The sequence below is a fragment of the Vibrio sp. CJQ_6 genome, assembly GCF_043106745.1.
GTDB lineage: Bacteria > Pseudomonadota > Gammaproteobacteria > Enterobacterales > Vibrionaceae > Vibrio > Vibrio furnissii.
In genome coordinates, this window is sequence record NZ_JBICMV010000007.1 from 111,728 (window position 1) to 169,398 (window position 57,671).

55 protein-coding genes and 1 tRNA gene (2 of these 56 running past the window's edge) are annotated in these 57,671 nt (G+C 49.5%); 35 read left to right on the forward strand and 21 right to left on the reverse strand.

The window, feature by feature from the left end; translation table 11 throughout:
* The 10 genes from ACF8PK_RS01195 to ACF8PK_RS01240 form a co-directional block, all read left to right on the forward strand.
* On the forward strand, positions 1-48 hold the 3' portion of the coding sequence (locus ACF8PK_RS01195) for a DUF3332 domain-containing protein (protein WP_238820196.1). It extends 495 nt beyond the left edge of the window; 48 of the gene's 543 nt are visible here — the last part of the coding sequence; its start codon lies beyond the left edge, outside the window; it ends in the stop codon at positions 46-48.
* Between the two features lie 273 nt (positions 49-321).
* Positions 322-396 (forward strand) — tRNA-Gly (locus ACF8PK_RS01200).
* A 951-nt stretch (positions 397-1,347) separates the two neighbouring features.
* A complete protein-coding gene (locus tag ACF8PK_RS01205; protein ID WP_392439676.1) occupies positions 1,348-1,839 on the forward strand; it encodes a hypothetical protein in 492 nt (163 codons plus the stop codon).
* Positions 1,836-2,192 (forward strand): hypothetical protein, encoded by a 357-nt coding sequence (locus ACF8PK_RS01210; protein ID WP_148228008.1) that lies wholly within the window; start codon positions 1,836-1,838, stop codon positions 2,190-2,192. The genes ACF8PK_RS01205 and ACF8PK_RS01210 overlap by 4 nt, the downstream gene beginning before the upstream one ends.
* On the forward strand, positions 2,183-2,875 hold the full coding sequence (locus tag ACF8PK_RS01215) for a hypothetical protein (RefSeq protein ID WP_392439679.1): 693 nt from the start codon (positions 2,183-2,185) through the stop codon (positions 2,873-2,875). Before ACF8PK_RS01210 ends, ACF8PK_RS01215 begins: the two co-directional genes overlap by 10 nt.
* A gap of 65 nt (positions 2,876-2,940) precedes the next feature.
* Entirely contained in the window at positions 2,941-3,810 is an 870-nt protein-coding gene (locus ACF8PK_RS01220) for a viperin family antiviral radical SAM protein (RefSeq protein WP_014257272.1), read from the forward strand.
* Positions 3,811-4,496: 686 nt separating this feature from the next.
* Positions 4,497-5,219, forward strand: a complete 723-nt coding sequence (locus ACF8PK_RS01225) for a carboxymuconolactone decarboxylase family protein (protein WP_392439682.1) — start codon at positions 4,497-4,499, stop codon at positions 5,217-5,219.
* 81 nt (positions 5,220-5,300) lie between these two features.
* Positions 5,301-5,771, forward strand: coding sequence for a cupin domain-containing protein (locus ACF8PK_RS01230; RefSeq protein WP_392439910.1), 471 nt, complete (start codon positions 5,301-5,303; stop codon positions 5,769-5,771).
* Between the two features lie 124 nt (positions 5,772-5,895).
* Positions 5,896-7,005 (forward strand): alpha/beta hydrolase, encoded by a 1,110-nt coding sequence (locus tag ACF8PK_RS01235; RefSeq protein ID WP_392439685.1) that lies wholly within the window; start codon positions 5,896-5,898, stop codon positions 7,003-7,005.
* Positions 7,006-7,225: 220 nt separating this feature from the next.
* A complete protein-coding gene (locus tag ACF8PK_RS01240) occupies positions 7,226-7,837 on the forward strand; it encodes a winged helix-turn-helix domain-containing protein (RefSeq protein ID WP_004728081.1) in 612 nt (203 codons plus the stop codon).
* A gap of 75 nt (positions 7,838-7,912) precedes the next feature.
* Here the strand turns inward: ACF8PK_RS01240 and ACF8PK_RS01245 are convergent, their stop codons facing one another.
* On the reverse strand, positions 7,913-8,431 hold the full coding sequence (locus ACF8PK_RS01245) for an RNA methyltransferase (protein ID WP_392439688.1): 519 nt from the start codon (positions 8,429-8,431) through the stop codon (positions 7,913-7,915).
* Positions 8,432-8,657: 226 nt separating this feature from the next.
* Between ACF8PK_RS01245 and ACF8PK_RS01250 the strand changes: the two genes are divergently transcribed.
* The 5 genes from ACF8PK_RS01250 (at position 8,658) to ACF8PK_RS01270 (ending at position 14,655) form a co-directional block, all read left to right on the forward strand.
* A complete protein-coding gene (locus tag ACF8PK_RS01250; RefSeq protein WP_392439690.1) occupies positions 8,658-9,764 on the forward strand; it encodes a Fic family protein in 1,107 nt (368 codons plus the stop codon).
* Positions 9,765-9,906: 142 nt separating this feature from the next.
* Positions 9,907-11,382 carry an MvaI/BcnI family restriction endonuclease gene (locus tag ACF8PK_RS01255; protein WP_392439693.1) on the forward strand — a complete coding sequence of 492 codons (1,476 nt, stop codon included), beginning with the start codon at positions 9,907-9,909 and terminating at the stop codon, positions 11,380-11,382.
* A gap of 76 nt (positions 11,383-11,458) precedes the next feature.
* Positions 11,459-13,168 carry a DNA (cytosine-5-)-methyltransferase gene (dcm, locus tag ACF8PK_RS01260; protein WP_392439696.1) on the forward strand — a complete coding sequence of 570 codons (1,710 nt, stop codon included), beginning with the start codon at positions 11,459-11,461 and terminating at the stop codon, positions 13,166-13,168.
* 201 nt (positions 13,169-13,369) lie between these two features.
* Positions 13,370-13,813, forward strand: coding sequence for a DUF2000 domain-containing protein (locus ACF8PK_RS01265; protein WP_014257280.1), 444 nt, complete (start codon positions 13,370-13,372; stop codon positions 13,811-13,813).
* A 428-nt stretch (positions 13,814-14,241) separates the two neighbouring features.
* Entirely contained in the window at positions 14,242-14,655 is a 414-nt protein-coding gene (locus tag ACF8PK_RS01270; protein ID WP_004728088.1) for a GNAT family N-acetyltransferase, read from the forward strand.
* A 76-nt stretch (positions 14,656-14,731) separates the two neighbouring features.
* Here ACF8PK_RS01270 and ACF8PK_RS01275 read toward each other — a convergent pair whose 3' ends face one another.
* Entirely contained in the window at positions 14,732-15,880 is a 1,149-nt protein-coding gene (locus ACF8PK_RS01275) for a PLP-dependent aminotransferase family protein (RefSeq protein ID WP_004728089.1), read from the reverse strand.
* 110 nt (positions 15,881-15,990) lie between these two features.
* On the opposite strand from ACF8PK_RS01275, the gene ACF8PK_RS01280 reads away from it, so the two are divergent.
* The gene (locus tag ACF8PK_RS01280; RefSeq protein WP_038152372.1) at positions 15,991-16,860 is read left to right on the forward strand and encodes a GyrI-like domain-containing protein; all 870 of its coding nucleotides are present in this window, start codon (positions 15,991-15,993) and stop codon (positions 16,858-16,860) included.
* A 218-nt stretch (positions 16,861-17,078) separates the two neighbouring features.
* On the opposite strand, the gene ACF8PK_RS01285 is transcribed toward ACF8PK_RS01280, so the two are convergent.
* The 5 genes from ACF8PK_RS01285 to ACF8PK_RS01305 form a co-directional block, all read right to left on the reverse strand.
* Positions 17,079-17,561: a peptide-methionine (S)-S-oxide reductase gene (locus ACF8PK_RS01285; protein WP_392439701.1), complete on the reverse strand. Its 483-nt coding sequence runs from the start codon at positions 17,559-17,561 to the stop codon at positions 17,079-17,081.
* A 127-nt stretch (positions 17,562-17,688) separates the two neighbouring features.
* Complete coding sequence (locus tag ACF8PK_RS01290; RefSeq protein WP_392439704.1) at positions 17,689-19,074, reverse strand: nucleobase:cation symporter-2 family protein; 1,386 nt, start codon at positions 19,072-19,074, stop codon at positions 17,689-17,691.
* A 234-nt stretch (positions 19,075-19,308) separates the two neighbouring features.
* Positions 19,309-20,235: an allantoinase PuuE gene (gene puuE, locus ACF8PK_RS01295; RefSeq protein ID WP_392439707.1), complete on the reverse strand. Its 927-nt coding sequence runs from the start codon at positions 20,233-20,235 to the stop codon at positions 19,309-19,311.
* A gap of 22 nt (positions 20,236-20,257) precedes the next feature.
* Positions 20,258-20,989, reverse strand: coding sequence for an aspartate/glutamate racemase family protein (locus tag ACF8PK_RS01300; protein WP_392439710.1), 732 nt, complete (start codon positions 20,987-20,989; stop codon positions 20,258-20,260).
* A gap of 3 nt (positions 20,990-20,992) precedes the next feature.
* The gene (locus ACF8PK_RS01305) at positions 20,993-21,664 is read right to left on the reverse strand and encodes a GntR family transcriptional regulator (RefSeq protein WP_044364829.1); all 672 of its coding nucleotides are present in this window, start codon (positions 21,662-21,664) and stop codon (positions 20,993-20,995) included.
* A 279-nt stretch (positions 21,665-21,943) separates the two neighbouring features.
* Between ACF8PK_RS01305 and ACF8PK_RS01310 the strand changes: the two genes are divergently transcribed.
* From ACF8PK_RS01310 to ACF8PK_RS01360, 11 genes are all read left to right on the forward strand, one after another.
* Complete coding sequence (locus ACF8PK_RS01310; protein WP_392439713.1) at positions 21,944-23,386, forward strand: NCS1 family nucleobase:cation symporter-1; 1,443 nt, start codon at positions 21,944-21,946, stop codon at positions 23,384-23,386.
* Between the two features lie 275 nt (positions 23,387-23,661).
* Positions 23,662-24,453 (forward strand): transporter substrate-binding domain-containing protein, encoded by a 792-nt coding sequence (locus ACF8PK_RS01315; RefSeq protein WP_392439716.1) that lies wholly within the window; start codon positions 23,662-23,664, stop codon positions 24,451-24,453.
* 15 nt (positions 24,454-24,468) lie between these two features.
* Positions 24,469-25,137: an amino acid ABC transporter permease gene (locus ACF8PK_RS01320; protein ID WP_158108622.1), complete on the forward strand. Its 669-nt coding sequence runs from the start codon at positions 24,469-24,471 to the stop codon at positions 25,135-25,137.
* A 12-nt stretch (positions 25,138-25,149) separates the two neighbouring features.
* Positions 25,150-25,800, forward strand: coding sequence for an amino acid ABC transporter permease (locus tag ACF8PK_RS01325; protein ID WP_392439720.1), 651 nt, complete (start codon positions 25,150-25,152; stop codon positions 25,798-25,800).
* Positions 25,787-26,515, forward strand: coding sequence for an amino acid ABC transporter ATP-binding protein (locus ACF8PK_RS01330; RefSeq protein ID WP_004728099.1), 729 nt, complete (start codon positions 25,787-25,789; stop codon positions 26,513-26,515). Before ACF8PK_RS01325 ends, ACF8PK_RS01330 begins: the two co-directional genes overlap by 14 nt.
* A 19-nt stretch (positions 26,516-26,534) precedes the next feature.
* Positions 26,535-27,353: a MurR/RpiR family transcriptional regulator gene (locus ACF8PK_RS01335; protein WP_392439724.1), complete on the forward strand. Its 819-nt coding sequence runs from the start codon at positions 26,535-26,537 to the stop codon at positions 27,351-27,353.
* A 46-nt stretch (positions 27,354-27,399) separates the two neighbouring features.
* Positions 27,400-28,398, forward strand: a complete 999-nt coding sequence (locus ACF8PK_RS01340; RefSeq protein WP_014257290.1) for a bile acid:sodium symporter family protein — start codon at positions 27,400-27,402, stop codon at positions 28,396-28,398.
* Positions 28,399-28,498: 100 nt separating this feature from the next.
* Positions 28,499-29,680 carry an amidase gene (locus tag ACF8PK_RS01345; protein ID WP_392439727.1) on the forward strand — a complete coding sequence of 394 codons (1,182 nt, stop codon included), beginning with the start codon at positions 28,499-28,501 and terminating at the stop codon, positions 29,678-29,680.
* 11 nt (positions 29,681-29,691) lie between these two features.
* On the forward strand, positions 29,692-31,257 hold the full coding sequence (locus ACF8PK_RS01350; RefSeq protein ID WP_392439730.1) for a gamma-glutamyltransferase family protein: 1,566 nt from the start codon (positions 29,692-29,694) through the stop codon (positions 31,255-31,257).
* A 1-nt stretch (position 31,258) separates the two neighbouring features.
* On the forward strand, positions 31,259-32,491 hold the full coding sequence (locus ACF8PK_RS01355) for an alanine--glyoxylate aminotransferase family protein (protein WP_004728105.1): 1,233 nt from the start codon (positions 31,259-31,261) through the stop codon (positions 32,489-32,491).
* 63 nt (positions 32,492-32,554) lie between these two features.
* Positions 32,555-33,793, forward strand: coding sequence for an allantoate amidohydrolase (locus ACF8PK_RS01360; protein ID WP_392439733.1), 1,239 nt, complete (start codon positions 32,555-32,557; stop codon positions 33,791-33,793).
* A 77-nt stretch (positions 33,794-33,870) separates the two neighbouring features.
* Here ACF8PK_RS01360 and ACF8PK_RS01365 read toward each other — a convergent pair whose 3' ends face one another.
* Positions 33,871-34,155: an EF-hand domain-containing protein gene (locus tag ACF8PK_RS01365; protein ID WP_004728108.1), complete on the reverse strand. Its 285-nt coding sequence runs from the start codon at positions 34,153-34,155 to the stop codon at positions 33,871-33,873.
* A 478-nt stretch (positions 34,156-34,633) separates the two neighbouring features.
* Between ACF8PK_RS01365 and ACF8PK_RS01370 the strand changes: the two genes are divergently transcribed.
* Positions 34,634-34,804, forward strand: coding sequence for a hypothetical protein (locus tag ACF8PK_RS01370; RefSeq protein ID WP_167498033.1), 171 nt, complete (start codon positions 34,634-34,636; stop codon positions 34,802-34,804).
* Positions 34,805-34,917: 113 nt separating this feature from the next.
* Here ACF8PK_RS01370 and ACF8PK_RS01375 read toward each other — a convergent pair whose 3' ends face one another.
* The 11 genes from ACF8PK_RS01375 to ACF8PK_RS01425 form a co-directional block, all read right to left on the reverse strand.
* Positions 34,918-36,153 carry a urate hydroxylase PuuD gene (locus ACF8PK_RS01375; protein ID WP_392439737.1) on the reverse strand — a complete coding sequence of 412 codons (1,236 nt, stop codon included), beginning with the start codon at positions 36,151-36,153 and terminating at the stop codon, positions 34,918-34,920.
* Entirely contained in the window at positions 36,099-37,481 is a 1,383-nt protein-coding gene (guaD, locus tag ACF8PK_RS01380) for a guanine deaminase (RefSeq protein WP_392439740.1), read from the reverse strand. Before guaD ends, ACF8PK_RS01375 begins: the two co-directional genes overlap by 55 nt.
* A 1-nt stretch (position 37,482) precedes the next feature.
* On the reverse strand, positions 37,483-37,806 hold the full coding sequence (gene uraH, locus ACF8PK_RS01385; protein ID WP_044364051.1) for a hydroxyisourate hydrolase: 324 nt from the start codon (positions 37,804-37,806) through the stop codon (positions 37,483-37,485).
* Positions 37,803-38,294 (reverse strand): 2-oxo-4-hydroxy-4-carboxy-5-ureidoimidazoline decarboxylase, encoded by a 492-nt coding sequence (locus ACF8PK_RS01390; RefSeq protein ID WP_392439743.1) that lies wholly within the window; start codon positions 38,292-38,294, stop codon positions 37,803-37,805. The genes uraH and ACF8PK_RS01390 overlap by 4 nt, the downstream gene beginning before the upstream one ends.
* Positions 38,291-39,172, reverse strand: coding sequence for a xanthine dehydrogenase accessory protein XdhC (gene xdhC, locus ACF8PK_RS01395; RefSeq protein ID WP_392439746.1), 882 nt, complete (start codon positions 39,170-39,172; stop codon positions 38,291-38,293). Before xdhC ends, ACF8PK_RS01390 begins: the two co-directional genes overlap by 4 nt.
* Positions 39,156-41,534 carry a xanthine dehydrogenase molybdopterin binding subunit gene (xdhB, locus tag ACF8PK_RS01400; protein WP_392439749.1) on the reverse strand — a complete coding sequence of 793 codons (2,379 nt, stop codon included), beginning with the start codon at positions 41,532-41,534 and terminating at the stop codon, positions 39,156-39,158. The genes xdhC and xdhB overlap by 17 nt, the downstream gene beginning before the upstream one ends.
* Entirely contained in the window at positions 41,527-42,939 is a 1,413-nt protein-coding gene (gene xdhA, locus ACF8PK_RS01405) for a xanthine dehydrogenase small subunit (protein ID WP_392439752.1), read from the reverse strand. Before xdhA ends, xdhB begins: the two co-directional genes overlap by 8 nt.
* Positions 42,940-43,035: 96 nt before the next feature.
* On the reverse strand, positions 43,036-44,112 hold the full coding sequence (locus tag ACF8PK_RS01410) for a BMP family ABC transporter substrate-binding protein (protein WP_154179892.1): 1,077 nt from the start codon (positions 44,110-44,112) through the stop codon (positions 43,036-43,038).
* Between the two features lie 396 nt (positions 44,113-44,508).
* Positions 44,509-45,438, reverse strand: a complete 930-nt coding sequence (locus tag ACF8PK_RS01415; RefSeq protein ID WP_392439756.1) for an ABC transporter permease — start codon at positions 45,436-45,438, stop codon at positions 44,509-44,511.
* Entirely contained in the window at positions 45,438-46,544 is a 1,107-nt protein-coding gene (locus ACF8PK_RS01420; RefSeq protein WP_154179891.1) for an ABC transporter permease, read from the reverse strand. Before ACF8PK_RS01420 ends, ACF8PK_RS01415 begins: the two co-directional genes overlap by 1 nt.
* The gene (locus ACF8PK_RS01425; protein ID WP_392439758.1) at positions 46,537-48,066 is read right to left on the reverse strand and encodes an ABC transporter ATP-binding protein; all 1,530 of its coding nucleotides are present in this window, start codon (positions 48,064-48,066) and stop codon (positions 46,537-46,539) included. The genes ACF8PK_RS01420 and ACF8PK_RS01425 overlap by 8 nt, the downstream gene beginning before the upstream one ends.
* A gap of 218 nt (positions 48,067-48,284) precedes the next feature.
* On the opposite strand from ACF8PK_RS01425, the gene ACF8PK_RS01430 reads away from it, so the two are divergent.
* Both ACF8PK_RS01430 and ACF8PK_RS01435 read left to right on the forward strand, forming a co-directional pair.
* Complete coding sequence (locus tag ACF8PK_RS01430) at positions 48,285-48,926, forward strand: TetR family transcriptional regulator C-terminal domain-containing protein (protein WP_392439761.1); 642 nt, start codon at positions 48,285-48,287, stop codon at positions 48,924-48,926.
* A 25-nt stretch (positions 48,927-48,951) separates the two neighbouring features.
* Entirely contained in the window at positions 48,952-49,812 is an 861-nt protein-coding gene (locus ACF8PK_RS01435) for a DUF5718 family protein (RefSeq protein WP_392439764.1), read from the forward strand.
* Between the two features lie 143 nt (positions 49,813-49,955).
* On the opposite strand, the gene ACF8PK_RS01440 is transcribed toward ACF8PK_RS01435, so the two are convergent.
* Complete coding sequence (locus ACF8PK_RS01440; RefSeq protein ID WP_238770910.1) at positions 49,956-51,404, reverse strand: diguanylate cyclase; 1,449 nt, start codon at positions 51,402-51,404, stop codon at positions 49,956-49,958.
* Between the two features lie 268 nt (positions 51,405-51,672).
* On the opposite strand from ACF8PK_RS01440, the gene ACF8PK_RS01445 reads away from it, so the two are divergent.
* Positions 51,673-52,653 (forward strand): Solitary outer membrane autotransporter beta-barrel domain, encoded by a 981-nt coding sequence (locus ACF8PK_RS01445; RefSeq protein ID WP_277987975.1) that lies wholly within the window; start codon positions 51,673-51,675, stop codon positions 52,651-52,653.
* On the opposite strand, the gene ACF8PK_RS01450 is transcribed toward ACF8PK_RS01445, so the two are convergent.
* Complete coding sequence (locus ACF8PK_RS01450; RefSeq protein WP_392439767.1) at positions 52,650-53,885, reverse strand: GGDEF domain-containing protein; 1,236 nt, start codon at positions 53,883-53,885, stop codon at positions 52,650-52,652. The genes ACF8PK_RS01445 and ACF8PK_RS01450 overlap by 4 nt on opposite strands.
* Positions 53,886-54,192: 307 nt before the next feature.
* On the opposite strand from ACF8PK_RS01450, the gene ACF8PK_RS01455 reads away from it, so the two are divergent.
* From ACF8PK_RS01455 to pntB, 4 genes are all read left to right on the forward strand, one after another.
* Positions 54,193-54,567 carry a late competence development ComFB family protein gene (locus ACF8PK_RS01455; protein WP_004728133.1) on the forward strand — a complete coding sequence of 125 codons (375 nt, stop codon included), beginning with the start codon at positions 54,193-54,195 and terminating at the stop codon, positions 54,565-54,567.
* A 24-nt stretch (positions 54,568-54,591) separates the two neighbouring features.
* A complete protein-coding gene (locus tag ACF8PK_RS01460) occupies positions 54,592-54,870 on the forward strand; it encodes an HlyU family transcriptional regulator (RefSeq protein ID WP_004728134.1) in 279 nt (92 codons plus the stop codon).
* 296 nt (positions 54,871-55,166) lie between these two features.
* On the forward strand, positions 55,167-56,714 hold the full coding sequence (locus tag ACF8PK_RS01465) for a Re/Si-specific NAD(P)(+) transhydrogenase subunit alpha (RefSeq protein WP_392439770.1): 1,548 nt from the start codon (positions 55,167-55,169) through the stop codon (positions 56,712-56,714).
* Between the two features lie 11 nt (positions 56,715-56,725).
* Positions 56,726-57,671 carry the 5' portion of a Re/Si-specific NAD(P)(+) transhydrogenase subunit beta gene (pntB, locus tag ACF8PK_RS01470; protein WP_014257312.1) on the forward strand. 431 nt of this gene lie beyond the right edge of the window, so 946 of the gene's 1,377 nt are visible here — the first part of the coding sequence; it begins with the start codon at positions 56,726-56,728; the stop codon falls past the right edge of the window.

The window sequence follows — 57,671 nt, forward strand, 5'->3', positions numbered from 1 at the left end:
TCCAATCAAGAGCTAGAGAACTACGTCGCGACGACGCGTCTGCAATAAACAACGCAGCTCATGCTGAGAACCTAAAGCCTCCCTGTGGAGGCTTTGATATTTTTTGAAGAAATAAACAATTTGTCCTGTTGGTGAATGTGGCCGCCATTAGTTGACGTTGGTGGATGTCGGTCGATAAAACACCAACGCTTCCGAGAAAACGTCCAATTCCTAACTCGCTGATGTACAATTGTTTATTAACTATGCAAACGAACGCAATTTAGTAAAAAAACGGTTTTCTTTTTCTGAGCCTGTGGCATATTAGACCCATCGCTTCGATGCGCGGGCATCGTATAATGGCTATTACCTCAGCCTTCCAAGCTGATGATGCGGGTTCGATTCCCGCTGCCCGCTCCAAGTGCTCTCCTTGATACAACATCCCTAAGTTTTAATCAGTCCCCTCACGCTTCATGGCGTGCTTTGTCGTGTTTAGAGTTCAAGCTATGGGACATCGCTTATTTTGTTGATGGCTAAGTGGCGTTTAGGGGTTAGATGCCGATAAACGAATGCTTTGGCTACTTAACTCGATTGAACTAAGCCAAAATCTACGATTTAACCTGGCCAACACTCTGCTAGTTTGTCCAAACTATAGTTTTATGAACCGTCAAGATAAAGATGTTGAGGTTTTACTTAAAACTAGAATTAGGCGCGATACTGCGTCTAGTCATTGATGTGATTGGTCTCAACGTTGATGGAAGGTCAAGGGATACTGACTGGAAACATAAAGGTTGGCGCGAGCTACATATCGCAGTCGATACTAGTACCCACAAATAGTTGTAGTATAGATGCCTAAGTAAAAGAGATACGTCGCAAAATCATGAAGATATAAGTTGATGGCGCTTATTATACAAAGAATTGTCATGATACCATTTGGTTTAAGTGAGCTGTTCGAGTATTTCGCGAAAGAACAGCATTTGGGGAGCTAGAGAATCCTCATAACGACTCCATACGGGATTATTATTTTAATCACTCTCTATCAGAGACGGAAATGTATCTAGCAAAACAGCTACTAGGTGGAAAACTAATCCAGGGAAGTTGATATGCCTAAGCCTCGGAATAAATTTACAACACTTGGACTATCTTTTGTTTCAGGTTTAATCAACATATTTCAGCCATGCATCCTCTCAGAGGTAAGTAACAAAGCCTACGTGATGAACTTTCTCGTAGAATGATACGATGATTCTGCCGAAACTTTGCTAGAACCAATTGTTTAGGTTCGTTAAGAGGCTGTCGATTGGCTAATTTTGCAAAGAAGAATGGAGAGGAAAATGTAGGGTGTATTACTAATAAAATAGTTGGATAGATGATATGAAAAACAATAAATACATAGGTGCGTTAATTTGGAAATGGTTAAAATTCACCGTTAAATGGGTTTGGTTATTAAGTATGTTTGCTCTGGGGGTATCGATATATAAATTTTTGCCACCAGCAATGTTTGAATATTCATATTCAGTGTCAGAATTGGATTTGATCGAAACTCTATTTATTATTTCATTGGTGATGTTTGTATATCACTATATAAAACTTTGTTGCTGCACCGATGCTCCTTTTATTCGTAAACTCATCAGCCCCTGGGTGCATCAAGCTCATGTGATATTAGTTTTTTTTCTTGTAGGGGGGGGCGCAGTTCTGCTTTTTGAGTTCAACATTGATGATTTTAATAAAATGCCATTGATTGATTTAGTCAGTTATGTGCTCATGTATACGGCACTCCTATACAGCTATAGTCGTTTGAGAAAATATCCACAAAAGGCCGTTATGAAAGTAGCGCCCGTTGTTAATGAAGGGGCAGCGGAATGAAACGTATCCATCTTTTAGCTGGACTTTCTTTGTTATCGGTAGGGCAAATGAGCTATGCCTTTGAACACTCTTCTGCTAAGCCAGGAGATGTTGCGTTTTTAGTATCGTCATGCCAGGAATACATAGAGTTATATAAAAAGAAAGATGAACCACGTTTTGCAGCTTACCTAACTACCTCAAAAGAGGAAAGCTTTCGTGCTGGCTACTGCCTAGGAGCTGTAATGCATGCCAATAATACTTGTCGTTATGGGCATAGTACTAATTCAGTCTATCGCTCAGCAGAAGTGATTGCTTCGATTAAAGATAGTTACTATTCAGAAACAAAATTATTGAAAGATATTGTATGCCGTTAGTCAATACCAATCAGGCGGTTCAACAGCTATTTGGGGTTGATGGTAAGCATCTCCGTTCCAAAGCGAACAGTTATTTACGCAATGGTACGATTCCATCATCGGCAGTGGTTGATGATGGATTTTCTGATTCTGATCTGGGGAAGAGAGGTAAAAATCTGCTCAAATCACAAGCAGTTGATTGTTTGTTTAATGCCTTAGTGTTGGATGCTTTTTTCAATGATACCAAGTATGTAAAAGATATCTTTGAAAACGAAAAAACGAGAACCAAAGCCGCTAAACTGTGTGAAGAAATCTTATTTGAAGCGCAATCTGTGAATGAAAGAGCAAAGTTGATCAATGAATCACAGCTTTTTCTAATTCAACTTAGTGATGAAAAATTTGAATTACGTGAGAAAAGAATCACTAGCCCGTTTACAGAGCAGCGATTACCGCAGATGGATATCGCAAATACGGGGCTATTGTACCGGTTACTTCGTTCTCAGCGTTTAGCCCTTACCTATAAAGAGTCATTGCTTCTTTGCCTATTGGAAAACGATTTTGTTGGGGCAGTGAATGTTGCTGACCAAATAGATTCGAGACTAATGGCTGAGGACCATCTGTTAGCTACGCTCGTTATACGAGTTCGCCAAGACTTTCAGGAAGCCGAATCTTTTCATTCTTTATTAAGTATCCTGCCTGACTAAATAAACGCTTTTTTGTGCAGTGCACAAATCAACACTACTCCTGACAACCAGAAGGAGTAGTGATTATGAATCATGCAAAACAATTAGTTATCAACTATCACATCACAGAAAAATGTAATTACGACTGTCATTACTGTTACGCAAAGTGGGCAAAACCAAACGAGCTTCATCGAAACATGGCTGACATGAAGTTAATGCTAAGCAGATTAGCCGACTACTTTCTTTCCCCCAATTCCATTCAGCAACAATTGGGTTACCAACGCGTTAGATTGAACTTTGCGGGTGGTGAGCCATTACTGCTAAAGCAACGTTTTATTGAGGCGTTAGACTATGCAAGAGAGCTAGGTTTTGATGTGTCGATAATTACTAACGCTCATTTAATTACTGACGAATTTATTGCTCAGCATTCTCATAAACTTCAAATGTTGGGTATTAGTTACGATGCTTGTAACCCAGAGGTTCAGCAGCAAATAGGGCGTTCGACATCATCAGGTAAGATATTATCTGCAGAACGTCTAGGATCAATTTTTCAGCAAGTAAGAGCGGTTTCCCCTCAGACAGAACTAAAAATTAATACGGTCGTCAATCAATTTAATACTAAGGAAGACTTCAACACTTTAATGGAAACTATTCAGCCTAATAAGTGGAAAGTTTTGCGTGTTTTACCTGTTTTTGATTCTATCCAAACCATTCGCGACGAGCAGTTTGATGCTTTCGTTGAACGTCACCAATCTATATCGCATTTGATGTCAGTTGAGAGTAATGACTCAATGACGAACTCCTACCTAATGCTTAGCCCGGACGGCTCTTTTTTCCAGAATGGTAACGGTTCAGATGGCTATTTTAAGAGTCGTCCTTTGATTTTTACAGAAATAGAAACAGCCTTAGCGGAGACGGGCTTTGACGTTACCAAGTTTGCGCAACGTTATAAGTAGGAGGTGATATGATCTCGAAATATGTAAACGTTAATGGCGACGTTGAAATAGAGCTCGTTGCTTCTAAGGCATCTCCAGTTACCATGGAAATGGCAAAGTTATTGATCATGAAAATATTTAAAGGTGAGGTTCGTCAAGGCACCAGAACTAAAGTGCTACAACGAAATAAAAGGTGGTTGAGCTATAGGATTAACCGACGTTACCGCTTATTAGTTAAGCGTAAGTATTCAATGGTCGGCCCGTACTACTGTATGAGTCATAACGAGTTCGATAAGTGGGTAAATCACCATTAGCTAATGAGAAGTGGAGCAATACTATTCAACGCTCCCTAAACTAAGAGATCTCTAAGGTCTGTCTGTAGATCATGGAACATGATTTCTTAGCCAAAGTGTTCGGTCGTTAGGCCGAGCACTTTGAAAGAAAGACTGATTCTATGCTTCATTCAGTTTGGAGTTTTGCTCAGCGGGCTCGTATCTGCATCGTTTCTCGTTCGATAGTTTTTCAATATGCAGGATGTTTCTGAATGTCACTTTGTGTTTGCGTTGAATTCATGATTCTCAAAAAAAGATTTGCTCAGGAAGAATAGGCAATAAATAGAAGTTTCTAGGCAATCGGTAGCGCGACCTGCCTTGGTAAATTGGATCACTCATTTCCCGATCCACATTTACTCATGGAAGGTACTTAGAATGTTGAAGCTCACCGGTTTTCGAAAGTTCTGCTCGCTCCTCATGCTGACATTGGCCTCGTGGTCCGCTACCACAAACGCCTCGGCCGCAGATGCGTTGAGTCCCAAAGATCGCGCCTTGATCCCTGTTGCAGCATTTACCGCTAGCGGTGATATCGAACAGTTCAAAGTCAGTTTGAATGATGCGTTAAATACAGGTTTAACGGTGAACGAACTCAAAGAAGTGTTGGTTCAGTTATACGCGTATGCGGGCTTTCCTCGCAGTTTGAATGGCTTAGCTGCCTTTATGACGGTGCTCGATGAGCGTCAAAGCCAAGGCATTACCGATGTGCAAGGCAAGGCGTCGTCCCCGTTGCCAACCGATGTCACGTCCTTGGCATTTGGCGCCGCCAACCAAACTCGATTAGTGGGTGCCGAAGTCAAAGGCCCGTTGTTTGATTTCGCGCCGCAAGTGGATGACTACCTCAAAGCGCATTTGTTTGGCGACATTTTCGAGCGCGATGGGTTGAGCTGGAAACAGCGTGAACTGGCCACCATTGCTGCGTTGGCCAATATGAGCGGCGTCAACAGCCAGCTCGCTGCGCACTACGCCATCAGCATGAATAACGGCGTGTCACCAGCCGAATTGACGGATTTTATCGCCGTGCTGGATGTGTTGTGTGGTGCTGAGATTGCCGCAAACGCTCAACAGGTTCTGGAACACGTCTTAAAAAACACACCTTAATCGAATCAATCCCAATCGAATGACATCCCCAATTCAATGATATCCCCAAAGGAGCAGATGATGAACAAAACAACCTCGCTGATGCTTGTGGCAGCAACGACCGTCGGAAGTTTCACGTTCAACAACGCGTATGCTGCAGATGACAATGCGCAGCACGCGTATCGCGGGCAAGATTTGCAATCGTTTGAAGGGCCAGAGAACTTATTCACTGGCAAAGTCCGTGTCGACATGCTGTTTCCTGAGAATGAAACCGCTCATTACAGCGCGGCATACGTGACGTTTCAACCCGGCGCTCGAACCGCTTGGCACTCGCACCCGGCCGGTCAGCACATGATTGTGACGCAAGGCGAAGCCTTAACGGGAACACGCGATGGCAAAGTTATTCATTTTCATCAAGGTGAAAGCGTGTGGTGTCCGCCGAATGTTGAACATTGGCACGGCGCAACACCGAATGCGGCTATGACGCACCTGGTGGTGACCGCTTCTGCGGACGGGAAAAATGTGGTGTGGAAAGAGAAAGTCACTGACGAGCAGTATTTGAGTGGGCAATAAACCATAAAGCAAGTTTGGAAGAATAGGCAATAAGTCGAGACAATCTTGCTACAGGTTCAGGGGATTCCTTTGACACAATAGCGCTATCGAAACGCCAATTCACTGTTTTACGGAGACGTTAATCATGACAACACAACACGAAATGACCGCTGCTGCCAACGCAGAAAAAGCGCCAAATGAAGGACGTCGTGACGTACTCAAATTAACCGGCGCAGGCTTAGTTGCATTAGGAGTAGGCTCAATGACTTCACACAAAGTAATGGCACAAACCGAACTCACCTTAGGTGACGAATGGGATAAAACTTTCGCGAAAAGCGACAAAGTTGACCACAAGAAAGTGACCTTCAAAAACCGTTATGGCATTACGCTCGCGGCCGATGTTTATCAACCGAAACAAACCCATGGCAAACTGGCGGCATTGGTGATCAGTGGCCCGTTTGGTGCGGTGAAAGAGCAATCTTCTGGTTTGTATGCACAGACCATGGCTGAGCGTGGCTTCCTAACCATTGCCTTTGACCCGTCTTACACTGGTGAAAGTGGCGGCGAACCGCGCAATGTGGCGTCTCCAGACATCAACACTGAAGATTTCAGCGCTGCTGTTGATTTTGTGGGACTACTGCCGAATGTTGATCGCGAACGTATTGGGGTCATTGGTATTTGTGGCTGGGGTGGCATGGCTCTGAACGCTGTTGCCATCGACAAACGTGTGAAAGCCGTTGTTGCGAGCACCATGTATGACATGACACGCGTGATGTCTAAAGGCTATAACGACAGCGTGACGTTGGAGCAACGCACACAAGCGTTAACGCAACTCGGCCAACAACGTTGGGCAGATGCCGAGCAAGGTGAACCCGCTTATGGCCCAGTATCGCTTGAGTTAAAAGGGGGTGAGCCACAATTTGTGGTGGAGTATGCAGCGTACTACAAATCGCCTGAACGTGGCTTCCATCCACGCGCGGTGAATTCGAACGCGGCTTGGACACTGACCACGCCACTGTCATTTATGAACATGCCGATTTTAACTTACATCGCCGAGATCTCACCGCGTCCGGTGTTATTCATTCATGGTGAAAATGCGCATTCTCGCTATTTCAGCGAAACCGCGTACGAAGCGGCCGCCGAACCGAAAGAACTGATGATCATTCCAGAGGCAAACCATACCGATTTGTACGATCAAATGGACGTGATCCCGTTCGATAAAATGACGTCATTTTTTCAATCGCATCTTGCATAAAAAATAGGTTAAACTATTGCCAGCTCAAGGCTAGTCAGGTTTTGGCTGGCAATAGTACGAAAGTACCAAATCTAACTCTAATAAAAAATAACCTATTCATTTTTCTAATAAAGTCATTCAAGATTCTACACAAATAGCGATATTCTCAAATGGTATGATTCAGTGAATCAAACCCTGAAACAACTTTATGAAAAATACGGTTAGTTGAGGTTGCTATTCAATGGAAACACCTAACGACAAAGTCGTCATCAACTCTCGCTTTCTGTTCGATGCGGTCGAAAAAAGCTTAACGGATGCATACGACGAAAAAATCATTATTGGCGACAATGAATCCAGAATTCTGACGCTACTGACCAGCCATCCCAATGCGGTGCTGAGTCGAGAAGATATCTATCAACAGGTGTGGGTTGAACGCGGCAACAAAGTTGATGATTCCAGCTTAACGCAGTCTATTTCGTTACTGCGTAAGGTGTTGGGAGATAAGGCCACAAATCCCGAATACATTAAAACAGAAGCGCGCATTGGTTATCGTTTCATTGCGCCAGTCGATCCGGTGTATTCAGTCATTCCACTGGAAGAGTTGGTGGAAGTGACGGAGCAAAACGTGCAGCCTGCGGCGAATACGCGTCAAACGCCGGCTTATCCCGAACAGCGCTACATCAATAGTGAATTTCGGTTGAACGATGACGAGATGCAGCGTTTTCCATCAACCCGTTGCTTGTCACAGCTCATCACGCCACTGATGGTCACCTTGATCACGGCGTTATTGCTGCTGGATTTTAATGGCGCGCAAAGCATGCTCTCTTTCCTTTATCGTCGCATTCTTGAGTAGCCATGCAGCAAGTGAAATGAAATCCGCTTGTGTTGATAGCAGATAAACAAAAGGGCCTTTCGGCCCTTTTTCGCTTTACGCGAGCGTTTTTACTTTTAAACGGTTTTTGTTGTCGCGATTGGCCGTGATTTGCGCTTGATCGTCGATCGTACCGAGCGTTTTCGCTAATCGGTCGTACATCACCACATTGACTGTTGCCGCAAGGTTCATACAGCCGTTTGTTGGAACGTAAACCACGTGATGCGCTTGGTCGACCACGTCTTGTGGCAGCGATCCGTCCTCTGGGCCAAACAGATAAATTGCGTTTTGCGGATGAACAAATTGGGGCAGTGCGGTTGCACCAACCACCAACTCGACACAGACGATTTCAACATCCGGAGCAAGGTCCGCGGTAAGGTCTTCCATCCCCACAAGGGCGATCCGTGCTTTGCTGTTGTGCGTGTCGGTCTGAAATTTCACTGCGCGATTATAACGTGTTCCGTTGTAACGCACTTGCGTTGCGTTGTAGCAACCGGCAGCGCGCATCACTGCGCCGACATTGGTTGGACTTTTCGGATTGCTCAATCCAATGATGACCGTTGATTGTGTTGTCATGACGGGGGTTCTACTTCTGTATTGCAATTGGAGCGATTGCTCGCGAATGGCGGGATTATCGCTCTTACGCCCGCGAAGTGCTAGGCCAGATGGCGTTTTACGCATTTGAGAGAGTGAATGAGGCGAATAAAACGACTAAACGAATCACATTATGATTTGATTAAGTGATTTAATCGCATTATATTTTGATGTGAATAACGATAACTTTCGCATCAGAGGTCGCATTATGTGGATTTGGCAGCAGGACAACTGGCCGCACTTCACCTGGGATTCCAACACGGTCGCCCCAATGGTGAGACAAACACGTCTGAATCAAGGTATTCTGCTGGGCAAAATCACCAGCCAGTCGCCTGATCAAAAACAGAGCATGCTGGATACCTTACTGGCGAACATCGTGCATTCCAGCGCGATTGAAGGGGAGACCCTCAACGCTTTCTCTGTGCGCTCTTCATTGGCTAACCGACTGGGTTTGACGGAAGAAAGACCGTTTCCTACGACAGAACAAACCGATGGTTTGGCGGAAATCATGCTCGACGCGGTGGAAAATTTGGATGCACCGCTGACATTAGAACGCCTATTGCACTGGCATGATCGATTGTTTCCCGAAGGCTACACGCTGTTTAATCCTGTCGTTGGCGGCCAACTCCGAGGCGACGCGCCGATGCAGGTGGTGTCTGGACGCATTGATAAGCCGACGATCCATTTTGAAGCACCGGATCGGGCGCGTTTGGACCAAGAGCTGGCCACGTTCATCGCGTGGTTTAATGACTCAAAATACGAAGCGTCGCTTGATCCGCTGATCCGTGCTGCCATCACCCATGTATGGTTTGTGACGCTGCACCCGCTAGATGACGGTAATGGCCGCATCACGCGGTTGCTGACTGACTTGGCGCTGGCACAAGCTGAACAACAGTCGGTGCGCTTTTACGCTATGTCGGTGTGTATTCTTGCCAACCGTAAAAGTTATTACGACATTCTAGAGCAAACGCAAAAAGGCGACTTAGACATCACCGCTTGGCTGGTGTGGTTCTTCAATACATTGGACGAAACCTTTGCCGAGGTGCTGAAAGAGATCGATCAAACCCTATTTAAAACTCACTTTTGGCGCAACGTGGATCAAACCAAATTAACCGCCGAGCAAGCCAAAGTGCTCAATCGAATGCTGGATGGCGATTTTGAGCAGGGCATCAACACCTCGCAATACCACAAAGTAGCAAAAGTCAGTAAACCCACCGCAACCCGTCATTTGGCCGCGCTGGTGGAATTGGGTTGCTTAGTCAAATCCGACGCCGGTGGTCGAAGTACTCGATACCGATTAGCTCGGATAATCTAAATCGTAAATGCATCGAATTGGGTATAAGCGATGCAAAGTATTAGTAAAGTGTGATGAAGTTGAACAGTTAGCACATAAATCATTGAATATACGTGTAATTAAGCATAGTGTAATTTTCCATCTCCTTTGATGTAGTTGCTCTATGTACACATTCAATCAATTTGATCACTTTTCGATTCCTAACTTTGATGAGGTTAGAAATCTATTACGTCCTCATGGTTGCGAAATAGCACTGATTAAGTCATTGCCCAAAAATGCGAATGATAAAAACCAAGTTTACTATCACTCTGATGCGAGTCTGTTGAATTCTATTTTTGACCTTAGATTCAGTGATAGGGGCGAAAGTCGCAGTGTGACAAAGCGTACTTCTGCTCCCGGAAAAGCGATTCCTCAGGCATTGTTTCATCGATTTTCTTGGCTTAGTAAGGGTGAGAAACTTTATGATGCCAAAGCTTGTAAAGCGATTATCTACGCACAATATCCAGAGGCGAGATTATCCGGATTTATTACGGAAACTGGCGAGATGCCTCGCTCAATGTCCGTTGAATATACAAAACGAGACGACCAGAAACCTAGATACCTAATTTTAGGTGCGACACAAAGTGGTCACGCGATTGCGATTATGGCAATTGATCCGGGGAAGCAATTCGTTAAAGAATTCAAAGCATTGGATACTTACTATGGTTCCAGTGTTTGTAAAGCGATCAAGATTGACTTAGGCATTGAAAATGGCAGCTTTAAGTTGCGAAAGATTCTAAAGAAGAATGTCGCTAGAAAGACGCTGCTAGGGTGTCGCTTTGACAGAAACGGAGACACTATTCCATTCACGGGAACGCAGGTACATGGCTACACTCTTGAGCATGCCTGTGGTATCAAGCCCAATGCAGATAAAAATGGTGATATTTTTGGCATAGAGCTTAAATGCTTTACACGTAAAAAACTTACATTGTTTACGCCTGAGCCAGATGGTGGACTGTATGCTAAGAGTTTTGCTGATTTCATGACTCGCTATGGCTATCTGAAAGGGGATGATTACCGCTTAACTGGTTTGCATCGAGCCTATAAAGAAAATGAAAAAACGGGTCTAACACTTAAAATTCGTTGCATACACAGTTACAAAATTAAAGATTTTGCTGGCAAAAATATCATTCGTTATGAGTCGGGTTACTATGACCCCGAAAGACCTATTACCCGCCAAATGAACCAGATGGAAGTGGTCTTAGAAGACCGTGAAGGGAATGTTGCTGCTTCGTGGTCGTTGGAGCGATTGTTGAACTGTTGGGGAGCTAAACATAATGAGGTTGTTTACTATCCAGCGGAGAAGCTCGAAAACGACGATATAGAAACTCTAACTGAAGGTTTCAAATACAAGATTCAATTTGCTGACGAAGTTTTGTGGTGTAAGGATACTAATGCAGAAAAGTTGTTTAACGCTATTCATTCAGGAACGGTGTACTTAGATCCGGCACCAAAGTTCAATCCAGCAGATCCTAAGCGTAACAAACGCCGTTCGCAATGGCGTGTTAACGACATCTATAAATCAAGCCTCGAATTGTATGAAACATCTGAACTCATACGTCTGAGTAATTGTGATTCTGAACAGAAAAACACTGTATAAATAAACATTAATGAGAAAATGGGATTTTTGTGTGATAGAATGTCACTCAAAATTCCCCTCACTGTTCCTAAATGCAATGAAAACTAATGAAATTCTAAATAGCGGAGATATCGAAGATACCCTCCGCATTGAGCGTTGTCAGCTAGAAAGCGACAAACTGTTGAAGTTACTTGTTGAAGTATACGACCAAAAGAACTTGGCGTTAAAGCTAAAACAGTTGGACTCAGGCTATGAGCAAGAAATTAGCAGAGAGAGGCTCAATCGCTGGAAAGCAGACCCCAAAAAGAATCCAATTTGTTTCAGTGAAAAGGCAATGCAAGATATACGAAGTCGCCTGCTACCCGCTAGGCCTAAGCATTGGGATGCTCCAGAATTTCATTTCATTGACTTATTTGCTGGTATCGGTGGACTAAGAAAAGGCTTTGAAGATATTGGTGGAAAATGTGTTTTTACTAGTGAATGGGATGAAAGGGCTCGTCGTACCTATCTAGCTAACCACTATGTAGACCAAGCGGAATTAGCATACTTTCTTGATAGCAAGGAAGAAAACCCTGAACGAAATGTAACATTGATGGATATCACCAACATCACTAGAAGTGGCGATGATTGCAGTGTTGAAGAGAAAAAAGAAAGTATTTTGAAACACATACCTGAGCATGATGTGTTATTGGCTGGTTTCCCATGCCAACCATTTTCTATTGCTGGTGTATCTAAAAAGAATTCAATGGGTCGAGCACATGGCTTTGACTGTGATACTCAGGGGACGTTGTTTTTTGATGTTGAGCAGATATTGTTGGCACGCCAACCTAAGTTCTTCGTTCTCGAGAACGTGAAGAACTTAAAAAGCCACGATAAAGGAAATACATTTGCCACGATAATCAAGTCGTTAGACAAGGCTGGATACAGAATTGCAGATATAACCGACCAAGGAAATGACATTGAAGAAGCGATTCGTCATGTCAGTAAGCGTAAACCTGAACCAACCATTATCGATGGCGTTCATTTTACCCCCCAACATAGAGAACGGATAGTTTTGGTGGGTATCCGTAATGACTTGGTTAATGAAGATTCTCAATTTACAGAACTGACGCTACGAAACATCGAAAAACCATCACAACGTTACACGGTAAAAGATATCCTATGTGACCTGAGTAAAGATGAAGAAAAAAAATACACTCTAACTCCAAATCTATGGAATTACCTATATCACTATGCTTTGAAACATCAGACTAAAGGTAATGGTTTCGGATTCGGCTTAATCGACCCTAACGATGACAAAGCAGTGACGCGAACTTTGTCTGCTCGATACTATAAAGACGGTTCAGAAATTTTGATCAATCACAAAGGCTTATCGCCGGAATATCTTGAGAAAAATAAAAAATATGGTATCCAAAAAAATCAAGACCGTTCAGATGCTGCCACAGCATTTGCCGAGCGCTATCGGGCTGAAAATCCTCAATGTACGGAAAAACAATACAAAGAGATGATTAAGGAGGGGGAGTCTAAATATGATACGGCTCATGGACGTTATGCGAAGGAGTTTGACTCCTTGTATAGGACGCCTCGTCGACTGACGCCTCAGGAATGTGCTCGTCTAATGGGATTTGAAAAACCGGAATGGGACCGCGAACAAAATGATACTGATTTTAGAATTGTCTGCGCAGACACAGCCGCATACAAACAGTTTGGAAACTCAGTTGTTGTTCCAGTCTTTAGAGCTGTCGCTAAACTAATGAAACCTTACATTATCAAAGCGATCCGGAATAGAGAAAGTAAAGCTGCGTAGAATCAAAAAGCCAGCCATTTTATTTGGGATACTTGTGCCCATTCATTACTTGTGTCACTCAACCAAGCGTTTTCGGCGGCGGCTTGCACAATTTTCAACGGCGACCCACCATGCAGTTGGCCGTGTTCTCAATACGGGTCTTTTGGGTCGCACATGGTTTCACACCCTTGTGGTGTTCATTGAAAAGAATTAAGGATCGTTATGATTGATTTTTCTACGTTACCTGATGAAAGCTCAAAACGTTTTATCGCGGTATTGAATAAAAAAGTGGAGATGGGACGCCTGTTTAACGCGCTGGGCCACATGACAGCGGGGCTAGTCGGTCAAATTGAAGCGGTCGATGACCTTTGTTTTCTACAATATCAAGATAAAGATGGCGGCACGCATCCGTCCATTTCTCATTATCCTTTCATCGTCTTGAAAGCAGACAACTCCAATAAAATTCGAAAAGTGCGTGAAGAACTACTGCAACGCGGTCTTCCATTCACGGATTTTACACACACCATGATTGTCGGCTCGTCTGAAGAGCAAGTGAATGCGACCGCAGAAACCGCAGAACAGGATCTCGAATACTTTGGTATCTGTATGTTTGGTGATGCCGCTGAGCTGAAAGAGTTCACCGGTAAGTTCAGCTTGTTTAAGTAAAGGTGACTTGAATCTCGTTGCACCCAAAGCCCGGCATTGACCGGGCTTTTTTACGCGGATAAATCAGCCATTTTAGTGTCTGATATCGAAAAAATCGTGATGCCGAAAACTAGCAGACAACATCGACGAATGGCTTCACAACCTGGCGAGTTAAAGGCGCTGTAAACGCGTTCGCCTTGTGAGATTTCAAACCGTTAGCACGGCGTCACACCGAGCGTGACCGTTTAAGAATCGTTACAAACAATGCGCCATTCAGCGTTCGATGAACATTGACCTTGTGACTACAATCGTTAACTATGTAATTGATTTTACGTCATAATGAAGTCAATCGTCATCAACAGGTTTAATGGAATTCATGGTGACATTGTCACGTTTCGGTTGTTCACGGGTAACCGGGTTTCGAGATTCAACACAGAGCGAGTAAAGGAATGGCCATAACATACGAAGAGAAAGTCCCAAGCCCTGCAGAATTTTGCGAGATGCGCGTCAAAGCAGGCTTATCCCCAAAGTCGTTACAAGCGGCCACCATTGCACTACCGAATAGTTTGTACGCCGTTGTCATCCGAGATGGCGACGAGTTGATTGCCATGGGGCGCGTGGTCGGTGATGGTGCGTGTAATTTTGAGATTGTCGATGTTGCTGTGGATCCGCATTACCAAGGCAACGGATTTGGACGAGAAATCATGGAATACATCGATCGTTATCTCGCATCCGTGGTGCTGGAAGGATCGTACGTGTCGATGATTGCCGACCGCCCCGAGTTTTATGAAAAACTCGGCTATACGCTGGTGGCGCCGGCAAGTCATGGTATGACGAAAAAGTTTACGCCCCGCACCGCTTAAATCGAGTCTGACACAGACGTTTTAACACAAAAAAGCCCGGCATTGTCCGGGCTTTCTCATGTGTCATCGCGAACGGTTATAGCGTGCGCAGGACCGACGTCAGACGCTCGGCGGCATCAGCCAGCTCTTGAGGCGTGGAGTTGGTGAAATTCAAACGTAGTGCGGAAGGGGCGTTATCCGGATTCGGATAGAACACGGGGCTTGGCACCACCGCCACGCCTTTCGCTAGCAGCTGTTTAGCCAGTTCAAACGTGTCGCATTGTGGAATCGTCATCCACACGAACATGCCACCGTCCACCGGGTACACTTCACATCCCGCCGGCAATTGTTTGTTCAACTCATGGCACAACACTTGGCTGCGAGATTGATACAGTTCTCGAATGCGCGTCAGGTGCTCAGGAAACTGCGGATGTTCCAATAGCGCATGCAGCAATGCTTGCATCGGTACGCTGGAGTGCAAATCTGCGCCTTGTTTCACTTTGATCATCGGCGTCAGGTATTCGCTGCGACCAGAGACCGCGCCCAAACGCAGGCCTGGTGATGCAATTTTCGAGAAAGAACGCAGTACGATCGATTTGTTCGGACAGAAATCAGAAACGAGCGGGAAAGCATTACCTTGGAAACGCAACTCGCGGTAGGGCACATCTTCAACCATCACCACATCATACGCTTCGCACAGTGCTGCCACTTTTTGGCGTGTTTCTAACGCCCAGCTAATGCCGGTTGGGTTGTGAAAGTCGGGAACCGCATAGAACATTTTCGGGTGTTGGTTGCGGAACACATCTTCCAATTCAGCCAAATCAGGGCCTTGTGGCGTCTGTGTTACCGTCACAATCTCAGCTTCCACCAAACCAAACACCTGCATGGCGCCTAAGTAACTCGGGGCTTCCATCACGACTTTGTCGCCAGGGTTGATGTAGGCGCGAGCAATCAAATCGAGGCCTTGTTGAGAACCGGTACACACCATGACATCGTGGGTTGCTGGCAAATCAAAATACTGTTTCAAAAACGCAATCAGTGGACCATAACCTGCGGTTGCACCATATTGAAAAACCTCAGGTTTTTCTGCCAGACCGGCTAAAGTGTCGCGCATCAGATCGATGGGGAATGTTTTTTCATCTGGCAAACCGCCAGCAAGAGAAATGACGTTTGGATCACTTGCCGCAGCCAAAATTTCACGGATGTAAGAGGACTTGATCTGTTGCAGTGAACGGGCGATTTCCATATGTGCTTCCTGTATTTATGCTTTTTTTATCTTTCGAATAGTACGACTCGTTGCGTATTTTTGTTTGTCCATTTATGCTCAAATAATTGTCCATTTATGCGATCTCAGCGATGAATCAACAGCACGTCTCTCGAATTAACGATATTTTGTATTATATCCATCAAGACATCACCAATGACTTATCCGCTCGACGTCTGGCGGACTTAGCGGCCTATTCAGAACAGCATTTTCATCGTGTATTTAAACAGGTTGTCGGTGAGTCGATTCATCAATACATTCGCCGCACGCGCATGGAGTACGCGGCCAATCAATTGATGTTTGATGACAGCGCCTCGGTGATTGATATCGCCAACAAGTGCGGGTTTAGCTCGCTTTCCTCATTCTCAAAAGCGTTTAAGGCAACGTTCCATATGTCGCCGGGCAATTGGCGACTGGGTGAGCAGCACCTCGACAGTCAACCTTATTTGAAGGATCCCGAAGTGGCGGCGGGCTACAATCGCGTTGCCAACCTCGATCTACCGACACCGAAAATAGTGGAAACCAAAGAGCGTTTCACGGCATATGTGCGCCATCAAGGCTATAATCGTTCGATCCAGCGCGCGTGGTTGGTATTGAAAGCGTGGGCGAAAGAAGAGGGGCGCCCGTTTGATCAGCATTTTGGCCTGCATCACTCCAATCCCGCTTGGGTTGAATTGAATCAATGTCGATACGTGGCATGTTTGGCAATTGAGGAACCACTGAAAGTACGTGGCGTGGTGAATCAAATGACGATTCCGGGCGGGTTACATGCCATGTTCCGGCTGCATGGCGTGTATGGTGAGTTGCTGCCACAAGTCAGCAAAATCTTTGAGCAATGGCTGCCCACCTCGGGTTATAAGCTGCGTTCGACACCCGCTTATGTCCACTATCACAAGAACCATTTTCTGGCTGAAGATGAGCGGTTTGAAATTGATTTCTATCTCCCCATCAGTTTCTTCTGATTCAATTCGTATCTGTGAGTCATCGACACGCAAAAAAAAAACACGCCAGGGGGCTGGCGTGTACCTAAGAGAAGCGGTGTAAGAAAAGGACATGGACCTTAAATGGAGTAATGCGTAAACAAGACTCGTGTTTAAGCCTTTGTACAGTAACGTCGCCGTCTTACAGAATTGTTGCGGAATGAAGAAGATTTGGATCTCCCTTCGCCGCTAACCACTTGTTATTGCTTCGGATTGCGATATTTGTGCAGCACATCGAGTGGAATGTGGCAATAATCGCTTGGGAAGCGCGTCAGGCGATCTTGATGTTCATCATCGCTTTTTACGTAGTTCGTCAGCGCCAGCACTTCAACCGCGATGCGGTCGGCATCCGGGCGTTTGGCGATGTACTCGGCGGCATGTTTTAGGTGCTGCGAGTTGTGGCTGTAAACGCCAGTGCGATATTTCGGGCCAACATCGATACCTTGTTTGTTGATGCTGTAAGGGTCGATGATTTCAAACAAGTAATCCATCAACTGCGCAATGCTGACTTGCGCAGGGTCGAATTGGATGCGCACGCACTCGGCGTAGCCATCATATTCACTTTGTGTGGTTTCGGTGGTGCCATTGGCGCGTCCGGCTTCGGTCAGTGTCACGCCCGGCAAATGGCGCATAAATTCTTGAACGCCCCACAGGCAGCCGCCCGCTAAATAAATCTCTTCCATTGTTTACATCTACAACGTCATGAATGTGGTGCGACTCTAGCAAATTGAGGCGGTAGGAGAAACCCGATCAGACGCAATAAAAAGCCTGCTTGAACGCAGGCTTTGGCTGTATGGGAATCAGGCTAGATCAGCGTTCGCTGACGGCGGCCACCGATGACGATGATGTGGACGCTGTATTTGTCTCGTGTTCAGGCAGCACTAAGGTCATTACAATGGCAGCAATGCCACTGGTGGTCACCGGAGAACCAAACATGCTTTGCAGCAACTTGGGCATCGCTTTCATCACATCTGGTACCAGCATCACGCCCAAACCGATCCCGAACGAAACAGCCAGAATCATCAGATTACGGCGATCCAAACGCTCACGCGCAATGATTTTAATGCCTGCCGCTGCAACGGTGCCAAACATCACCAAGGTTGCGCCCCCAATCACGGGTTTGGGAATCGTGGTGAGAATCGCGCCAATCATCGGGAACAACCCCAATACGCACAGGATGAGCGCGACAAAGTAACCCACATAACGGCTGGCGATGCCCGTCAGGTGAATCACGCTATTGTTCTGACTGAACGTGGTGTTTGGAAAGGTGTTGAATACCGCGGCCAGCATCGAGTTCACGCCATCGCCGAGAATGCCGGATTTCACGCGGCTTAAATACGCCGGGCCAGTGACGGGCTGTTTGGTGATCATGCAGTTGGCGGTGATATCGCCGGTCGATTCAATCGCCGTAATCGCATAAATCACGGCAATTGGCACAAACGCGTACCAGTCGAAGTCAAAGCCATATTTGAATGGCACCGGAATACTGACCAACGGCTGCTGAAAGGCGTGCCCCAGATGCACCATGCCCATGCTGGCGGCGGCCACATAACCCAATACCATGCCGACTAGAATCGAAGAGAGGCGCACCATCAAATGACGAGAGCGGTTAAGCGCAATGATGGTGACTAACACGACGGCGCCGAGCGCTAAGTTGTGCCATTGGCCAAAATCGGGGGCGTTGACGCCGCCGGCCAAATCCGTCATGCCGACTTTAATCAGGGAAATACCGATCGTCGTGACCACAATGCCGGTGACCATCGGCGTGATGATGCGGCGTAACTTGCCAATGCATTGCGAAAGCACAATTTCGATAAATGCCCCAACGAAACAGACGCCAAAGATCAGCGCCAAAATCTCTTCCGGGCCACCGCCTTTGGCTTTGGCGATAAAGCCTGCGGCCAGTACCGAGCTCAAAAACGCGAAGCTGGTGCCTTGCACACAGATCATGCCTGCGCCAATGGGCCCAATGCGGCGCGCTTGAATAAACGTTCCGACACCGGACACAATCAGCGCCATGCTGATGAGGTAAGGCACATGATCGCCCAATCCCAACACGCCGCCGATAATCAGTGTAGGGGTGATGATTCCGACAAAACTGGCCAGCACATGTTGCAGGCCTGCGTACAGTGCTGCGCCAGGCGTTGGCTTATCGTCGAGCCCGTAAATCAGGTCGTGACTTTCCTTGTGAGACATACTGACTTCCTTGTATACAATATTGTTGACATATTTTTCATCAATACAGCAAACACTATGCCAGTAAATTTCTGACCAGTTAGTCAAGGTAATTCAGCGAGTTAGGCTATAACGCACAAATATTGGTGCTGAAATGTTGTTCGATTGTGGTGCACTTGCATTAAATTGGGTTGCATAAAAAAAACGCCGGACAGGAAGGGCGTCGCGGCGGTTTGTAAAAACAGAATCAACGGGTTAAGCCGGGTGATGTGCGATCCAGTGACGAGCAATTTGTTCGCGAGTCGCCACCCAAACGCCCTCATGCTGCGCGACGTAATCGAGGAATTTTTTCAGCGCCATAAAACGACTGGGTTTACCAATGACGCGGCAGTGTAGACCGATCGACATCATTTTGGGTTTCTCGGCACCTTCTGCGTACAAACAGTCAAAGTTCTCCTTGAGATACTGAAAGAATTCTTCCCCGTGGCTAAACCCATAAGGGGAGGAAAACCGCATATCGTTGGTATCCAAGGTGTAGGGCACAATCAGGTGCGGACGCGTTGAACCGGGATGCTTGTTGTCTGGCACTTGGGTCCAGAACGGCAGGTCGTCCCCGTAGTAATCTGAGTCATACAGCAAACCGTCTTGTTCCGCGACCAATTCGCGGGTGTTGGGGGAATCGCGGCCGGTGTACCAACCGATTGGGCGTTTCCCCGTGAGGGATTCAATCAGCTCGAGCGCCTGATGCATGTGCTGGCGCTCTTGCTCGATCGGCATGTTCTGGTAATGAATCCATTTTAAACCGTGGCATGCGATTTCGTGTCCATCTTCAATGAAGGCTTGTGTTACTTCTGAGTTACGTTGTAACGCAGTGGCAATACTAAAAATGGTCAGCGGTAATTCCCGCTTTTTAAATTCGTTAAGAATGCGCCACACCCCAGCGCGCGAACCGTATTCATACAGGGATTCCATGCTCATGTGGCGAGCGGGGAACGGCTCGGCGCCCGCAATTTCCGATAAAAAGGTTTCGGCGTGCGGATCGCCGTGTAAGACGCAGTTTTCTCCGCCTTCTTCGTAGTTCAAGACAAACTGCAGCGCGATTTTTGCGCCGCCTGGCCAGTTGGCATCCGGTACATTGTCGCGGCCGTAGCCGATGTAATCGCGAGGATTTGAGATTTCCATATCGAAGTTCCTTGTCACTGACTTAACGGCTCCAATGTTGATAACGGCCGTGAAATGATTTGTGAAGTGGCGCGGCGTAGTTGCCGCTTTTGGACGTCGTGAGTTTGAGTGCGTGTAATGATTCGGCCAATTTGACGGCGGCTGCCACACCATCAATCACCGGCACATTGAGCGCCGCGGAGAGTTCGGTTGCTAAATCAGACATCCCGGCGCAGCCGAGCACAATCGCTTCCGCGCCGTCTTGGTTGATGGCAGCCCGGCACTCTTGCAACAACTGTTGATAGGCCGAGGCCTGAATCTGCTCCAGATCCAGCACCGCGATGTCGGTTGCGCGAACGCCTGAGCACAGATGATGGTAGCCGTAACGATGCAGCAGATGCTCGGCTGCAGGCAGGGTGCGCGACATGGTGGTCACCACACCAAAGCGGTGTGACACTATGCTTGCCAATTGAAATGCTGCGCCCGCGATGCCAATGACAGGCACTGAAGCTAGTTCGCGCGCGGCATCTATCGCCGGATCGCCAAAACAGGCGATGATATGGGCGTCAACGCCCTCTGCTTCACCTTGTGCAATCACATCGAGCAGCGCGGCGGCGGCAATGGTTTCATCCAAGGCGCATTCGATACTTTCCGGGCCATGCGCTGGATTGCGGGTGATGATCTCACTACTGTATAAACATACAGATTGTGCAGAAAGCGCTATTTTGTCGGTCATGCCCTGACATGTATTGGGGTTGATCAGTTGAATTTTCATTGATTAATCCATTTGCGCGAACAGCGAGTTAAAGTCCACCTGAGCATCCTGTTTGCCCGTTAGCGAGATCGACTGTTTGATGTGAAGTAGGTGGTGACGCATCCACTCTTGTGCTTGGCCGACTTTGCGTTGGTCGAGCAGATCAATCAGCTCAACATGGTCACCACAATCGCAGCTCACACTTTCGCGCGTACCGTAGGCGGCTATCACGAGCGATGAGCGGTAGCACAACTGCTCAATAAACTCTGCCAGTACCTGATTGTTTCCCATACGCGCCAGTTCATAGTGGAACTTCGCCGTCAGTTGAATCGACTTAGAGAGATTGCCTTCATGGTCTGCCTGTTTTTCCAGTGCCACCATGTCACGAAAATGCTGCGCGACTTTCAGATTCCAGTTTTCACTGATTTCAGGCACCAGAAGCGGCTCCAACATAATGCGGCTATCCAACACTTCTTCCGCTTCTTGGCGGCTCGGGCGGTTCACCTGCGCGCCTTTATTGGGCTGAATGACCACAAACCGCTCCAGCGCCAAACGTTGCAGCACTTTTCGAATCCCTGTCCGGCTCACACCGAACGCTTCTGAAAGTTTATCTTCTGGCAGTCTTTCGCCTGGGGGAAGCTGGTGCTCGACGATCGCTTTCAGCATCTTTTGATAAATTTTTTCGTCGTTAGACATACGCACTCTCTTTACTGTTGTATACAACTTACCGTTGCAATATGTATACCATGTTGTGAAAGGTCTACAGGCCAATCAATCCGTTATACTCTACTTCGAATCGCCAATTTGCTGAAATTTTATGCACTAACATGTGGCGCGCTGAACTTTCGTGGTGCATTCTAAGTCTAGTTCAAAGTGGCTATCATCACCGAAAGCCAGTGATTTCAATACATTTCGATTTTGGCACGCTCCTTGTATTTGTGATTGTATACAATGTGAAAACAAGGATGCGACGTGATGAAAAAGGAATTCCCAGTCAGCGATAGACTCGCTAACGCAGATTTGCTTCCAGATAAAGAACAGAAGTGGGGCTGGTACAGTATTTTTGCTTTCTGGATGTCAGACGTTCACAGCGTCGGTGGCTATGTGTTTGCTGCCAGTCTGTTTGCGTTGGGTCTAAACGGCATTCAGGTGTTTATCAGTTTATTGGTTGGCATCTCGATTGTGATGGTGTTTGCCAACTTGATGGGTCAGCCGGGCCAGAAAGCAGGTGTGCCGTTTCCTGTGGTAGCGCGGATGTCGTTTGGCGTATTTGGTGCCAACATTCCTGCGGTGATTCGCGGCTTGATTGCAGTTGTGTGGTATGGCATCCAGACGTTTCTGGCGTCCAGCTCATTTATCATTCTGTTGCTGTACTTTTTCCCTGATTTGGAAAGCTTGGCTAAACCCACGTTTTTAGGGCTTTCCTATCTGGGCTGGATTGGTTTTAGTGCCATGTGGGTCATTCAGGGCATCGTGTTCATGTTCGGCATGGACATGATTCGCAAGGTCATCGACTGGTCGGGCCCGGCGATTTACGTCGCCATGTTCGCGCTGTGTCTTTATATGATTGATCTGGCGGGTTGGGACAATATCAGCTTTAACCTGAGCACGAAAAAGCTCGAAGGCTGGGATGTTGTGATGCAGATGTTCATTGCCAGCGCACTGGTTGCCGGATACTTCGCCGGGCCAACGCTCAACTTCAGTGACTTTTCCCGTTACTGCAGCAGTTACCAAAAATTGAAGTTGGGTAACTTGCTCGGACTGCCGTTGAACTTCTTGCTGTTCTCGGTGTTCAGTGTGGTGATTGTATCGGCGTCGATTCCGGTATTTGGCCAGATGATCACTGATCCGGTCGAAACCGTGAAACGTCTCGACTCGGGATTGATTACGGTGCTGGGCGCGATGACGTTTATCTTCGCGACGGTCGGCATCAACATTGTGGCGAACTTTGTGGCGCCCGCATTTGATTTTTCCAACGTGTCGCCGCAGAAAATCAGTTTTAAAACCGGTGGCTTTATTGCCGCGTTCGGTTCGGTGCTGCTGACCCCGTGGAACCTGTTCAACAATCCGGAAGTGATTCACTACACAGTGGACGTCCTGGCTGCCATGATTGGCCCGCTGTACGGCATCATCATTGTCGATTACTACTTGGTGAAGAAAGGTGAGATCGATGTGGCGTCGCTGTACACCGAATCGAAGCAGGGCAAATACTGGTATCACAACGGAGTGAACATGAACAGCGTGTATGCGCTGGTGTGTGCCAGCTTGCTCGCTATCGTCGCGACGTTTGTGGTGTCCGACTTGGCGAACTACGCACTGTTTATCGGTGGCGGGGTGGCGGCGATTGTCTATCGTTATCTGATGGAAACCGAATTCTCCTGGGTGCCCGCGCTGCGTTTAAGCAAGAACAAAGCGTAACTCTTTGAATCTCTGAGGTTAGAAAAGGCGGCCGAACCCTAGCCGCCATTTTAAGCACAGAGGTTCGACATGGGGCTGAAACGATTGCACCACCATTGATCGATTTTGCACCAAAAGTTCCACCATAGACGTCATTCTTCAGGGCGAAAACACCGAAGATTTTTTCTAAATTAATAAAATCGTTACGGTTTTTATTTTTATCTTAAGTTGGCGCAATCGTTGCAAATGACTCGATAGATGTTTCAAACGTTTCATTATCGATAAGGAGATTCACAATGAAAATAGTTGCAGCAATGTCGAGTGTGCTCATGTCTGCCAGCCTGTTGTTCGGTGCGACCACCGCGCAAGCCGACCAACTGGAGTCAGTCCAACAGAAAGGGGTGTTGAAAGTTGCGGTTCCCCAAGATTTTCCGCCTTTTGGTTCTGTGGGGACTGACCTCAAGCCTCACGGATACGACATTGATATGGCCGGGTATCTGGCCAAAAAGCTCGATGTCAAACTGGAACTGGTGCCAGTCACCAGTGCGAACCGAATTCCTTACCTGCAAACCGGTAAAGTGGATTTGGTGATTTCGAGCATGGGTAAAAATGCGGAACGTGAAAAAGTGATCGACTTCAGTGCGGCGTATGCGCCTTTCTATCTCGGCGTATTCGGCTCATCGGATGAAGCGGTGACCAGTGCGCAGGATCTGAGCGGCAAAACCATCGGTGTGACACGCGGCTCAGTGGAAGATTTGGAACTGAGCAAGATTGCGCCGAGCGATGCCACCATCAAACGTTTTGAAGATAACAACGCCACGTTGTCCTCATTCCTGTCTGGTCAGGTGAGCCTGATTGCGACCGGTAATCTGGTGGTGACAGAAATCGCAACTCGTTATCCGGCCAAAGCGCCACAAACGAAGTTCCTGCTGAAAAACTCACCGTGTTATGTGGGTGTGATGAAAGGCGAAGACGCACTGCTAAAAGAAGTGAACCGTCTGATCACCGAAGCGAAACAAGAGGGTGTGTTGGAAGGCTTCTCGCAAAAATGGCTAAAAGCACCGTTTCCTGCGGATCTGGGTGCGTAACGTGAAGGGCGAAGCATGAGCTATCAGTTGGACTTTAGCGGTTTGACGCCTTACCTGCCACAGTTTGTGGCAGGGTTGGGCACCACCGTAGAACTGACCATCATCTCAACCGTTGGCGGACTGTTGCTCGGCACGCTATGTGCGGGTGCAAAAACCAGTCAGGCCAAATGGCTGAAGTTTGTTTGCACCTGCTACATCGAAGTGATCCGTAACACCCCGTTTATCGTGCAGTTGTTCTTTATCTTTTTTGGTCTGCCGGCACTCGGTATCAAGCTCAGCGCCTGGCAGGCGGGCGTGATTGCGATGGTGATTAACTTGGGTGCGTATTCGGCGGAAATCATTCGCGCTGGCATCGAAGCGACACCAAAAGGGCAGTGGGAGGCAGGGAAAACTTTGGGATTGACCCGCATGCAGATTTTTACACGCATTGTGATTCCGCCTGCGTATCAACGTGTTTATCCGGCGCTTGTCAGCCAGTGCATCATTGTGATGTTGGGTTCTGCGGTGGTGTCACAAATTTCGGTGGAAGATCTGACGTTTGCGGCCAACTTCGTTCAGTCGCGCAGTTTTCTGAGTTTTGAATCGTACATGCTGACGGCGGCGATTTATCTAGTGCTTGCGATTGTGATGCGCCAGATGTTTGCGTTCGTTAAGCGCGTCGCGTTTAAGAACCCGTCGTTGTAGGAGAGCGCCATCATGATGCAATTTACCGATTGGGATATTTTTCGCAGCCTATTGATGGCCGCTCGCTGGACCGGCGCACTGTCGCTGATCGCTTTTGTCGGCGGCGGGTTGCTCGGACTGTTGATTACCTTGCTGCGTAGCACGCGGCACTCCGTGTTTACCGGCGTCATCAAGCTGTATGTGGAACTGTTTCAGGGCACGCCGCTGCTGATGCAGCTGTTTCTCGCCTTCTTTGGTTTATCCCTCGTGGGCGTGGAAGTCAGTGCCTGGACAGCCGCCGTGTTGTCATTAACGTTATTCAGCAGCGCTTTTTTTCACGATATCTGGCGCGGCTGTATCGAATCACTGCCGAAAGGCCAGTGGGAAGCGTGCCGTACTTTGGGGCTGAGCTATCTGCAAACCATGCGTTACATCATTGCGCCGCAAGCCGCGCGTCTGGCCATTGCGCCAACGGTCGGATTTTCGGTTCAGATTGTCAAAGGCACTGCGCTGGCATCCATCATCGGATTCGTTGAACTGACCAAAGCCGGCACCATGCTCAACAACGCCACATTCCAGCCGTTCAAAGTGTTCGCGCTGGTTGCACTGCTTTACTTTGCCATTTGCTTTCCGCTTTCTGCGTTAGCCCGATATTTGGAGACTCGAAACCATGTCGCTCGTTAGTGTTGAACAAGTCCATAAATATTATGGCGAAAACCACGTCCTGAAAGGGGTCGACTTAAAAATCAATCCGGGTGAAGTGGTGTCGATCATCGGCCGCAGTGGCTCGGGGAAAAGTACGCTGCTGCGCTGTATGAATGGCTTGGAAGATTACCAGGAAGGCGTGATCATTGTGGACAGCCAAGCGGTAGAAAACGACGATTACAAATTGCGCCTGTTGAGCCGCAGTGTGGGCATGGTGTTTCAAAGCTTCAACCTGTTCCCACACATGACCGTCGGCGAGAACGTGATGCTGGCACCAAAGCTGGTCTTAAAGAAAAGCAGTGAAGCGTGTGAAACACTGGCCCGTGAACTGCTCGAAAAAGTCGGTCTGGCCGATAAGTTTGATGCCTATCCGACCAATCTGTCCGGCGGTCAGCAACAACGCGTGGCGATTGCACGTTCATTGGCCATGAATCCTAAAGTGTTGTTGTGTGATGAAATCACGTCAGCGCTGGACCCGGAGCTGGTTGGCGAAGTGCTGAAAGTGCTGGAACAACTGAAAGCGGAAGGGATGACACTGATTCTGGTGACGCACGAAATGAACTTTGCCCGCGATGTGGGTGATCGCGTGGTGTTCATGAATCAGGGGAAAGTGTGGGAAACCGGGCCGAGTGAAACCGTGTTTGCTGCGCCGCAAACACCAGAGCTGCAAAGCTTTTTGTCCGCCGTTCGTTAATCATCTTGATGGAGTCAGCATGACCAATACTCACCACTCACTCAGTGAACGAATTACCCAGCAATATTCACGCTTGACCGAAAGCAGCCGCCGAGTGGCTGACTATCTGCAACTGAATCCGGAAAAGATTTTAATGCTGTCGACGGCTGAAATCGCTGAAGCCTGCTCGGTATCGAAAACCAGTGTGAGTCGCTTTATTCGTCAACTGGGTTATGAGGATCATGTTGCACTTCGTCAGGAACTGATGCAGGAGCGCGAAAAGGGGACTCCGGTATTAACATCCAACATCGAAGACCCAGAAATTCAACACGATATGCGCGCCTTAGAGCAACTATGGGCGCAGTTAGCGACGCTGGATGTCACGGAATTGGTTGAGGCCATCGCCAACGCCAAACGGGTGAAAATCATCGGTTATCGGAACAGTTACCCGCTGGCGATGCATTTTCGTCAGCAACTGATGCAGTGCCGCGCTAACGTGGAACTGCTGCCGTTGCCGGGCCAGACCTTGGGAGAAGATTTGGTCTCGATTGCGGACGACGATTTTGTGATTGTGATTGGTATCCGCCGACGCGTTGCTCAGTTTGAAAAGATCATTCATCACCTGAGCGGTAAGCCGTGTTTGCTGATCACCGACCAATCCGGTCAGAAGTATGCTGATGCTGTGGCACATTTTTTAGTGTGTCATATGAATAATCAGGCACCTTTGGATAGCTATGCCGTGCCTATGAGCTTAATATCCTATTTGGTTAACAAAGTGTATCGTCACCTCGGACAACATGCCGCCCAGCTGAGTCGCCATATCTCGCACAGCTATGCGCAATTGAACGAAGTGGAATAATTCAAACGTAACATCACACAACATAACAAAGAGCAAAAATAACGACATGAATGTATTAGCAAAAATCAAAAAGGAATGGTTTCTGGTCGGGATGGTGGTTGCCATTCTGCTGGCGACTGTGACGTCTGAATTTGGCCGTTCCGGTGGCATGATCCACTTGGATCAACTGACGGGCGTCGGCGTCGCCATTGTCTTCTTCCTCCATGGTCTTGGGCTTTCTCCTCAAGCGATCAAAGCGGGCGTGACTAACTGGCGTCTACACATTTACATTCAAATCGCGACATTCGTGGTTTACCCGATCCTGTGGGTCATTTTTGGTGAGGCGTTCCTCGCTTACATGCCTGCGGCGCTGGCATTTGGCTTCTGTTATCTACTCGTTCTGCCAAGCACCATTTCGTCATCTGTGGCGATGACCAGTGTCGGTAAAGGGAACGTCCCGGGCGCAATCTTTAACGCATCACTTTCCAGTATTCTTGGCGTGTTCATCACACCACTTTTGATTCAACTTTTTATGGGATTTGAAGGCGTACAACTGGATTTGCTGGACTCGGTGATCTCGATTTCCAAACTCTTGCTGTTACCGATGATTGTGGGCCAACTCATGCGTCCTTATTTAGTCGCTTGGGTGGATCGTCATAAAGCGGTGGTCAATAAGGTCGACAAATACGTGATTCTTCTCATCGTTTACAACGCCTTCTGTGATTCCGTGGTGAATGGCATTTGGAGCGAGTTCTCGATGGGTTTGCTGGTCAGCTCTATTGCGATTTGTACCGTGATTCTGCTGTTTATGGTGCACCTGATTCAGTGGGGCGCACGCCGCACCAAATTTACGCTACCGGATGAAGTGGCGGCTGTGTTCTGTGGGACGAAGAAAACACTGGCCGCGGGCATTCCGATGGCGAAGGTGATTTTCGGCGCGGACCCATCGCTGGGGATGATTCTGCTGCCTATCATGCTGTATCACCCGATTCAGATTTTCTACTGCGCAGTACTGGCGAACCGTTACGCGCGCCAAAGCGAATCCCTGAAGACGGTGACCAACTAAGCAGCATCAGTCGATTCGCTGCAAATCGCTTCAAAAAATCAACAAAAGCTTAGGCGCTGCGGATTCAGCGCCTAAAAGGAACACCACGGAAGGATACAGAATGAGTAAGGACGCTAGTATTTATTGTGCTCAGGGGCCAGAGACGCTGCCCGCCACCGCGCAGGGAACGCTCTCTGGTACCCGATTTGTCTTCAAAGATTTATTCGACGTCGAAGGCTACGCCACAGGCGCGGGTAATCCCACTTGGCTGAAAACCCATAAAATGGCGACGGCCACGTCACCACTGATCACCGCGCTGCTCGGGCAGGGCGCTGAATGCGCTGGCCGTGTTCAAACCGACGAGCTGGCTTACAGCCTCAATGGTCAGAACAGTCATTACGGCACGCCCATCAATCCGACAGCGCCGAATTGTATTCCCGGCGGTTCATCCAGTGGCAGCGCGGTCGCAGTGGCGAACAACGATTGCGACTTTGCTATCGGCACCGACACGGGCGGGTCAATCCGCGTGCCGGCCAGTTATTGCGGCTTATTTGGCTTGCGTCCAACTCTCGGCACGCTTGATCTGTCCCACTGTTTTGAATTAGCGAAAAGTTTCGATACCGCCGGCATTTTCACGCGTGACTTACGCCTGATGCGCGATGTGTGGTCGGTGCTGGCGGCACGTCATCAATCCGGCGAACGAGTGACGCGCGTTTATCTCGATGCGCAGTGCCAAGCGGTGATGAGCGCCGCTCGTCTTGAACGTTTGAGTCAGCAGTGTCAGCGAGCGGGAATCGAGATCATTCAAGGCCATATTTTGGCACAAAATGGCTGGTCACTGACGGACCTGAGCTTACTGTTTCGTACCATTCAAGGTTTTGAAATTATCGAACATCACGATGCGTGGCTCACGCAGTATGGCGACAGTCTGGATCCGGCGATCGGGGAGCGTGTGACGTGGGCCAGAACCATCACTTGTGAGCAGTATGACCACGCGAAAGGACGACAACAGGATTTTCAGCAACAGATACTGACACACCTGAAGCAACAACGTTCCCTGTGGGCAATACCGACCACGCCATCGGGCCCGCCGTCACTGACGATGCCGGCTGATGAACTGGCGGTCTATCGCTCGCAGTTGATGGGGCTGACCAGCATTGCAGGACTGTCGGGATTACCGCAACTCCATTTGCCCATGGAAGAATTATTAGAAGGCCCGTGCGGTATCTCACTGATGGGTTTGCCTCATCAAGAAGAGACGCTGCTTGTCACGGGTGAAGCCGTTCACAACGGCACATGTTAAGGAGAACGTGAATGAAGCATCAAACGGCATTTACTGCCCCGCACTTTAAGGCCGCGCAAGTTGGTCAGCAAATTCTCGACGCTGGCGGCACCGCCAGTGAAGCCATGGTCGCTGCTGCCGCGATGATTGCGGTGCAATACCCGCACATGAACGGCATCGGTGGCGACAGTTTTTGGCTGATCGCCAAAGCAGGCCAGACACCCGTTGCCATCGATGGCTGTGGCGCTGCAGCGTTGAATGTGGATGTTGAACACTATCGCGCGCTGGGTGATGAACTGCCATTCAGCGGTGGGGCGTCGGCGATTACCATGGCCGGCACCATTGCAGCGTGGCAAAAAGCGCTGAAAGTAGATGCGGGGACATTGACGTTAACCGAACTGCTGCAACCTGCGATTGATGCCGCCCGTGATGGTGTGGAAGTGACACAAAGCTTAGTCAACGCCAGCGAAAAAACCTTTGAACGCCTAGCCTCATTGCAAGCTTTTGCGCAGAACTTTCTCAAGCAGGGCCAAACGCTCGAAGTCGGCGATACCTTGGTGAACGAGGCGCTGGCCAACACATTACAAACCTTGGCTGAGCGTGGGCTAGATGATTTCTATCGCGGTGAGATCGCCGCCTCTGCGGCGAAAGAGCTGCAAGCCGCAGGCAGCCCGCTGACGTTGGACGACTTTCACGCTCATCAGGCAAAAGTGATGGCACCGCTCACCGTCAACACTGCCAAAGGGCGTTTATACAACTTTGGCGCGCCCACACAAGGTGTGGCATCACTTTTGATTCTGGCGATTTACGATCGGCTGGCGTCGCAAGCGCAAAGCGAAGTCGACCACATTCATCTGCTGGTTGAAGCGACCAAGCAAGCCTTCATCATTCGCGATCGCGAAGTGTGTGACGAAGAGTTTTTAAGTCAGCCGCTGCAGGAATGGCTCATCGACGCCGTTGTTGACCAATGTGCGGCCAATGTGTCCCTAAGTGAGGCGCTGCCTTGGCCGCATCAGGCCAAGCCGAGTGATACCATTTGGATGGGCGCGAGCGATCAATACGGCACCATGGTGAGCTTCATTCAAAGCGTGTATTGGGAGTTCGGTTCGGGTGTGTTTTTACCAGAAACGGGCATTTTGTGGAACATTCGCTCAAAGAGCTTCTCGCTCGATGCCCGTCACCACAATGTGTTGGCGCCGGGTAAAAAGCCGTTCCATACCTTGAATCCGGCCTATGCCGAACTCGCCGATGGCCGCCGCATGAGTTACGGCACCATGGGTGGCGAAGGCCAACCACAAACGCAAGCGTGCCTGTTTAGCCGCTACCACTATCAAAATTTCTCGCTCAGTGATGCGATTGCTGCGCCGCGCTGGCTGCTTGGCCGCACATGGGGCAATAGCACCAACAATTTACGACTTGAACAATCGCTGTATGAGCAATATGGCGATGCCTTAAAACAACGTGGCCACGATGTCACCTTTGTGGCCGATTGCAACGAACTCATGGGACACGCTGGCGCAATCATTCTCGATACGCATGGAAAGGCGTGTGCGACCAGCGATCCTCGTAGTGATGGAACCAGTTTACTTGGAGAATAACATGACCGCCCAAAACGAACTTTTTGAAACCCTGAACCCACCACAGCGTCTGTTGATGGGCCCGGGACCAATCAATGCCTACCCACGTGTTCATCAGGCCATTTCTCAATCTCTGATTGGCCAGTACGACCCGGTCATGACCGGCTACATGAATCAGGTGCAGTCCCTGTATCGCGGTGTTTTCCAGACCCAAAATCAGCAAACCTTGTTGGTGGATGGCACGGCGCGCTCCGGCATTGAAGCGGTATTGGTGTCGGTGTTACAGCCCGGCGACAAGGTGCTGGTGCCGGTGATTGGCCGCTTTGGTCACTTGCTGTGTGAAATTGCACAGCGCGTTGGCGCTGAAGTGAAAACCATCGATATCGAATGGGGGGAAGTGTGCCCACCGGAAAAAGTCGAAGCGGCAATCAAAGCGTTTCAACCAAAGCTGCTCGCGACCGTGCAAGGCGATACCTCCACCACAATGAATCAGCCGCTCAAAGAGATGGGCGAAATCTGTCAGCGTTATGGCGTGCTGTTCTACTGTGACGCTACCGCGTCAATTGCGGGGAACGATCTTAAAGTCGACGAATGGCATCTTGATGCGGTGTCGGCTGGCTTGCAGAAATGCCTTGGCGGGCCTTCCGGTTCAGCGCCTATTACCCTGAGCGATCGCTGCGCAACCGTGATTAACCGCCGTAAACACGTCGAAGCGGGCATTCGTGCCGACCACCACACCCAAGGCGAAGAGGCGATGATTCAGTCCAACTACTTCGATTTGGCGATGATCATGGATTACTGGGGCCCGGAACGGTTGAACCACCATACGGAAGCGACGTCGATGCTCTATGCCGCACGTGAATGTGCGCGCCTTTTCCTCGAAGAAGGCGCAGACAAGGTGATTGCACGCCATCAACAAGCAGGGGATGCGCTGGCGGCTGGCCTGCGTGCCATGGGGTTGGAATTGTTCGGCAACCAAGCTTACAAAATGAACAACGTGGTCGGCGTCTACATTCCGGCCAATGTGAATGGTGATGCGATTCGCCTTGAGCTGCTGCAACGCTTCGGGATTGAAATTGGCACCTCGTTTGGTCCGCTGCATGGCAAAATTTGGCGCATCGGAACCATGGGATACAACGCCCGCCAAGAATGCGTGCTGGCAACGCTTGCAGCGCTGGAAGCCATTCTGATCAAACACAAAGCAGCGATTGTGCCGGGGCAATCCGTCGTTGCGGCAATGGAATTCTATGCTTAATCACACCAGTCAGGTGGATACAAAATACAACGTGAGTTTGGCGAATCAACGCAAGGAGCGCTGATGATTACAGCAGAAAAAAATACCATGGCGCAGCAGGCGAAAAAGCTGATGGAGCAAGCCGACACGCTGGCTCAATTCAGCGCTGACGAGGGCGCAATCACGCGCGCCTATCTGACGCCTCAGCATCGCGCCGCCCATGACCAGCTGGCGCAATGGATGCGTGATGCGGGCCTTGAAACCTGGCAAGACAGTGTCGGTAATCAGTGGGGGCGTAAAGTGTCCGCCAATCCGACCCAACCGACGCTGATTCTCGGCTCTCATAGTGACACCGTCACTAATGCAGGCAAATATGACGGCAATTTAGGCGTACTGTTGGCCATCGAAACGCTTGCTCAACTGGCGGATGAAGCGTTTCCATTTCATATCGACGTGGTTGCGTTTGCCGATGAAGAAGGCACCCGTTTTAACACCACGTTAATAGGTTCCAGCGGCGTGGCTGGATGCTTTCATCCGCAATGGCTGGACGTGAAAGATGCAGATGGCATTTCGATGGCGGATGCGATGCGTGCGTTTGGCCTTGATCCACAACTGGCTGGCTGCGATGCACGTTTGGCGGAAGATACGCAGGCGTATCTGGAAGTGCACATTGAGCAAGGCCCAGTATTGGAAGCGGAGAATCTGCCAGTCGGCGTGGTCACCGGGATTGCTGGTGCGAAGCGCTTTCAATGCCAAGTGAAAGGCATGGCGGGCCATGCGGGCACTGTGCCCGTTGAGCTGCGTCATGATGCATTGTGCGGCGCTGCGGCGATGATCACCTGCATCGAGACGTTCGCGCAGCAGCATGGAATTGTGGCGACTGTGGGGCAATGTGACGTGTTGCCGGGCGCAGTGAACGTGATTCCTGGCGACACTCGTTTCACTATTGATATTCGCAGTTTGTCGCAAGCCACATTAGAACTGTGCTCGGTTGATTTGTTGGCACAGCTCGCAGACATTGCCCGCAATCGCAACCTGGGGTTTGACTACCAAACCATCTACCAAGCGGATGCGGTGTTGTGCAGCGAGAAGCTCCAACAACAATGGGCGGATGTGGTCGAAACCGTCACCCAGATCGCGCCCCGTTTTCTACCGAGTGGTGCAGGGCATGACGGGCTGGCGATGACCAAACTCACCGACATTGGCATGCTGTTTGTGCGCTGTGAAAAAGGGATCAGTCACCATCCGCGAGAGCAGGTGATGGAAGCTGATGTGCTGACCGCACTAAACTGTTTTGTGGAGATGGTGAAACGCTTTCGCTAACCGTCCATCGTATAATTCAACTGAAAGCCCGGTAATAACCGGGCTTTCTCTTTATCTATTTCTCTCGCAATCCGTTGTCATTCATCGTGGTTTGGACGCTGTGGTGGTTGATGGTTCTTCATAAACGTATCCACTTCGGTTTCGGTTAACTGCCCATCACTATTGCTATCCATGTCGCTGAAATCACGCTGCATGGGGCCTTGCACTTCATCTTGTGTCAATACGCCATCGCCGTTGCTGTCCATATCCGAAAAGCTCGGAGGCGGTCCCATCTCTGGGCGATCGCTCGGTTGGTTTTGAGCCATAGCCGACGCCGACAACAAAGTGCAGCCCAATAAGGCAAAAAGCGAAATAGATTTCATGTGTTCGTCCTTCATTGATTGGAATATTAAATGTCGTTGTTATGATTGAACGCAGCATTGGAGCGATGAGTGGGCAAAGGGTTCGGGACTTTACATTGCTTTACACTTCGCTTAGCCACGCATTGTGCGTGAACATTGAATGCAATAATTCTCAAAACTGATAAAGCGTAAATAAGAATGGATTCTATTTGTATTTAGTGGAAAGCCCACAAATATGCGCTAGAGTTTATATCATTCTTCAACAAAGAAGATGAGGGGCGGTGGTCACCCGGTGTGAGCAGCACGATGAATTCGTCACGCACTCAAACGATCACGGTGCTCAGTGTGGTTGAGTCACTCTTTGAAGCGGGAAAGGCACGAAATTGACACAGTTCAATCGTCTTGATGGGTGTTTTTGAGTGGCAAGCGATCACCATGCTTGAAACGAACGCAACAACGTCAACTGTCTCCATTGGCAATGGAGCGCGAGGCTAGAGTGATGAAAAAGACATACTCCTCTTCAGATTACAGTGAAGGCTTTCTGTTTTCCTACTTTATGCAGTTATTTCCAACCTTCATGATCATTGCGTTGGTGGTGATCGCGCTGTCCAATATGCCGGATTTGTCTCTGGCAGCATTGATTCAGCAGGTCTCCTCGGTGAGCAATTAAGTCACTATTCTGGTCACTTGATTTCTCCTTGAACCCGCCCGTGGGTTGTCCATCAACGATAAAAAAGCCACTTGATTCCTCCAAGTGGCTTTTGTTTATCTTCGTCTTTTCAATTAGTTGAGTGCGGACAATGCCTTCTTAAGCTGCTGGCGTTCTTCGTCCGTCATCTGGGTTTTATTGAGAAACGGCATATCTGCGCTGTCTACGGCGCGAGCAATGATGCGTGATTTCCAGCGGTTAATATCCTGCCAGCTATCAAACACCGCGCCACTCGGCGCCACTTTGAAGATGTCGTCCGTTGGCGTGGCACTGTGACACTGGCTGCACCGCTGTTCGATGATCTGCTGCGCAATGTGTTGATCCGCATTGAGCGACGCTGTGATCGTCGCACTGGCAGGCGCAGCTTCACGCGCATTTGATTTCGCCATATGCATCTGTTCGGTCGCTTGCCAGCTAATCACGACGGCCAGAGCAAACATCGCGGCCGCACCAGAAAACATCACGAACGGTTTTTTCTCACCGGAATGCTTGAGGTTGAAGTAGTGACGAATATACGCACTGATCACCAGAATCAGCATCCCCACCAACCAGCTGTGCGCATGTTGATACACCATCGGGTAATGGTTGCTGATCATCAGGAAAATCACCGGCAGTGTGAAGTAGTTGTTGTGAATCGAGCGGCGTTTGCCTTCTAGTCCGGGCGCAGGATCGACCGGTTCACCCGCGGCCACCTGCGCAACCATTTTACGCTGACCCGGAATAATCTTATGGAAGACGTTATTGACCATAATGGAGCCAATTAATGCCCCCATATGGATGAACGCGCCGCGGCCGCTGAACAGGTGCGTAAATCCATAGAAAAACAGCGCACCAAAAGCGATTAACGCGCCACTGAACAGCAGCGTGTTGCGGCCAAGCGGAGAGCGCATCAAGCCCTCATACACCACAACGCCAAGCAAAATACCGCCTACACCCACGCCAACTGCTTGCAGCGAGGTGAGTGCCATCACACGTGGGTCGACCAGATACGCTTGCGCGTTAAAGTAATACATCCAAATCAGCAATGCCGAACCCGTCAGCCAGGTCGAATAGGCTTCCCATTTAAACCAATGCAGTTTCTCCGGCATTTTTTCCGGGCCAACCTGATATTTGGCTACTTCATAGAAACCGCCCCCATGTACAGCCCAAAGATCGCCTTTAATACCTTTGTCTTTTTTCCATTGCGGCGGGGTTTCTAAGCTGTTGTCCAGCCAAGTGAAATAGAAGCTCGCACCAATCCATGCGATGCCACAAATTACATGAAACCATTTGATGAATAACGCAAACCATTCGTAGAGTTGTGGCCACATAACACCATATCCTTTTGATAGACTAATTTTCCATGAACGTAAGTTCTCTCGATCACTCGCTCATCGCCAAGGGTAATCAGGGCGAAAAGCTGCTCAGACAAATCCTGACAACGCAATGTGCGCTGTTTGAGCATTGGAAATGCAGTGAGATCGAGTTCGATGAAGTCGGCTTCAGTGCCGATGTTAAAATTCCCAATCAGGTGATCGAGTCCCATTGACGCGGCGGCGCCTTGCGTGCAGAGGTAGAGCGATTCAAACGCATCGAGGCTGACGCCTTGCAATTGACAGATTTTGTAGGCATCTGCCTGATTGCGCAGCAGGCTCAAACTGGTGCCGCCCCCCACATCACTGGCAATCGACACCGGAATCCCGGCGTCTTTCGCTTTGTCATACGGAAACAGGCCGCTGCCGAGAAAGAGGTTGGAAGATGGGCAGAAGGCGATAGACGCGCCGCTACTGGCCAGCGTTTGTTGTTCACGCTCGCTCAGATGAATCGCATGGCCGAACAGCGCACGGTCGCGTACCAGATGATTGCGTTCATACACCCCCAAATAATCATCATCGTGCGGATAGAGCTCTTTCACCCACGCCACTTCGTTGATGTTTTCGCTCAAGTGAGTCTGAATGAAGGTGTCCGGATGCTCATCGGCCAACTGTCCGGCTTTTGCCAACTGTTGCGGCGTGCTGGTTGGCGCAAAACGCGGCGTAATTGCGTACAGGGCACGGCCCTGATTGTGCCAGCGTTCGATCAGCGCTTTGCTGTCGCGATACGACGATTCAGGCGTGTCTTGCAGCGCGTCAGGACAGAAGCGATCCATCATCACTTTGCCGCAAACCATGCGCGCGTCGTATTGCTCGGCCGCTTCAAAAAAGGCGTCCACCGACTGCGGATGCACCGTCGCGTAAACGCTCGCCGTGGTCGTCCCATGCGCAAACAATTGTTGCAGGAAAAATTGCGCCTGAACTTTTGCGTAGTCGTAATTGGAAAAGCGAAGTTCGGTCGGGAACGTGTAAGTGTTGAGCCAGTCGAGCAATTGTTTGCCGTAGCTGGCGATGATTTCGACTTGCGGAAAATGCACGTGCGAATCAATCATGCCGGGAATCAATAACCCGCGGTGCTGGACCACGTTGCCTTGGATCAGCAACGCTTTATTGGCCGACACCGAGAAGAACGCTTTCGCATCACCCACATGCTGTATACGACCATGTTCAATGACTAAAACACCGTCGTTCCAGTATTCATAATTGTCTTTTGGTGACAATGTCACTTTAGGAAAGTGCAGAATGCTTCCCCGGTGAACTTGCCATGTTGAATTATCTTTCGCCATATCAACTGCCTCGGTAACTCGAGTAGGAATAAGGCGAGAGCAGCAATGGAATGTGATAGTTACGCGTTTCACTCACCGTGAAATGCACGTCGATCATTGGGAAAAATGCCTGTCCAAATTGCGCCTCACAGTAGGGTTGCACTAAAAATCGTAGCGTGTAGTTGTGCGTATCGAGTGCGACCTCGGTAAATTTGACTCGGCCATCCTGGTCGGTTTGTGCTTCAGCAAGGCACTCAAAACTGCCCAAGCGAAACAGCTTGACGGTAATGTCTGCGGCCGGGCGGCCATTGGCGGTGTCGAGTACATGACAACTTAATTGATTCATAGGTACGCTTCCATTCTGATATGACTGATTTTTTGTTGTTCAATTGCAGCTTGTTGCAGCTCTTGTTGGTAGGTTCGGTGAATACGCGCCTTGAGCAGGCCCAGCATGTCGTCGGCACTTTTATTGGTCGCGCAGACAATGAAAATAAAGCCAAACTTCGCGCGGTATTGTTGATTCAACGCCAGCAGTTCTTGCAGCGTTTCGTTGGACGCCAGCTGAACCTGACCTTGTTCCTTGGCACTCAGCGCTTTACCCTGCGCGTATTTCTTCTCAAGACTTGTCATGTCGCCGATCATCGGGTGTCCGGCAAAAGCTTCCAGCCAATCGGCTTCATCAAGCTGGGCAAACGCGGCATCTGCGGCATCGTTCAATACCGCGGCCGACTCAAACGGCATCGCCGCCTGCATAAGTTGCTGCCAACGTCTGCTGGTACAAATTTGTGCCAGCTGTTCTTCACTCAAATCGAGTTGATTCAGGGTGGAGTTCATTCGTGCGTTTCCTTGAGTGATTTGCGCGCTTGGTTGGCTTGCTGCCACTGCACATCACCATTTGATGGCGCTGGTGTTTGATGAGCGAACAGGCCAATCAATTGCGCCGCGATAGATACGGCCACTTGCATTGGTAACTTTCCTTGTACATCTGGGAGGCCGATTGGGCAGGTCAGGGCATCAATCCATGCCGGATTGCTCAGCTGTTCTTTGAGACGAAACTCAAACCGTTGACGCTTGCCTTGCGAACCAATTAAACCCACAAACGCAAAGCGCCGTGCTTCTAGCGCAGACAGCGTTAATTCGAAATCCAACGCGTGATCTTGGGTCATGATGATGAGATAGGCGTTATCGTTCAGGCTGGTCATCGCCTGACACGGGTCGTCGCAATGGTGTGTTTCGACACCAAGTTGAGCAAGCGGCGTGAGCCACTCAGCACGGTTATCCACCACTTTTACGTGACACGGTAACTCTGAAAGCACACGCGTCAACGCCTGACACACATGGCCTGCACCGAAGATAACCACTTGCGGCGTTTGCGTTTGAAAGTACTCAAACATCACTTGCACCGCGCCACCACAACATTGCCCCAAATCCGCCGCGAGAGAAAAGCGTTCAATCGTGACGTCGCTTTGCTTGGCTTTGAGATGTTCACGCGCCAGCGCAATGACTTGAAACTCCAGATTGCCACCGCCTAGCGTGTCAAACTGCGCCGTGTCCGTGATTACCATCTTGGCTCCGCTGGTACGCGGCACGGAACCAACATAAGCGACAACCGTTGCGATGCAGTACGCTTCGCCGCGCTGTTCGAGTTGCTGACATGCCGCCAGCCAATTGAGCCCCGGGCTTGCCAAAAAGGCGTTATGAGAGAATGACATCGGCGTTCTCCTTCACTGGATGGCTTTCAAGCCACTGCTGTTGATGCTCACAGGCACTCAAAATCATTTCGCCTGTTGCGGGCGCATGCAGGTGCGGCGCGCAGCGATGCTCAGAAATGGATGCCACTGCGTCATAAATAGCGCACCAGACGCTGATGGCATGCATGAACGGCGGCTCACCAACAGCTTTTGAGCGATAAATGCTGTGCTCCGGATTGGCTTTGTCATACAGCGTAATCTGCATCTGTTTTGGGTAATCACCAATGGTCGGAATTTTGTAATTCATCGGACTGTTGCTGAGCAGGCGACCGTCTTTGGCCCACACCAATTCTTCGGTTGTCAGCCAGCCCAATCCCTGAATAAACGCGCCTTCGATCTGGCCGCGGTCGATCGCCGGGTTAAGGCTGCTGCCCACATCATGCAAAATGTCCACGCGATCCACGCGCAGCTCGCCCGTTAACGTATCAATGGTGACTTCTGAGCAAGAGGCGCCGAGCGAGAAGTAGAAGAACGGACGACCCGTCGCAGTGGCGCGGTCGTAACCGATTTTCGGTGTTTGATAAAAACCACTGGCCGAGAGCGACACGCGATGCATGTAGGCTTGTTGCACCAGCTCCGCCCAAGAAACAGGGTTCGAGGCACCCACCAAAGTGTCGTTGACGATATCTAAGTCATCGCAGTGATAATGTTCGCGAGCAAACGCCAGTAAACGTTCCTTGATGGTCATGACTGCATTGTGAGCGGCCATCCCGTTGAGATCGGCGCCTGATGAGGCGGCGGTCGGTGAGGTGTTTGGCACTTTGTCGGTGCGTGTTGATGTGACGAGGACTTTATCAAGCGAAATCCCCATCGATTGCGCCACAATCTGCTGAACTTTGGTGTGCAGACCTTGACCCATTTCCGTCCCGCCGTGCGAGACCTGCAACGTGCCATCGGTGTAGATGTGGATCAGCGCGCCTGCCTGATTGAGGTGGGTGGCGGTAAACGCGATGCCGAACTTGATGGGGGTGAGCGCCAGACCTTTTTTCAGCACCGGATTGCGCTTGTTCCATTGTTCGATTTCCAAGCGGCGCGCGCGGTAGTCAGCATCAGCTTCTAACTGTTCGATGATGCCGCGCATCTCGTCATACTGTTCCACCTCCATGCCATATGGTGTGATGTTTTTGCCCGCGCGATACAGGTTGTTCAGGCGCACATCCAGTGCATCGAGTCCGGTGGCTATCGCCAGTTCCTGCATCGCTTTCTCAATCACGATCATGCCTTGTGGGCCACCAAAGCCTCGAAACGCAGTGTGAGAGACCATGTCGGTTTTAAGACGATTACCAACCACCGTGGCCTTGCCGAGGGAATAGGCATTGTCGGCATGGAACATCGCGCGATCGACAATGGCATCCGAAAGATCCGGCGAGTGACCACAGATGCCGTTCACTTCAATACTGGCGGCTTGGATCACGCCTTGTTGGTCCGCCGCAAGTTGATAGCGGTTATAGAAGGGGTGGCGTTTACCGGTTGCTGTCATGTCCACGGCGCGTGGCAAACGCATTTTTACCGCACGTTTGGTGTGAAACGCACCCAGCGCCGCCATACATGCCCATTGCGCAGCCTGACTCTCTTTACCGCCAAATCCGCCGCCCATGCGGCGCATATCGACGGTGACTCGGTTAAAATCAACCGCTAGCACTTCGGCAACCAGCTTTTGGACTTCCGACGGGTTTTGGGTTGAAGAACGCAGAAAGATGCCGCCATCTTCAGTGAGTTCAGCAAGGCTCGCTTGGCCTTCCAGATAAAAGTGCTCCTGACCGCCCACATGCAGGTCGCCATCAAGATGAATGTCGGCTTGGTCGAACAGCGTCGTATCGGGATTCGGGCCCATTTGATGGCGAGCCAGTAAAGGTTCGAGAAGGCTCGCTTCGGCATAACTCAGGGTGACATTGTCACTTTTTGTGTATTCAACGTTCGCCAGACGAGCCGCTTTCCAGGCCTGTTCATGACTGGTTGCCAACACCAAAGCGATGGGTTGACCGAAATAGCGAATCTCACCGTTGAGCATCATCAATGGGTCACCTTTAAAGATGGTTCCGATGTCTTTTTCGCCCGGAATATCGTCCGCCGTCAGCACTCGAACAACACCGTCGGCCTGACTGACAGCACTCAGATCCACCGAGCTGACTTGGCCTTTAGCAATCGCGCTGGTGACAACGGCTGCGTGTAAACAACCGCGTGGCGTGGCGTAGTCATCTAAAAACTGCGCTTCACCACTGACTTGTTTTTCGGCACTTTCGTGCTGGTGAGAACGCCCAACCACCTGGAATGCGGTGTGCGGCTGCGTGTGTGAGGATTCAATCGACGTTAACTTACGCATGTTGCACCAACCTTGTTTCAACGTGTTGTGATTCCAGATAAAAGCGTTGCAGCAGGTTTTGTACCAACTTCACTCGATAGTCAGCACTGCCACGTACATCGCTCAGTGGCTGAATCAGTGTGGGCACCAGGGCTTTCGCGGCGTGAACGATGGGCAGTGACAATGGGCGGCCAACGAACACTTTTTCCAGCTCATGCAGTCGCACCGATTTCGCAGCAACCCCGCCTGCTGAAATGATGCAGTGCTTCACTCGTCCATCGGTGGCAATGGTCATATTGATGCCCAGCGTCACGGTCGCAATGTCGTCTTCGTAACGCTTACTGATTTTGTAGATCGCATGATGTTGATTCGGCGCCAAACGCGGCAAGTGAATCGCGCTGATCCATTGATTGGGTTTCAATACCGTTTCGCGATAGCCGGTAATGTAATCTTCAGGTGCAAACAGAGTGCGGGTTTCACCATCATCGACTTCAATACGACCATTGAGGCTGATCAGCAGCGGGGCAATATCGCCAATCGGCGAGGCATGACCAAGGCTGCCACCGAGCGTTGCGCGGTGACGAATGGTTAAACTGCCCAAACGTTCAATGACTTCATCAGCGGTTGGGAAATGCGCTTTGGCAAATTCGTGAACCTGATTCATCGGCACCGCTGCGCCAATTCGCCAGCCTGACGTGGTTTCAGAAATCCCCAGCAGATCATCTACATGAGAAATATCGATGAGTTGCGGCAGCGACTTCATGTGTTGGGTCACTTCGAGTGATAGATCGGTCCCGCCTGCGATAATTTTGGCATCCGGCATGGCGGCTATCGCTTCGGCCAAGGCTTGACGGTTAGCAGGACGCGCGTAATGCGGCTCATTGCTTTCGGCCACAGAACCGAGCCAGAGTTTCACGGTTTCGTCATGACGGCTGAGTGGGTCTTCAATTTGGCTATGAGCAATGGTGTTCGCGGCTTCAATCAGCGGGCCATAGCCTGTGCAGCGGCATAAGTTTCCGGCGAGAAAATCGCTGGGGTTTTCGGGAGCCGTTTCTTGTTTTGAAAGGGCGTACAACGACATCACAATCCCCGGCGTGCAAAAGCCACATTGCGTGCCGTGTTTATCGACCACCATTTGCTGAACCGGGTGCAATGCGTCACCCTGTTTGAGATGTTCAACAGTCATGATCTGTTTACCATGCAGTGCATGAATCGGTGTAATGCAGGCGTTGATCTGACGATAACGAAGGTGCTCAGATTCATCCAGATCGACCATGACGACGGTGCAGGCACCGCAATCGCCACTGGCGCATCCTTCTTTAGAGCCTGTCATCTGTTTTTGTTCGCGCAAGTAGTTGAGCAGCATGGTATCCGCCTTGGCCGATTCCACTTTGATCACCTCGCTGTTAATCATGAGCTCTAACATAACTTCCTCTGTCTTTAAAACTTGTCCAATTGGTCAACTTGCTAGGTAAAAAATGGCTCGCGCACCGTGAGCAGGAGACGCGAGCCGGAAGTGAGATTAGTTAGGGATCTTGGCGTCGATACCTTCGACGTACCAGTTCACGCCTGCAAGTTCTTTATCGGTTAGAGAATGACCCGCAGCGATCACGGAATGGCCTTGGTTGTCATTCATCGGGCCGGTAAACGGAACGATAGCGCCAGATTTAATTTTGTCTTCTGTACTGAGTATAGCTTGTTTGATTTCAGCAGGGAGATTCGGGTTGATGGACACAATCTGCAGCACGTCATCTTTCAGACCGCCCCAGTAATCCTGTGGCTTCCAGTTTTTATCCATCACACCTTCGACGGTTTTGATGTAGTGCGGCGCCCAGTGGTCACGTACGGAGAACATGTGCGCTTTCGGCGCAAAATGGCTCATGTCAGACGCTTGGCCGATCCCCATCACACCACGTTTTTCAGCGGCAATCAGTGGCGCTGGGCTGTCAGTGTGTTGAATGATGATGTCTGCGCCTTGGTCAATCAGTGCGTTCGCAGCATCCGACTCTTTGCCTGGGTCATACCAAGTGTTGACCCAAACAATTTTCAGTTTGATGTCTGGATTGACGCTCTTCGCGCCCAGATAGGTGGCATTGATGTCGCGAATCACTTCCGGAATTGGGAATGTTGCGATGTAGCCCAGCGTGTTGGTTTTGGTGGCCATCCCCGCAGCGACACCAGAGACATAACGACCTTCATAGGTGCGCAGCACGTACGTGCCCAAGTTTTTATCCATCTTGTAGCCGGTGGCGTGCTCAAAGGTCACTTTCGGAAAACGTTTCGCCACTTTCGCCGTTGGGTTCATAAAGCCAAAAGAGGTGGTAAAAATCACGTCATTGCCCGATTTTGCCAACTGCGTGATCACGCGTTCTGCATCCGCACCTTCCGGTACGTTTTCGACAAATGTGGTTTTGACCTTTCCGCCGAAGTACTTTTCCATTTCGATGCGGCCTTGGTCGTGCTCATAACTCCAACCATGGTCGCCAATCGGCCCGACATAGACGAAGCCGACTTTCAGCGGATCATCCGCTTGTGCCGAAGTTGAGAGCAGTGCAGACACAGAAAGTGCCGCAGCCGTCATCCACTGATTTAGTTTCATGAAATTCTCCGTTTTCATTTTATGGTTTGAGTTGAGATTGTTGCTGTTTGAATTAAGGCTTTCGGTTTGCAACGCATCGTTATGAATGGATAAAGCAAAAACTTGACCAATTGGTCGTGTTTTGAAAATTTATTTTTCATTGATGAGAGAAAGCCTTACGCAGCAAGGCATCGAAAGAGAAAGACGTGCTTCAAGCATGGAAAACATGCGTTGGGCATGATGGGAGAATGCGTAATTTTGGTGCTTAGTGATTCATGATGTGCACACATTTGATGCAGCTGAAATCAGCCGCGATTAAAATAAAAAAAGCCCGCAGTGCGGGCTTCCTCATGTCGTGACGTTTTGGTTTTAATGACAATGGAACGTCATGACAATGGAAACTTTTTGACGATACAACTAGTGACGTTTGGGATCGAATGGCTTGCCTAAACTCATCGGCGTCGCTAGCTTCTGGCGCAGCTCATTTGAACTGAGCAGTACCATCACCACAACTGTTGCCACATATGGCGTCATCGCTAAGAGGTTCGGTGAAATATCCACGCCCACACCTTGCATCATCAAATGCATGATCGAGGTGAAGCCAAACAGATACGCGCCCAAAACCAGATTGCCAATTCGCCACGACGCGAACACCACCAAAGCCAGCGCAATCCAGCCGCGGCCTGCGGTCATGTTTTCCATCCACATCGGCGTGTAGGCGAGGGACATATACGCGCCAGCCAAACCTGCCAGCGCGCCTCCGATTAAGGTGACAATGTAACGCACTTTAATCACCTTAATGCCGAGCGCATTGGCTGAGTGAGGATTTTCGCCAACCGCGCGAATAATCAGCCCCGCACGTGTCTTGTGCAGCACCCACCAAGCGCCGACGACCAACACGAAGCTGAGGTAGACCAGTAAGTCATGATTGAACAACAATGGGCCAATGAACGGAATGTCACTCAGCAGTGGGATCGGCATCGCTTTGAAGCCGACGATTGTCGAACCGACTAAGCTGCCGCCGAGAAACGCACTGAGACCCGTACCAAAGATGGTTAATGCCAGCCCAGTCGCCACCTGATTGGTGCTCAAGGTTAATGTCAAGACGCCAAACAGCAGTGCCATCAACATACCAGCCAACATGGCAACCAGAATGCCAACTAATAAACTGCCGGAGAAATAGGCGCCCGCGAATCCTGCCATCGCGCCCATCAACATCATGCCTTCCTGGCCCAAATTCAATACGCCCGTTTTTTCACAAATCAACTCGCCCAAAGCGATGATGAGTAACGGGGTTCCGGTTTTCAATGCCGCAATACACAGCGATTGAATCAATAACGCATCCATTATGCGGCTCCTTTTTCGTCTACAAGCGTGGTTTGAGCGGGCGCCCGTAACGCGCTTTTGGGGACAAAGCGATAGTGAATCAGAAAATCACACGCCAGCAGGAAAAACAGTAGCGTGCCTTGAAAAAGCCCGGTGACCGCGGTTGGCAGCCCGAGTTCGATTTGTGCCAGATCGCTTCCCATATAGAGCGCGCCCATAAATAGCGATGCGACAATCACACTGATCGGATTCAGACGCCCCAAGTACGCCACGATAATGGCTGCGTAGCCATAGCCCGGCGAAACAGAGGGCACCAGTTGACCAATCGGGCCCGCGACTTCGGCAGCGCCCGCAAAACCTGCCAATGCGCCAGCAAACAACATCACGCCCCAAACGAGGCGATGCTCTGAAAAACCGGCGTATTTGGCAGCCGCACGCTCAGAACCGAGCACGCGTAATTGAAAGCCGGGCAGGGTTTTGAACAACACAACACCCGAAACCAAAGCAATCACGACCGCAACAATGATCGACGCTGATGCGCGTCCGCTGTCAAACAACGGATGTAGCAGCGCTGCATCGGCAAACATTTGCGATTCAGGAAAGCCAAACCCTTGTGGATCGCGAAGCGGGCCATGCACCGCCCACAGCAGCACATACAACCCGATGTAGTTGAGCATGATGGTGGTAAGAATGATGTTGGTGTGAAAACGGCGGTTCAGCCATGTTGGAATTGCAGCCCAGCCAGCGCCAGCGGCCATGCCCGCAATTAAGGTCGCCAGTAGCATGCCAATCCCTGAGGTGTCATCGGCGTTCACCGCGACCGCACTTGCCGCCACAGCACCAATTAATAACTGGCCTTCAGCGCCAATATTCCAGATGTTGGCACGATAACAGAGCGCTAAACCCACGGCACACAGCATCAACGGCGCGGATTTCACCAGTAATTCGCCCAAGTTGTAGCTGTCGGAAAAGGGCATCATCACAAATACCTGAAACGCTTTCACCGGGCTGACGTCTAGCCACACAAACAGCACACTGGAAACAGCGAGCGTTAAGGTCACAGCGATGAATGGCGAGAGCCACATCATCAACTTTGAACTTTCCAGACGAGGTTGCACGTTAAGCATGGGCCACCTCCTGCGACGCCATAAAGCCGCCTGCAATCCATTCTCCGATTTGGTCAATGGACGTGTCCGCCGTTTTCACCGCCGAAGAGACGTGGCCTTCATAAATCGCCGCGAGGCGATCGCAAAGCACGAACAGCTCATCAATATCTTCAGACACCACCAGAATGGCAGCACCTTGGTCGCGCAATGCGATCAACTGTCGATGGATCGCGCTGGCCGCACCAATATCGACGCCCCAAGTCGGGTGCGCACAAATCAACACGTGCGGCGCTTGTGCCACTTCACGCCCCATGATGAATTTTTGCAGATTCCCGCCCGACAAACTTTTCGCTTGCGACTGTTCATTGCGGCACTTGACCTGATTGGTTTGAATCAGTTTTTGGGCCATGGCTTTGAGTTTGGGAAATTGAATCACACCGCTGCGACAAAGCGAACGCGCATGCGTCAGCAGCGTGTTCTCTTCTAAACTCATCTCCGGCACGGCACCTTGTCCCAAGCGATTGGCCGGGACGTAGGCTAAGCCCAGTTGGCGGCGGCATCCTGCATGCAAATGGCCAATCGGCGTATTTTGCCACTGGATCGCGTCTTTATCGGCGCGCGTGTCTTCGCCGCTCAGCACGGCCAACAAGTCTTCCTGACCATTGCCCGCAACGCCCGCCAAACCAAAGATTTCGCCACTGCGAAGCTCAAGATTAATGTGCTTTAAGCTGCATCCAAACGGATGAGACGGCGCGAGTGACAGATCGACTGTGCGCATCACCACCGCTTCACTGGCAGTTTTTGGGTACGTTTCCGACAATTGGGTTTCATCGCCAACCATCATGCGCGCAATTGAATTGGGCGTTTCGCGGGCAGGGTTGCATTCCCCCGTCACTTTGCCGCCACGCAGTATCACAGCGCGATGACAAAGCGTGGTGACTTCCTTTAGCTTGTGGCTGATGAACAAAATCGCGCAGCCTTCAGACGCCAGTTGATTGAGCACGGTAAACAACCCTTCGATCTCCTGCGGGGCCAGTACCGAGGTTGGCTCATCGAGGATCAGCAGTTTTACGTTCTGAATCAAACAACGCAAAATTTCAACCCGTTGGCGCTCGCCGATACTCAGGCTGTGAACGTAACGATCCGGGTCCACGTGCAACTGATATTGTTCGCTTTTTTCGATAATGGTTTGGCGTAAATCATCCAAAGAGTCGAGAAATTCTTTATCCAGCCCCAACTGGATATTTTCTAACACCGTCAGGGTTTCAAACACAGAGAAGTGTTGGAACACCATGCCAATTCCCATGGTGCGGGCTTGATTGGGGGATGTCATGCTGACTTCATGATTGTTCCATAAAATCGCACCTTCACTGGGTGCGTTGACCCCGTAAATCATTTTCACCAGCGTGGACTTGCCAGCGCCATTTTCACCCAGCAACGCAAGAATTTCGCCGGGAAACAGTTTGAGATTCACTTTGTCATTCGCCACGACACCCGGGAAAAACTTACTGAGATTCCACAGTTCGAGAAGTGGTGTAGTCATGTTGAGCAGATTCCTTTCTATTTTTTTTTCGAAAGGGTAAATGCAAAAACTTGACCAAGTGTTCAAATCTTGTCGGGATAAGGCGTGAGGGGGATGGCGTATCACGGCACTGAACCATAAATGTGCAACTGCTTAAAAAGAGTGCATATTTCGACGCTTGACAAGCGGTGCATAAGCATTGATTACTGTAATAAAGGGCCAATATGAAAGGAGTTCACTTGGATACGGAACTGAGACCGCAGAAACGCTCAATCTCCGGAGAAATTCGCCGCCGCAATCAGGAATTAATCTTGCAGGCCGCCGCTGATGAGTTCGTCAAACATGGTTACAAAGGCACATCAGTTCAGGCGATTGCTGACCGAGTGAATTTGCCCAAAGCCAACATTCTGTATTACTTCAAGTCCAAAACCGGGCTGTATAAAGCATTATTGCAAGACATTCTCACGCTGTGGAATGAAGGTTTTTCAGAAAGTGCCATCGACAGTTCGCCACAAGCGGTGCTGCGCAATTATATCGTCGGCAAAATGCGCTACAGCCGAACGCATCCTCAAGAGTCAAAGATTTTCGCTCAAGAGATTATTCAGGGCGCGCCGGTGATTCGTGATGAAATTCAGTTTCCGGTCGTCAACTGGGCTGCAGACAAAGCGAGTGTGATCAACGCGTGGGTCGAACAGGGCTTAATTCGCCCGGTTGATCCGTTGCATTTGCTGTTTTTGATTTGGGGCGCGACGCAGTTTTACGCAGACTTTGATACCGAAATTCAGCTCATCAAAGGCGCGCCGATGTCTGAAGAAGAGTTTGAACAGGCGCAGCAGTTTCTGGTTGATGTGATTTTACGCGGCTTAGCCGTGACGTCGTAACGTATGGAGCTTCATGGAGGAAGCATTGAGTTCAAATAGTCATCAAAAAGTCCCGTTATTCGGGCTCGGGATCGCCGGTAATTTCGCGGGTCATTTACAGCAAACCGGGGAGGCTAATGCGTTGCAGGGCGCGGTGGATGCCAGTCGCCCGCAGGCACTGTTTCCCTTCTTTGTGCCAAATGCCACGGAACCTTATCTTGCTGTTAATCCGTACTCGTTTGATACCGTATTATTACCATCGGATGTGAATGCAAAAGTGCAGATGGAGCCGGAAATTGCGCTGGTCGTGACGGTGAAATATCTTGGCACGTCGGTGATCGGCTTGGTGCCAGAATCGATGACGTTACTCAACGATTTAACCCATCGCAATGCCGTTGTGAGCAAGTTGGCTGAAAAGAAAAACTGGGGCATGGCGTCAAAAGGGATTGCGCCCAACGCATGGCCATTGAGCAGTTTCAGCGCTGCGGACGGTTTGGGCAAATATCGGTTTTGTAGTTTTCATGCTCGCGATGGACGTTGGACTGCGTGTGGCCATGATGTGTCGCTGAGCGACTACAGTTATTGCTATGAGCAGTTGATTTCTTGGCTGATTGAACAGATCAATCAGCAGAAAAACGAAGGTGCATTGCACAGCATCGCGGCGTTACTTGCAGAGGCAGGTTACCCCAAGCGTATGTTGATTTCGTTGGGTTCATCGCGTTATACCGACTATGGCGAGCAACATCACTTGTTGGCTGGTGACGCGTTGTGCGCCGTGTTATACGATTCCAGCCGCATTGATTTGTCGCAGGTGACCGAATTGGTCAAGACAGAGCAGTTTGATGCTTTAAACCAACACCACATCGTGTTGACACAGCGCTGCTTTGCCAAGGGCGATTTGGATTAACGCCGCCGAGATCACTCATCCAAACAACCCTTCAAAAGCAATGGAGCCAAATGGCTCCTTTTTTACTACTGCAATGATGTTTACTGCTGCAATGATGTTTGCTACGGCGATAATATTTATGACGGCATCAGATAGCGTTGTGCTTAGGACTTCACGCGATGGCGGCCTTCTTTTTTCGCAGCCAGCAGCAGCTTATCGGCCTGTTCAAACGCGGAAACGAAGTTGTCGTTGCTTTTCATTTCGGTCACGCCAAAACTGCACGTGACAATGTCACCAAAATCATCAATATAGAGATGCCCAATGGCCTGACGCAAACGCTCGGCCACTCGAATCGCACCTGATAAATCATCGCCGGGCAAAAGCAACATGAATTCATCACCGCCAAAGCGCCCAATTTTGTCTGACGGTCGAATTTCTTGTTTGACCAAGTTGGCTATCGCAATCAACACTTTGTCGCCGACAATGTGGCCATGGTTGTCATTGATTGCCTTAAAGTTATCGACATCAAACAGCACCATCGAGACCGGCTGATTGTAGCGGCGCGCGCGTATCACTTCGTCATGCACATTGCGAATGAAGAATTGGCGCGTTTGTACATCCGTCAGAATGTCTTGCTCTGAAAGGCGACGGAGTTTCTGGTTGTCCACCAGAATGTGGGGCACCCACAACCCAAAATAGGTATTGGCGGCGAGCAAATAGATGGTGAATTGATACACCATGGCGCGATCGGAAAGCCCCAATACATCGACGAACACGGCCGTAAGCGTGCTCAACAGCGCTAAGCTCACGAATGAACGTGTCGCGGTTTCCGTAAACACAATCCACATTTGCGCAATGCCGAGGAAGAAGACCATAAAGACGATTTGCGATGTGGGATACGCACTCACCAGAATGCTGATCACGAACAATATCGCACTGGCTGTCATCAGTTTATAGATAAACGGCGCTTTGGGCGCATCATCAATCAGCGGTTTGAAATGTTTGGTAATCCAGCGACCTTCTGATGGATAAAATGCCCCCAGCACAGACACTACAATCGGGGTAATCACCACAACGCCAATCAAATCGCCCACCCACCAAGGCACCCAAAGGTCCATGATGTCGCCATACTCAATAATGCCAGTGATCGCGAGCGCCGTAGAACCGCCGACCGCCGCAACCAACGATGAACAGACCGACAAGATCAGAAACGTCAGAATCAGATTGGGGATTTTCACACTGTCTTGTTGCGAACTGATCTGTTTGAGGAGCGCAGCGCCGAGCCAATAGGAAAAACTGTGGATCGCGGCAAACAACAACCCGGTTGAAACGAGGGTGGTGAACGGTTGTTGCGAGCCGTACATGCTGTTTTCCCAAAAGGTGGCCGCAATCGAACAAAACATGAGAACGGGAAGATAAGACCAGCCCAGGACCAGAAATATCGCAAATGTCACCCCAGCTGGCGGAAACCAAATACTCACGTGGGGTTCATATTCCATCAGCGCAGCTGCGCGCCAAAGGATCAGCCAGGCGAGGGCAATGACAATCGGGCGAAGTGATACAAAGCGCATCCATTTACCATATATCGACGGAACATCTTGATTAACAGCCAAATGTCCTCCTTGACACTCACAACTCAGAGACGGCTTATTTAATACTAGTACTGAACATTCACTCAGTAACTACTTATTGCGTTTTTATTCATTTATATACAAGTTGATTAAGGAAATTTGACACAAATCAAAAGATTGAAGCGATGAATCATATGGAGTGGATCGAGTTCTCAACTGGGCGACATACGGATAAACTTTGATACCGCCCGTGCTCGGGATGAACTAACATAACCGGTATATTCAACCGAAGGCTGATCACTGACGACATATGCTCAATTCCCTTTATCGATTCACCGTAATTAGCGCCCTGTGTTTGTATCCGTCGTGGGGTCATGCCGGGTATGCGTCGATTCAGAATTTTTTGGAAAACAGCTTCGCAGCCACGATTGTGCTGAGCGACAGTGATGTATTTACCGTGGGGATCAGCGATTTTGACCCCAATGAGTTTCTCAATACGGACAACGAAAACTGGGGCACGGAAGATTCCATCGACAACCGTAAAAAATATGCGGTCTCAACATTGCCGTATACCTTTGAACTGAGCGATCCAGACGCGATAAACCAGCACAGTGTGTTGCTGCGATTATCCGGCATGGTGACGGAAGAGACGCTGCAGTTTGCCGCCGATGAGCCCAAAGATGACTTTCGCCAAGTGATTGTAGATTTGTACGCGGCGTATCGCTTTCGTCACACATTCAATGAACATTGGTCGTTTGAACCGGGATTTGGCGTGCATCTGCTGCGCTACGAGAACACGCTTGATTACAACAGCCCGACGGGCAAGCAAGTGGCGCCATATCTCGATAATCTGCTGTTTAACACCACCGCATGGGCGAATGTTTACGAACCGCACTTTAAACTCAAATATCAAGCCGAAGAAAGTTGGGGGCGCTGGAATGTCTCTTCCTCATGGCACTATTTTTACGGCTATGGCTGGGGCGATGCAAACCAAGGGGACATTGGTCATCCAGAAGGGTGGTATATCGCTAACACCATCACAGGCGTCTACGACTTTTCTCAAGTTGGCCGCTCGGTGCAGTCAATCTATTCCAGCTTAAGACGTGTGGATGTAGGGAGTGATATTCAACAACCGCTGGGTACGTCCATGTACTACGAAGCGAGTGTGGGTTGGTTGATGACGCCGCCGTTTGAAATCAGCTTTATCGATAACATCGGGATTGGGTTGTCTCTGAATTACGGCAGTGCATTCAAAGGGGGCAGTATTGTGCTGTTCTTTAATCAGGATTAACCGGCATTTTTCACGCAGTTTCGGCCTGCTTTTTTCGCGGCGTACAAAGCTTGGTCAGCGAACTTCAACGCTTCATTGGGGTCTCGTTGTAAGGTGCTGTCGCACAAACCGATACTCACCGTAATGTTGACCGACATGCGCTTTGAATCCGAGCGCTGTTTGGCGCCATCTTTGTCATTTTTAGGGCGCGATTCCAGATTACGAATCACCAAGTCGTACGCTTCGATATCCACACGCAATAGCTCGAGATAATCCATCGCTTGTTCTGCGGTTTTACCTTTGAACAGCACTGTAAATTCTTCACCACCGTAGCGATACACCTTCGCGCGCCCTTGCACCATGCGCAAACGAGCCGCAACCAACTTCAACACATCATCACCCGTTTCGTGGCCATACGAATCGTTAAAGCTTTTGAAATGGTCCACATCCACCATCGCCACGGTGAACTTGCGGCCTAAGTGGCGCATATCCAATTCCAGAGCATGACGCCCCGGCAACTGCGTCAGTCGGTCGTTAAACGCCATCTCATAGCTGGCCGACAGCAAATACAGGATCAGTAACACGCCGGCGAGCGAAAACATCGTGCTCGACACATACTGAATCTGGAAAAAGATGAAGGTGTTGGCGGCAAGCAGAATCGAGGTGTAGATCACCACATCCATCAAGCGATTTTTGGTCAATACAAAAATGCTGGTTACGCCGACCAATGCCGCGAGATACAAAACCAAAATGAAGGGCAGTTTCGAGACCTGATCGACGGAATAAAGCAGGCCTTCACTTAATTGTGCGAAGCCGCCCGATTCGTATTGTGTGATGATGAGAAAACACCACACACCAAACATGGCAAGAATGCCCAGATACGTAGCAAAACCACGGCTGAATAATCCGCCATTTTTGAACGCGTAGCTCAACAAACACGCCACGGGAAGCAAAATCGCCAACAGCGATAACTCCAGCAACGTCGATCCTGAGCTGAGTGGGGTTTGTAACCGATACTGAATGACCCAATAACAGATCAACATCGCGCTGGCGACCATCGCCATACGACTCTGTTTGAACAGATGGGCAATCGCAATCGCCGCGATAAATAGCACGTAAGGAAGATTGCCCGCAAAACCCAAGTTTGAGCGGGTAACCAGAATGACGTTATTCATTCCAAACCACAATGCGCACAGCAAAATGATCGGGAACGCAAACCGAAACCAATACGAGGTAACTAGACTCGATGACATGTTCTAACAACTAGCCATTTGACATAATGACAATTTAAAAAATAGTTATGTGGGCTAGCATACTTCGATTTAATGATTTTCCAAGCCTTTTGCTAAACTTAAGGCGTAAAAGCGAGCGGTTAGCCATAGATTTTATCTAGGATATACGGCATTCATTGCCTATCCATTAACTGTTGGCTAGTGTAGCCAGATACCTTATCAGGCCTTGAATACCCTTCAAACCGCTTCATACAGCGAATGCGTTGAGTGATGATGCTGTTGAAGTGGGGGAAGAAAACCGCGAGACTTCGCGATCAGGAGAGTAACGATGCAAATCAGCGTTGATGTTCACAACTACATGGAAACTCTGGTTGGCCAAGTATTGGCCCAGGACCAATACGTAGACAACTATTCCAACGAGCAACTGGCGGATCTCGCCTGCTTGGCGCTCAGTCAGATTCGTCCGATCTACATTCGTCACGATGTCGATTTCCTGTCGGCACTGCCGGAAGCCCGTTTGGTGGTATTAAAGAAACGGGCGCAGACTGCCGTGCAAGCCGCTGAGTCAATGATCGTGGACGATCGTCGTAAAAATCGTGATGATGACGAGGTTCCGGTGGTGATTGCCCAAACGCGTTTTGATGAAGACGCGGAACTTGAATGGTACGAAAAGCCGATTGTCGGACATAAAAACCAGCATTAAATTGAATTACCCAAAGGAGTTATTGTGGGACTGTTTTCTCGTTTATTTGGCGGTAAGTCAGAAAATCAAATCGAAGTGGTTCAACCGGTTGAATACAAAGGCTTTCTCATTTACCAAGAGCCGATTTCAGAAGGTGGCCAGTATCGCATTGCCGGACGCATCACCAAAGAGGTTGATGGCGAATTGCAAACCCATCGCTTCATTCGTTCAGACGTCGTGCCCAGTAAGGACGACGCCAAAGAATTGATGCTGAAAAAAGCGCAAATGTTCATTGATCAAATGGGTGGAAAGATCTTCTCTTAACTCATCCAGTCGTTGACAGAAATCATAAATAAAAGGGCCATAAGTCGATATGCTGATGGCTCTTTTGTTTTTTTGTGTACTTTGCAAATTCCTGTTTTTATAGATATTTGTCTATACTGGTTTGACCTCTGCTGAGTTGAAGTGCTGTTGTATTCCGCGCCTCGGTTCAACAGAATCCTTTACTACCTCACGTAGTAAGCAAAGAAAGTGTGTATTTATATAACAAAGAGCTTGAAGTTAGGTGAGTCGTTAGATAAAAACAGAATAATCATTGTGCCAATAGTCAAGGAACTGCTATGCAAATTGGTGTACCAAAAGAAATACTCGCAGGAGAAACGCGAGTCGCTGCTTCCCCCTCGTCGGTTGAACAGCTCATTAAGCTAGGGTTTGAGGTCGTTATCGAATCTCAGGCAGGATCGCTGGCCAGTTTCGAAGATGCTGCTTATCAAGCAGCGGGCGCGACCATGGCGAGTAAAGATGACGTATGGCAATCGGACATCGTCTTAAAAGTGAATGCACCTGTCAGCAACGAAGAAGTTGATGAAATTTCTTTGCTCAAGGAAGGCGCAACACTAATTAGCTTCATCTGGCCGGCGCAAAATGCTGAACTGATGGAAAAACTCACTGTGAAAAGCATCAACGTGATGGCGATGGACTGCGTACCACGTATTTCACGCGCTCAAGCGCTGGATGCTTTGTCTTCCATGGCCAATATTGCCGGGTATCGTGCGGTCGTTGAAGCGGCGCATGAATTCGGTCGCTTCTTTACCGGCCAAATCACTGCGGCAGGTAAAGTCCCACCGGCGAAAGTATTCGTTGCGGGTGCCGGCGTTGCTGGCCTTGCGGCGATCGGCGCTGCCGGTAGCCTCGGTGCCATTGTTCGCGCATTCGACGTTCGTCCAGAAGTGAAAGAACAAGTGCAGTCGATGGGCGCTGAGTTCCTTGAAGTGGATTACAAGGAAAACTCTGGTTCTGGCGACGGTTACGCTAAAGAGATGTCGGATGACTTCAACAAAAAAGCGGCTGAACTGTACGCCGCGCAAGCGAAAGACGTTGATATCATCATCACCACGGCACTGATCCCTGGCAAACCTGCGCCAAAACTGGTGACCAAGGCGATGGTCGACAGCATGAGGCCGGGCAGTGTGATTGTGGATTTGGCCGCAGCCAACGGCGGTAACTGTGAATACACCGTCAAAGATGAAGTGTTTGTCACCCCCAATGGCGTCAAAGTGATTGGTTACACCGACATGGTCGGTCGCCTGCCAACGCAATCATCTCAGTTGTACGCAACCAACCTTGTGAACCTGCTGAAACTACTATGCAAAGAGAAAGACGGCAACATCGATATCAACTTTGATGATGTCGTGCTGCGCGGTGTCACCGTGGTGAAAGCGGGTGAGATTACTTGGCCTGCGCCACCGATTCAGGTGTCAGCACAACCTCAGCAGCAAGCGAAAGCACAGCCGGTAAAAGAGAAGAAAGAAGAGAAACCTGTTTCACCGGTGAAAAAACTGGTGGGTTTGGCTGTTGGTGTCGGCGCATTTGCGTGGATTGCATCAGTCGCGCCAGCTGCGTTCCTCGGTCACTTTACCGTGTTCGTATTGGCTTGTGTGGTGGGTTACTACGTCGTTTGGAACGTCACGCATTCATTGCATACGCCGCTGATGTCAGTAACCAACGCGATCTCAGGCATTATCGTAGTAGGTGCACTACTGCAAATCGGGCAAGGAAACGGTGCTGTCACTTTCCTTGCATTTATCGCAGTGCTGATTGCAAGCATCAACATCTTTGGTGGCTTTACCGTGACCAAACGTATGCTTGAAATGTTCCGTAAAAACTAAGGGAGTACACAATGTCTGCAGGATTAGTACAAGCGGCGTACATTGTTGCTGCTCTGTTTTTCATTTTGAGTTTGGCAGGTCTGTCGAAGCAGGAGTCTGCGAAGGCAGGTAACTATTACGGTATCGCGGGGATGACCATCGCGTTGCTGGCAACAATCTTCAGCCCTGGCGCTTCAGGCCTCGCGTGGATCATTCTGGCGATGGTGATTGGTGGCGCGATCGGGATGCATTTCGCGAAGAAAGTTGAAATGACCGAAATGCCAGAATTGGTCGCTATTCTTCACAGCTTTGTGGGGATGGCTGCGGTTTTGGTTGGTTACAACAGCTATCTGGATGCGCCAGAAGTGGCCACCCATGCTGAACATGTCATTCACCTTGTGGAAGTCTTTATCGGTGTGTTCATTGGTGCGGTGACGTTTACCGGTTCCATCGTGGCCTTCGGTAAACTGCGTGGCATCATCAAATCATCACCCTTGAATCTACCCCACAAACATAAGCTGAACCTTGCGGCGCTGGTGATTTCAGCCTTGTTGCTGACTCGCTTTGTGAACGCTGACGGCAGTATGTTTGCGCTGATCGTGATGACGCTGATTGCGTTCGCGTTCGGTTACCACTTGGTGGCTTCAATCGGCGGTGCCGATATGCCAGTTGTGGTATCGATGCTGAACTCGTACTCAGGTTGGGCGGCCGCGGCAGCAGGCTTTATGCTGGCAAACGATCTTTTGATCGTGACCGGTGCGCTGGTTGGTTCTTCAGGTGCGATTCTGTCTTACATCATGTGTAAGGCGATGAACCGTTCGTTCATTAGCGTGATCGCAGGTGGCTTTGGCCAAGAAGTGGTGATTAGTTCAGATGAAGAGCAGGGTGAACATCGCGAGATCAACGCTGAAGATGTGGCGGATATGCTGAAAAACTCGAAGTCTGTGATCATCACTCCGGGATACGGTATGGCAGTTG

Bases quoted from the DNA above. Each gene is read 5' to 3' on its own strand.
- ACF8PK_RS01205 (WP_392439676.1), top strand. From the start codon at position 1,348: ATGAAAAACAATAAATACATAGGTGCGTTAATTTGGAAATGGTTAAAA.
- ACF8PK_RS01210 (WP_148228008.1), top strand. From the start codon at position 1,836: ATGAAACGTATCCATCTTTTAGCTGGACTTTCTTTGTTATCGGTAGGG.
- ACF8PK_RS01215 (WP_392439679.1), top strand. From the start codon at position 2,183: ATGCCGTTAGTCAATACCAATCAGGCGGTTCAACAGCTATTTGGGGTT.
- ACF8PK_RS01220 (WP_014257272.1), top strand. From the start codon at position 2,941: ATGAATCATGCAAAACAATTAGTTATCAACTATCACATCACAGAAAAA.
- ACF8PK_RS01225 (WP_392439682.1), top strand. From the start codon at position 4,497: ATGTTGAAGCTCACCGGTTTTCGAAAGTTCTGCTCGCTCCTCATGCTG.
- ACF8PK_RS01230 (WP_392439910.1), top strand. From the start codon at position 5,301: ATGCTTGTGGCAGCAACGACCGTCGGAAGTTTCACGTTCAACAACGCG.
- ACF8PK_RS01235 (WP_392439685.1), top strand. From the start codon at position 5,896: ATGACAACACAACACGAAATGACCGCTGCTGCCAACGCAGAAAAAGCG.
- ACF8PK_RS01240 (WP_004728081.1), top strand. From the start codon at position 7,226: ATGGAAACACCTAACGACAAAGTCGTCATCAACTCTCGCTTTCTGTTC.
- ACF8PK_RS01245 (WP_392439688.1), bottom strand. From the start codon at position 8,431: ATGACAACACAATCAACGGTCATCATTGGATTGAGCAATCCGAAAAGT.
- ACF8PK_RS01250 (WP_392439690.1), top strand. From the start codon at position 8,658: ATGTGGATTTGGCAGCAGGACAACTGGCCGCACTTCACCTGGGATTCC.
- ACF8PK_RS01255 (WP_392439693.1), top strand. From the start codon at position 9,907: ATGTACACATTCAATCAATTTGATCACTTTTCGATTCCTAACTTTGAT.
- dcm (WP_392439696.1), top strand. From the start codon at position 11,459: ATGAAAACTAATGAAATTCTAAATAGCGGAGATATCGAAGATACCCTC.
- ACF8PK_RS01265 (WP_014257280.1), top strand. From the start codon at position 13,370: ATGATTGATTTTTCTACGTTACCTGATGAAAGCTCAAAACGTTTTATC.
- ACF8PK_RS01270 (WP_004728088.1), top strand. From the start codon at position 14,242: ATGGCCATAACATACGAAGAGAAAGTCCCAAGCCCTGCAGAATTTTGC.
- ACF8PK_RS01275 (WP_004728089.1), bottom strand. From the start codon at position 15,880: ATGGAAATCGCCCGTTCACTGCAACAGATCAAGTCCTCTTACATCCGT.
- ACF8PK_RS01280 (WP_038152372.1), top strand. From the start codon at position 15,991: ATGAATCAACAGCACGTCTCTCGAATTAACGATATTTTGTATTATATC.
- ACF8PK_RS01285 (WP_392439701.1), bottom strand. From the start codon at position 17,561: ATGGAAGAGATTTATTTAGCGGGCGGCTGCCTGTGGGGCGTTCAAGAA.
- ACF8PK_RS01290 (WP_392439704.1), bottom strand. From the start codon at position 19,074: ATGTCTCACAAGGAAAGTCACGACCTGATTTACGGGCTCGACGATAAG.
- puuE (WP_392439707.1), bottom strand. From the start codon at position 20,235: ATGGAAATCTCAAATCCTCGCGATTACATCGGCTACGGCCGCGACAAT.
- ACF8PK_RS01300 (WP_392439710.1), bottom strand. From the start codon at position 20,989: ATGAAAATTCAACTGATCAACCCCAATACATGTCAGGGCATGACCGAC.
- ACF8PK_RS01305 (WP_044364829.1), bottom strand. From the start codon at position 21,664: ATGTCTAACGACGAAAAAATTTATCAAAAGATGCTGAAAGCGATCGTC.
- ACF8PK_RS01310 (WP_392439713.1), top strand. From the start codon at position 21,944: ATGAAAAAGGAATTCCCAGTCAGCGATAGACTCGCTAACGCAGATTTG.
- ACF8PK_RS01315 (WP_392439716.1), top strand. From the start codon at position 23,662: ATGAAAATAGTTGCAGCAATGTCGAGTGTGCTCATGTCTGCCAGCCTG.
- ACF8PK_RS01320 (WP_158108622.1), top strand. From the start codon at position 24,469: ATGAGCTATCAGTTGGACTTTAGCGGTTTGACGCCTTACCTGCCACAG.
- ACF8PK_RS01325 (WP_392439720.1), top strand. From the start codon at position 25,150: ATGATGCAATTTACCGATTGGGATATTTTTCGCAGCCTATTGATGGCC.
- ACF8PK_RS01330 (WP_004728099.1), top strand. From the start codon at position 25,787: ATGTCGCTCGTTAGTGTTGAACAAGTCCATAAATATTATGGCGAAAAC.
- ACF8PK_RS01335 (WP_392439724.1), top strand. From the start codon at position 26,535: ATGACCAATACTCACCACTCACTCAGTGAACGAATTACCCAGCAATAT.
- ACF8PK_RS01340 (WP_014257290.1), top strand. From the start codon at position 27,400: ATGAATGTATTAGCAAAAATCAAAAAGGAATGGTTTCTGGTCGGGATG.
- ACF8PK_RS01345 (WP_392439727.1), top strand. From the start codon at position 28,499: ATGAGTAAGGACGCTAGTATTTATTGTGCTCAGGGGCCAGAGACGCTG.
- ACF8PK_RS01350 (WP_392439730.1), top strand. From the start codon at position 29,692: ATGAAGCATCAAACGGCATTTACTGCCCCGCACTTTAAGGCCGCGCAA.
- ACF8PK_RS01355 (WP_004728105.1), top strand. From the start codon at position 31,259: ATGACCGCCCAAAACGAACTTTTTGAAACCCTGAACCCACCACAGCGT.
- ACF8PK_RS01360 (WP_392439733.1), top strand. From the start codon at position 32,555: ATGATTACAGCAGAAAAAAATACCATGGCGCAGCAGGCGAAAAAGCTG.
- ACF8PK_RS01365 (WP_004728108.1), bottom strand. From the start codon at position 34,155: ATGAAATCTATTTCGCTTTTTGCCTTATTGGGCTGCACTTTGTTGTCG.
- ACF8PK_RS01370 (WP_167498033.1), top strand. From the start codon at position 34,634: ATGAAAAAGACATACTCCTCTTCAGATTACAGTGAAGGCTTTCTGTTT.
- ACF8PK_RS01375 (WP_392439737.1), bottom strand. From the start codon at position 36,153: ATGTGGCCACAACTCTACGAATGGTTTGCGTTATTCATCAAATGGTTT.
- guaD (WP_392439740.1), bottom strand. From the start codon at position 37,481: ATGGCGAAAGATAATTCAACATGGCAAGTTCACCGGGGAAGCATTCTG.
- uraH (WP_044364051.1), bottom strand. From the start codon at position 37,806: ATGAATCAATTAAGTTGTCATGTACTCGACACCGCCAATGGCCGCCCG.
- ACF8PK_RS01390 (WP_392439743.1), bottom strand. From the start codon at position 38,294: ATGAACTCCACCCTGAATCAACTCGATTTGAGTGAAGAACAGCTGGCA.
- xdhC (WP_392439746.1), bottom strand. From the start codon at position 39,172: ATGTCATTCTCTCATAACGCCTTTTTGGCAAGCCCGGGGCTCAATTGG.
- xdhB (WP_392439749.1), bottom strand. From the start codon at position 41,534: ATGCGTAAGTTAACGTCGATTGAATCCTCACACACGCAGCCGCACACC.
- xdhA (WP_392439752.1), bottom strand. From the start codon at position 42,939: ATGTTAGAGCTCATGATTAACAGCGAGGTGATCAAAGTGGAATCGGCC.
- ACF8PK_RS01410 (WP_154179892.1), bottom strand. From the start codon at position 44,112: ATGAAACTAAATCAGTGGATGACGGCTGCGGCACTTTCTGTGTCTGCA.
- ACF8PK_RS01415 (WP_392439756.1), bottom strand. From the start codon at position 45,438: ATGGATGCGTTATTGATTCAATCGCTGTGTATTGCGGCATTGAAAACC.
- ACF8PK_RS01420 (WP_154179891.1), bottom strand. From the start codon at position 46,544: ATGCTTAACGTGCAACCTCGTCTGGAAAGTTCAAAGTTGATGATGTGG.
- ACF8PK_RS01425 (WP_392439758.1), bottom strand. From the start codon at position 48,066: ATGACTACACCACTTCTCGAACTGTGGAATCTCAGTAAGTTTTTCCCG.
- ACF8PK_RS01445 (WP_277987975.1), top strand. From the start codon at position 51,673: ATGCTCAATTCCCTTTATCGATTCACCGTAATTAGCGCCCTGTGTTTG.
- ACF8PK_RS01450 (WP_392439767.1), bottom strand. From the start codon at position 53,885: ATGTCATCGAGTCTAGTTACCTCGTATTGGTTTCGGTTTGCGTTCCCG.
- ACF8PK_RS01455 (WP_004728133.1), top strand. From the start codon at position 54,193: ATGCAAATCAGCGTTGATGTTCACAACTACATGGAAACTCTGGTTGGC.
- ACF8PK_RS01465 (WP_392439770.1), top strand. From the start codon at position 55,167: ATGCAAATTGGTGTACCAAAAGAAATACTCGCAGGAGAAACGCGAGTC.